Source organism: Pseudorhodoferax sp. LjRoot39 (assembly GCF_964253035.1).
Classification (GTDB): Bacteria; Pseudomonadota; Gammaproteobacteria; order Burkholderiales; family Burkholderiaceae_C; genus Pseudorhodoferax.
The window spans coordinates 6,443,835-6,498,855 of the sequence record NZ_CAXUQL020000001.1; the positions used below are offsets into that span (position 1 = coordinate 6,443,835).

Annotated in this window: 53 protein-coding genes (2 of these 53 only partly in view); 25 read left to right on the forward strand and 28 right to left on the reverse strand. The window is 69.5% G+C overall.

Annotation, left to right across the window (positions count from 1 at the left end):
- From ACSQ4M_RS30110 to gspG, 13 genes are all read right to left on the reverse strand, one after another.
- On the reverse strand, positions 1-1,843 hold the 5' portion of the coding sequence (locus ACSQ4M_RS30110; protein WP_436193043.1) for an RHS repeat-associated core domain-containing protein. Its footprint begins 4,217 nt before the window's first position; 1,843 of the gene's 6,060 nt are visible here — the first part of the coding sequence; it begins with the start codon at positions 1,841-1,843; the stop codon falls past the left edge of the window.
- An 87-nt stretch (positions 1,844-1,930) separates the two neighbouring features.
- Positions 1,931-2,143, reverse strand: coding sequence for an RHS repeat domain-containing protein (locus ACSQ4M_RS30115; RefSeq protein WP_436193044.1), 213 nt, complete (start codon positions 2,141-2,143; stop codon positions 1,931-1,933).
- A 68-nt stretch (positions 2,144-2,211) separates the two neighbouring features.
- Positions 2,212-2,760 carry a type II secretion system protein gene (locus ACSQ4M_RS30120; protein WP_436193045.1) on the reverse strand — a complete coding sequence of 183 codons (549 nt, stop codon included), beginning with the start codon at positions 2,758-2,760 and terminating at the stop codon, positions 2,212-2,214.
- Positions 2,735-3,112: a type II secretion system protein gene (locus ACSQ4M_RS30125; RefSeq protein ID WP_436193046.1), complete on the reverse strand. Its 378-nt coding sequence runs from the start codon at positions 3,110-3,112 to the stop codon at positions 2,735-2,737. The genes ACSQ4M_RS30120 and ACSQ4M_RS30125 overlap by 26 nt, the downstream gene beginning before the upstream one ends.
- Positions 3,113-3,117: 5 nt before the next feature.
- A complete protein-coding gene (locus tag ACSQ4M_RS30130; protein ID WP_436193047.1) occupies positions 3,118-3,597 on the reverse strand; it encodes a type II secretion system protein in 480 nt (159 codons plus the stop codon).
- Positions 3,594-5,402 (reverse strand): secretin N-terminal domain-containing protein, encoded by a 1,809-nt coding sequence (locus ACSQ4M_RS30135; protein ID WP_436193048.1) that lies wholly within the window; start codon positions 5,400-5,402, stop codon positions 3,594-3,596. Before ACSQ4M_RS30135 ends, ACSQ4M_RS30130 begins: the two co-directional genes overlap by 4 nt.
- Positions 5,399-5,950 (reverse strand): hypothetical protein, encoded by a 552-nt coding sequence (locus ACSQ4M_RS30140; RefSeq protein WP_436193049.1) that lies wholly within the window; start codon positions 5,948-5,950, stop codon positions 5,399-5,401. Before ACSQ4M_RS30140 ends, ACSQ4M_RS30135 begins: the two co-directional genes overlap by 4 nt.
- Positions 5,947-6,522 carry a hypothetical protein gene (locus tag ACSQ4M_RS30145; RefSeq protein ID WP_436193050.1) on the reverse strand — a complete coding sequence of 192 codons (576 nt, stop codon included), beginning with the start codon at positions 6,520-6,522 and terminating at the stop codon, positions 5,947-5,949. Before ACSQ4M_RS30145 ends, ACSQ4M_RS30140 begins: the two co-directional genes overlap by 4 nt.
- Complete coding sequence (locus ACSQ4M_RS30150; protein ID WP_436193051.1) at positions 6,519-7,046, reverse strand: hypothetical protein; 528 nt, start codon at positions 7,044-7,046, stop codon at positions 6,519-6,521. The genes ACSQ4M_RS30145 and ACSQ4M_RS30150 overlap by 4 nt, the downstream gene beginning before the upstream one ends.
- Positions 7,043-7,783 carry a hypothetical protein gene (locus ACSQ4M_RS30155; RefSeq protein ID WP_436193052.1) on the reverse strand — a complete coding sequence of 247 codons (741 nt, stop codon included), beginning with the start codon at positions 7,781-7,783 and terminating at the stop codon, positions 7,043-7,045. Before ACSQ4M_RS30155 ends, ACSQ4M_RS30150 begins: the two co-directional genes overlap by 4 nt.
- 1 nt (position 7,784) lies before the next feature.
- Positions 7,785-9,464 (reverse strand): GspE/PulE family protein, encoded by a 1,680-nt coding sequence (locus tag ACSQ4M_RS30160; protein ID WP_436193053.1) that lies wholly within the window; start codon positions 9,462-9,464, stop codon positions 7,785-7,787.
- The gene (locus ACSQ4M_RS30165) at positions 9,461-10,651 is read right to left on the reverse strand and encodes a type II secretion system F family protein (protein WP_436193054.1); all 1,191 of its coding nucleotides are present in this window, start codon (positions 10,649-10,651) and stop codon (positions 9,461-9,463) included. The genes ACSQ4M_RS30160 and ACSQ4M_RS30165 overlap by 4 nt, the downstream gene beginning before the upstream one ends.
- 15 nt (positions 10,652-10,666) lie before the next feature.
- Positions 10,667-11,110 carry a type II secretion system major pseudopilin GspG gene (gene gspG, locus ACSQ4M_RS30170; RefSeq protein WP_436193055.1) on the reverse strand — a complete coding sequence of 148 codons (444 nt, stop codon included), beginning with the start codon at positions 11,108-11,110 and terminating at the stop codon, positions 10,667-10,669.
- 257 nt (positions 11,111-11,367) lie between these two features.
- On the opposite strand from gspG, the gene ACSQ4M_RS30175 reads away from it, so the two are divergent.
- Both ACSQ4M_RS30175 and ACSQ4M_RS30180 read left to right on the forward strand, forming a co-directional pair.
- On the forward strand, positions 11,368-12,054 hold the full coding sequence (locus ACSQ4M_RS30175; protein WP_436194089.1) for an autoinducer binding domain-containing protein: 687 nt from the start codon (positions 11,368-11,370) through the stop codon (positions 12,052-12,054).
- Positions 12,055-12,183: 129 nt separating this feature from the next.
- Positions 12,184-12,930, forward strand: coding sequence for an autoinducer binding domain-containing protein (locus ACSQ4M_RS30180; RefSeq protein WP_436193056.1), 747 nt, complete (start codon positions 12,184-12,186; stop codon positions 12,928-12,930).
- A 69-nt stretch (positions 12,931-12,999) separates the two neighbouring features.
- Here the strand turns inward: ACSQ4M_RS30180 and ACSQ4M_RS30185 are convergent, their stop codons facing one another.
- A complete protein-coding gene (locus ACSQ4M_RS30185; RefSeq protein WP_436193057.1) occupies positions 13,000-16,527 on the reverse strand; it encodes a Dyp-type peroxidase in 3,528 nt (1,175 codons plus the stop codon).
- Positions 16,528-16,633: 106 nt separating this feature from the next.
- Positions 16,634-18,130 carry a sigma-54 interaction domain-containing protein gene (locus ACSQ4M_RS30190; protein WP_436193058.1) on the reverse strand — a complete coding sequence of 499 codons (1,497 nt, stop codon included), beginning with the start codon at positions 18,128-18,130 and terminating at the stop codon, positions 16,634-16,636.
- 100 nt (positions 18,131-18,230) lie between these two features.
- Here ACSQ4M_RS30190 and ACSQ4M_RS30195 point away from each other — a divergent pair, with 100 nt between their 5' ends.
- Complete coding sequence (locus ACSQ4M_RS30195; RefSeq protein ID WP_436193059.1) at positions 18,231-18,644, forward strand: RNA-binding S4 domain-containing protein; 414 nt, start codon at positions 18,231-18,233, stop codon at positions 18,642-18,644.
- A 14-nt stretch (positions 18,645-18,658) separates the two neighbouring features.
- Positions 18,659-18,781, forward strand: coding sequence for a hypothetical protein (locus ACSQ4M_RS30200; protein WP_436193060.1), 123 nt, complete (start codon positions 18,659-18,661; stop codon positions 18,779-18,781).
- A gap of 2 nt (positions 18,782-18,783) precedes the next feature.
- Here the strand turns inward: ACSQ4M_RS30200 and ACSQ4M_RS30205 are convergent, their stop codons facing one another.
- Positions 18,784-19,095 carry an I78 family peptidase inhibitor gene (locus ACSQ4M_RS30205; RefSeq protein ID WP_436193061.1) on the reverse strand — a complete coding sequence of 104 codons (312 nt, stop codon included), beginning with the start codon at positions 19,093-19,095 and terminating at the stop codon, positions 18,784-18,786.
- A gap of 149 nt (positions 19,096-19,244) precedes the next feature.
- Here ACSQ4M_RS30205 and ACSQ4M_RS30210 point away from each other — a divergent pair, with 149 nt between their 5' ends.
- From ACSQ4M_RS30210 to ACSQ4M_RS30220, 3 genes are read left to right on the forward strand one after another with little or no spacing between them, the layout of a single operon-like run.
- Positions 19,245-19,427: a hypothetical protein gene (locus tag ACSQ4M_RS30210; protein ID WP_436193062.1), complete on the forward strand. Its 183-nt coding sequence runs from the start codon at positions 19,245-19,247 to the stop codon at positions 19,425-19,427.
- An 11-nt stretch (positions 19,428-19,438) separates the two neighbouring features.
- Complete coding sequence (locus ACSQ4M_RS30215; RefSeq protein WP_436193063.1) at positions 19,439-19,807, forward strand: hypothetical protein; 369 nt, start codon at positions 19,439-19,441, stop codon at positions 19,805-19,807.
- A 38-nt stretch (positions 19,808-19,845) separates the two neighbouring features.
- The gene (locus tag ACSQ4M_RS30220) at positions 19,846-20,088 is read left to right on the forward strand and encodes a hypothetical protein (RefSeq protein WP_056656116.1); all 243 of its coding nucleotides are present in this window, start codon (positions 19,846-19,848) and stop codon (positions 20,086-20,088) included.
- Positions 20,089-20,160: 72 nt separating this feature from the next.
- Here the strand turns inward: ACSQ4M_RS30220 and ACSQ4M_RS30225 are convergent, their stop codons facing one another.
- The 3 genes from ACSQ4M_RS30225 to ACSQ4M_RS30235 all read right to left on the reverse strand — a co-directional run bounded on the left by ACSQ4M_RS30225 (position 20,161) and on the right by ACSQ4M_RS30235 (position 25,115).
- Complete coding sequence (locus ACSQ4M_RS30225) at positions 20,161-21,120, reverse strand: alpha-E domain-containing protein (protein ID WP_436193064.1); 960 nt, start codon at positions 21,118-21,120, stop codon at positions 20,161-20,163.
- A gap of 4 nt (positions 21,121-21,124) precedes the next feature.
- Positions 21,125-22,642: a circularly permuted type 2 ATP-grasp protein gene (locus ACSQ4M_RS30230; protein ID WP_436193065.1), complete on the reverse strand. Its 1,518-nt coding sequence runs from the start codon at positions 22,640-22,642 to the stop codon at positions 21,125-21,127.
- An 82-nt stretch (positions 22,643-22,724) separates the two neighbouring features.
- Positions 22,725-25,115, reverse strand: a complete 2,391-nt coding sequence (locus tag ACSQ4M_RS30235; protein ID WP_436193066.1) for a DNA internalization-related competence protein ComEC/Rec2 — start codon at positions 25,113-25,115, stop codon at positions 22,725-22,727.
- 120 nt (positions 25,116-25,235) lie between these two features.
- On the opposite strand from ACSQ4M_RS30235, the gene ACSQ4M_RS30240 reads away from it, so the two are divergent.
- The 6 genes from ACSQ4M_RS30240 to ACSQ4M_RS30265 all read left to right on the forward strand — a co-directional run bounded on the left by ACSQ4M_RS30240 (position 25,236) and on the right by ACSQ4M_RS30265 (position 35,741).
- On the forward strand, positions 25,236-28,748 hold the full coding sequence (locus ACSQ4M_RS30240; RefSeq protein ID WP_436193067.1) for a DUF2126 domain-containing protein: 3,513 nt from the start codon (positions 25,236-25,238) through the stop codon (positions 28,746-28,748).
- A 73-nt stretch (positions 28,749-28,821) separates the two neighbouring features.
- Positions 28,822-31,443 (forward strand): circularly permuted type 2 ATP-grasp protein, encoded by a 2,622-nt coding sequence (locus ACSQ4M_RS30245; protein ID WP_436193068.1) that lies wholly within the window; start codon positions 28,822-28,824, stop codon positions 31,441-31,443.
- 203 nt (positions 31,444-31,646) lie between these two features.
- Positions 31,647-32,618, forward strand: a complete 972-nt coding sequence (locus ACSQ4M_RS30250) for a transglutaminase family protein (RefSeq protein ID WP_436193069.1) — start codon at positions 31,647-31,649, stop codon at positions 32,616-32,618.
- Positions 32,615-33,070 carry a RidA family protein gene (locus tag ACSQ4M_RS30255; RefSeq protein ID WP_436193070.1) on the forward strand — a complete coding sequence of 152 codons (456 nt, stop codon included), beginning with the start codon at positions 32,615-32,617 and terminating at the stop codon, positions 33,068-33,070. Before ACSQ4M_RS30250 ends, ACSQ4M_RS30255 begins: the two co-directional genes overlap by 4 nt.
- Complete coding sequence (locus tag ACSQ4M_RS30260; protein ID WP_436193071.1) at positions 33,067-33,768, forward strand: SDR family oxidoreductase; 702 nt, start codon at positions 33,067-33,069, stop codon at positions 33,766-33,768. The genes ACSQ4M_RS30255 and ACSQ4M_RS30260 overlap by 4 nt, the downstream gene beginning before the upstream one ends.
- A gap of 65 nt (positions 33,769-33,833) precedes the next feature.
- Positions 33,834-35,741 (forward strand): PhoX family protein, encoded by a 1,908-nt coding sequence (locus ACSQ4M_RS30265; protein WP_436193072.1) that lies wholly within the window; start codon positions 33,834-33,836, stop codon positions 35,739-35,741.
- Positions 35,742-35,753: 12 nt separating this feature from the next.
- Here the strand turns inward: ACSQ4M_RS30265 and parC are convergent, their stop codons facing one another.
- The 3 genes from parC to ACSQ4M_RS30280 form a co-directional block, all read right to left on the reverse strand.
- Positions 35,754-38,153, reverse strand: a complete 2,400-nt coding sequence (parC, locus tag ACSQ4M_RS30270; RefSeq protein WP_436193073.1) for a DNA topoisomerase IV subunit A — start codon at positions 38,151-38,153, stop codon at positions 35,754-35,756.
- Between the two features lie 69 nt (positions 38,154-38,222).
- Complete coding sequence (locus ACSQ4M_RS30275; RefSeq protein ID WP_436193074.1) at positions 38,223-39,023, reverse strand: lytic transglycosylase domain-containing protein; 801 nt, start codon at positions 39,021-39,023, stop codon at positions 38,223-38,225.
- Positions 39,023-41,002, reverse strand: coding sequence for a DNA topoisomerase IV subunit B (locus ACSQ4M_RS30280; RefSeq protein WP_436193075.1), 1,980 nt, complete (start codon positions 41,000-41,002; stop codon positions 39,023-39,025). Before ACSQ4M_RS30280 ends, ACSQ4M_RS30275 begins: the two co-directional genes overlap by 1 nt.
- 104 nt (positions 41,003-41,106) lie before the next feature.
- Between ACSQ4M_RS30280 and ACSQ4M_RS30285 the strand changes: the two genes are divergently transcribed.
- From ACSQ4M_RS30285 to ACSQ4M_RS30310, 6 genes are read left to right on the forward strand one after another with little or no spacing between them, the layout of a single operon-like run.
- A complete protein-coding gene (locus ACSQ4M_RS30285; protein WP_436193076.1) occupies positions 41,107-42,330 on the forward strand; it encodes an MFS transporter in 1,224 nt (407 codons plus the stop codon).
- 2 nt (positions 42,331-42,332) lie between these two features.
- A complete protein-coding gene (locus ACSQ4M_RS30290) occupies positions 42,333-42,461 on the forward strand; it encodes a hypothetical protein (protein ID WP_436193077.1) in 129 nt (42 codons plus the stop codon).
- Positions 42,458-43,024, forward strand: a complete 567-nt coding sequence (locus ACSQ4M_RS30295) for a class I SAM-dependent methyltransferase (protein WP_436193078.1) — start codon at positions 42,458-42,460, stop codon at positions 43,022-43,024. Before ACSQ4M_RS30290 ends, ACSQ4M_RS30295 begins: the two co-directional genes overlap by 4 nt.
- Positions 43,025-43,083: 59 nt before the next feature.
- Positions 43,084-43,968, forward strand: coding sequence for a 4-hydroxy-tetrahydrodipicolinate synthase (gene dapA, locus ACSQ4M_RS30300; protein WP_436193079.1), 885 nt, complete (start codon positions 43,084-43,086; stop codon positions 43,966-43,968).
- Between the two features lie 38 nt (positions 43,969-44,006).
- Complete coding sequence (gene bamC, locus ACSQ4M_RS30305) at positions 44,007-45,098, forward strand: outer membrane protein assembly factor BamC (protein ID WP_436193080.1); 1,092 nt, start codon at positions 44,007-44,009, stop codon at positions 45,096-45,098.
- Positions 45,099-45,113: 15 nt separating this feature from the next.
- A complete protein-coding gene (locus ACSQ4M_RS30310) occupies positions 45,114-45,890 on the forward strand; it encodes an MBL fold metallo-hydrolase (RefSeq protein WP_436193081.1) in 777 nt (258 codons plus the stop codon).
- A 51-nt stretch (positions 45,891-45,941) separates the two neighbouring features.
- On the opposite strand, the gene ACSQ4M_RS30315 is transcribed toward ACSQ4M_RS30310, so the two are convergent.
- From ACSQ4M_RS30315 to ACSQ4M_RS30325, 3 genes are all read right to left on the reverse strand, one after another.
- Positions 45,942-46,298 carry a hypothetical protein gene (locus ACSQ4M_RS30315; protein ID WP_436193082.1) on the reverse strand — a complete coding sequence of 119 codons (357 nt, stop codon included), beginning with the start codon at positions 46,296-46,298 and terminating at the stop codon, positions 45,942-45,944.
- Between the two features lie 160 nt (positions 46,299-46,458).
- Positions 46,459-46,959 carry a hypothetical protein gene (locus tag ACSQ4M_RS30320; protein ID WP_436193083.1) on the reverse strand — a complete coding sequence of 167 codons (501 nt, stop codon included), beginning with the start codon at positions 46,957-46,959 and terminating at the stop codon, positions 46,459-46,461.
- The gene (locus ACSQ4M_RS30325; protein WP_436193084.1) at positions 46,952-48,079 is read right to left on the reverse strand and encodes a JmjC domain-containing protein; all 1,128 of its coding nucleotides are present in this window, start codon (positions 48,077-48,079) and stop codon (positions 46,952-46,954) included. Before ACSQ4M_RS30325 ends, ACSQ4M_RS30320 begins: the two co-directional genes overlap by 8 nt.
- A 68-nt stretch (positions 48,080-48,147) precedes the next feature.
- Between ACSQ4M_RS30325 and ACSQ4M_RS30330 the strand changes: the two genes are divergently transcribed.
- On the forward strand, positions 48,148-48,672 hold the full coding sequence (locus ACSQ4M_RS30330; protein WP_436193085.1) for an FKBP-type peptidyl-prolyl cis-trans isomerase: 525 nt from the start codon (positions 48,148-48,150) through the stop codon (positions 48,670-48,672).
- Positions 48,673-48,678: 6 nt separating this feature from the next.
- Here the strand turns inward: ACSQ4M_RS30330 and dut are convergent, their stop codons facing one another.
- From dut to coaBC, 3 genes are read right to left on the reverse strand one after another with little or no spacing between them, the layout of a single operon-like run.
- On the reverse strand, positions 48,679-49,125 hold the full coding sequence (gene dut / locus ACSQ4M_RS30335) for a dUTP diphosphatase (RefSeq protein WP_436193086.1): 447 nt from the start codon (positions 49,123-49,125) through the stop codon (positions 48,679-48,681).
- Positions 49,122-49,454, reverse strand: a complete 333-nt coding sequence (locus ACSQ4M_RS30340) for a hypothetical protein (protein ID WP_436193087.1) — start codon at positions 49,452-49,454, stop codon at positions 49,122-49,124. Before ACSQ4M_RS30340 ends, dut begins: the two co-directional genes overlap by 4 nt.
- Positions 49,454-50,698 (reverse strand): bifunctional phosphopantothenoylcysteine decarboxylase/phosphopantothenate--cysteine ligase CoaBC, encoded by a 1,245-nt coding sequence (gene coaBC, locus ACSQ4M_RS30345; RefSeq protein ID WP_436193088.1) that lies wholly within the window; start codon positions 50,696-50,698, stop codon positions 49,454-49,456. Before coaBC ends, ACSQ4M_RS30340 begins: the two co-directional genes overlap by 1 nt.
- Positions 50,699-50,834: 136 nt before the next feature.
- Here coaBC and ACSQ4M_RS30350 point away from each other — a divergent pair, with 136 nt between their 5' ends.
- From ACSQ4M_RS30350 to pnuC, 5 genes are all read left to right on the forward strand, one after another.
- Positions 50,835-52,523 (forward strand): CTP synthase, encoded by a 1,689-nt coding sequence (locus ACSQ4M_RS30350; RefSeq protein ID WP_436193089.1) that lies wholly within the window; start codon positions 50,835-50,837, stop codon positions 52,521-52,523.
- A 25-nt stretch (positions 52,524-52,548) separates the two neighbouring features.
- Positions 52,549-52,839 carry a DUF1330 domain-containing protein gene (locus ACSQ4M_RS30355; RefSeq protein WP_436193090.1) on the forward strand — a complete coding sequence of 97 codons (291 nt, stop codon included), beginning with the start codon at positions 52,549-52,551 and terminating at the stop codon, positions 52,837-52,839.
- Between the two features lie 43 nt (positions 52,840-52,882).
- Positions 52,883-54,166, forward strand: a complete 1,284-nt coding sequence (gene eno, locus ACSQ4M_RS30360; RefSeq protein ID WP_056656184.1) for a phosphopyruvate hydratase — start codon at positions 52,883-52,885, stop codon at positions 54,164-54,166.
- 34 nt (positions 54,167-54,200) lie between these two features.
- Positions 54,201-54,476, forward strand: a complete 276-nt coding sequence (locus ACSQ4M_RS30365) for a septum formation initiator family protein (RefSeq protein WP_436193091.1) — start codon at positions 54,201-54,203, stop codon at positions 54,474-54,476.
- 269 nt (positions 54,477-54,745) lie between these two features.
- Positions 54,746-55,021: the 5' portion of a nicotinamide riboside transporter PnuC gene (pnuC, locus tag ACSQ4M_RS30370; RefSeq protein WP_436193092.1), read on the forward strand. The gene runs 372 nt beyond the window's last position; only the first 276 of its 648 coding nucleotides appear in the window; its start codon is at positions 54,746-54,748; its stop codon lies beyond the right edge, outside the window.

Sequence of the window (55,021 nt, forward strand, 5' to 3'; positions counted from 1 at the left end):
AGCTCGAGCAGTTCACCAGATTGGGCTGCACCGCGCTGGCGTAGTTGGCTGACGTTGCGTTGTAGATGCGCTGACCGCCTTGCACGGCCAGGTCCAGCAGCTTGACCGTGGAGACGGCGCTTGTGCCACTGGTCTGCTGGACAGCGGTGGACTCCAGGATGCTGGCCTGCATGGCCGCACTGAAGAACACGGCGCGCTCCTTGTTGGCGTCGCCGTCCTGGCTGACGATACCGACCAAGTTGCCCGGCAGGTCCACGTACGCAGCGGTGTTGTAGCCCGCAATGCCGACCTGGTGGTGCACCAATGTGGTGGTGCGCGCCAACTGATCGGTGATGTAGTAGCCCTGGTTGGTCTGCGCGATCCAGATGGATGACAGCATGGCTAGCGAAGAGCCCAACGTCTCCTCTGCGCCGTCTGCCACACCGGCCGCGCGCGCGTTCTCCAGCCGCGTACGGTGGTTCTCGATCGCCCCCCGCCCAGCCGAGCCCCAGGCATTGCCGATGACAAATGTGCCGCCAGCCTTGACCGACTGGGCGAAGCTCTGGTTGGCATTGGTATAGGCACCGTTCGTGATGTCGAACTGCACGCTGCCATTGCTGCCTGCGGTCACGGCGGTGCCCGTGGCCACCACCGCGCCGTCCAGCTTGAGTTGGGGTTGGTTGGACGCGTTGTAGGTGATGGACAGCCGCTTGCCGTAGATGGCGTCAGAGGTGTAGGTGGCGTCGATGCCGGCGTAGCGGATGCGCAGCTTGGGCTTGTAGTTGGCGGCGATGTCGGCCCACTCGGCCAACGCCACACTGGTGTCCTGGTAGGGCAGCGCGGCCTGGCGCAGCTTGGCGCCGTTGTGCGGCACGATGGCCACGCCACCGATGGCATCGTCCAGCGTGGCGGCCGGCAGGTTGGTCCGCAAGTGGCTGGCCAGGCTGCTCGCGTAGGCGGCAAGATTGCTGCGGACGTTGGTGCGGTTGAGGTTCTGGATGTAGTCGGCTGTGCCAGTGGAACCGCTCGTAGCCGCGCTCAGGTAGGTGGTCGCGTCGTAGCCCGTGGCGCTGGCCACGTTGATGCCCGTCTTGCGCGTGTGCGGCTTGTAGCTGGGATCGAAGTAGTAGTTGGTGCCGGCGATGCTGACCTTGACCCAGACATGGGAGACCTTCAAGCTGACCAGGCTGGCCGTGCCGCCGGGGCAAGTTGTCGCCGTGGTGACGACGGCGCCTGTATAGGGAACCCCACCTTGCGCCAGCAGCCTGCGCGCAAAACAGGCGTCCACGCCCAGCCAATCGCTCAATTGGGCCGCGCTCAGCGCAAGACGGCCGCTGACGAAGCTGGCGGTGTAGCCGGAGGCGCGCAGCAGCTCGACCATCAACGCAGCCTGGTCGAACGCGGTGCCCTGGTTGTCCAGGATGGTGCCGAAGGCGCCCTTCTTGACGCCCCACATCGGCACGTACTCGACGTTATTGCGTATGTGCTCGTAGATGAGGTCCGGGTCGTTGCGCAACGCACGTGCCAATTCAGCGATGGAGGCAGGCGCAGCGGGTGCAGCGTCGCCGGCCACACGCGCGGCTTGCGTGGTTGCTCCGGAGGTGCTGCGCACACTCTGCCCCGAGGTGCTTGCGCCGGGGTTCAGATTGGCAGGAATGCTCTGAGCCTGGATAGCCGCTTCGGACTCCTCGGGAGTGACCGGTGCCAGAACGACGCGGTTGATGCCGGGCAACAGCACCGGCTGTTCCTTGGCCGCCGATGCGGGCGCCCGATCAGGGATGGTGCCCTGGGCCTGAACCATCGAAAACGATGCGAGCAGAGCCAGTACACCCAGCCGCGCAGCGGAACTCTTGGAAATTGACATGAAAACACCTCTCCGCACGGCCGCGCGAACGGCCGTGAGCGTTGGGAAAACGGTGGGATGGCCGGGCGCGCCGGCCAAGCTATGCGGCTAGCTCGGCGCGCCCGTGGTCACCACCGTCGTGCGGTTGCCTGCCGCGTCGTAGGTGTAGGTGACGACCGTGCCGTTGCTGTAGGTCACCTTGCTCAGGCGACCCAGGCTGTCGTATGTGTGCGTGGCCGAGCCGGCCTGTGCAGGCAGCGTGGCAACAGCCAGCAACGCCAGCATGCCGGCTGCCGCTGCGCGCGCGTATCGGTGAATCATGCGAAACCTCCCTCCAGATGACAGGCAAGCCTGTGCCGGCTTGCGCGCTGCGATTACAGCGCCAGCCGCTACGGAGCGGAACTACCAGAAACGTCAGGGCCGAGCATCACGGGCGGCCGGTACAGCGTGTGCGCGCCATGGTGGATGAAGCGCCACCGGGCGTACTGCGCCTGGTTCTCGAAGTCCAGGTCGGTGGCGGCGAAACCGGTCTGGCGCAGCGGCTTGTGTTCGGAGCGGCTGTACACGCCGATCACGCCGCCGTCGCTGCCGCGCACCAGGCCCCAGTCGGTCGTGCCGGTCATGGGATCGCGGTACAGCCGGCGCAGGTGCCGGCGCGCGGGCAGGAAGCGCGTGTCGTTCAGCAGCACGTCCAGGGACGGTGGGTAGGGCCTGGGCTCCGAGGGGCCGGCCGCGTGGTAGCTGCCGATGGCACGGCGGATCTGGTCGCCCGCGAACAGCAGCTGCTCCTCGCGCTCGCGCTGGCGTTGCAGGGACCACAGCAACGCCTCGCCAGTCAGGGCGACGCTGCCCAGCGCCAGCCAGAGCAGCACGAGCAGGTAGCCGATGCCGCGCTGGCCGCGCCGCCGACCGCTACCACTCCGCGAACGGCCTGCCATTGCGCCCTGCTCCGGCCGCGCTGCTGCGCACGTCGGCCACCGCGCCGCGCTCGCCTTTCGGCGGGGCCAGCAGCACCCATTGGTCGGCACTCTGGGCGATGGGGTCCAGCGGCACGGCGCGCAGGTAGCGGCGTTGCACCAGCTCCTGCAGGCTGTCGGGGTAGCGGCCCGTGTCGGCATGGAACTGGTCGAGCGTGCGGCGCAGGGTGGCGAGGTTTTCCTGCAGTACCTGCTCCTTGGCGCGGTCCACGCTGCCGAGGTACTGCGGCGCCACCAGGGCGAGCAGCGTGGCCACGATGGCCAGCACCACCAGCAGTTCGATCAGGGTGAAGCCGCGCCGCCGCCGGAGCATGGGGCTCACCATTGCCGGTAGGGCACGCCGTCGAGCCCGCTGCGCGGGTCGCGCGAATAGACGTCGAACACGTCGCGGCCTTCGGCCGGCACATCGGCCGGCGACGCGTAGGCACGCTTGCCCCAGCTCGCCTCGGCGCTCTGGCGCTCGGGGTCGCTGAGCGGGTCGCGCGGGATGGCGCGCAGGAAACGGATAGGCCGGCCTGCCGGGTCGCGCAGGTCGGCCACGCCATCGACCAGCACGCGCAGGCTTGGCGGATAGCCGCTGCCATCGACGGGCCGCTGGATGCGGCCTTCGTCGCCGGCCTGCTTGTAGGCATCGATGGCGCGCCGGATGCTGCGCAGGGACTCGCGCAGCTCCTGCTCCTTGCCGCGCCGGGCCGCCAGGTCGGCCATGGGCACGGCGATGGCGGCCAGCAGGCCGACCAGGGCCAGCGTGACCAGCAGTTCGATCAGCGTGAAGCCGGCTGCGCGCCGTGTGTTCATGGTGCGGCCTTGCCATCTGCCGTGGGCGCAGAAACAGCGGGTGCGGGCGGCTCGCCCACGAAGCGCAGCGGCTCGGTGTGCAGGGAATTGGCGGTGCCGGACCAGAACTCCAGCCGGTGCGGTTCCGGCCGCGCGGCACCGCGCAGCAGGCGCGGCGTGATCGACAGCACGATCTCGTTCTTGCTGCGGCTGTCCAGCGGCGCGCTGAACAGGCGGCCGATGAGCGGCAGGCGGCTCAGGCCGGGCACGCCGCTGGTGGAGCTGCGGTCCTGGTCGTTGATGAGGCCGGCCAGGATCTGCGTCTGCCCGTCCTGCAGCCGCAGCACGGTGGTGGCGTTGCGCGTGCCGAGCTGGTAGGCCACGGTGCCGGTGGCGGTGGAGATCTGCTTGGCGATGGAGCTGACCTCCAGGTTGACCTTGATGCCCACGTCGTACGGGGGGTGCACGGTGGGCTCGACGCTGAGCTTGAGGCCGACATCCAGGTACTGCACGCTTTCGGAGACGAAGCCCGTGGCGGTGGAGGTGGTGGTGATGACGGGCACCTTGTCGCCGATCATGATGGTGGCCTGCTGGCGGTTGCGCACGCGCACGCGCGGGTTGGCCAGCAGGTTGGCCACGCCGTTGTCCTGCCGCAGGTTCAAGGTGGTGGCGCCGACCGCCGCGCCGATGCGCGAACTGTTGAGGTCGCGCAGGTTCTGCAGCGTGAGGCTGGCGTTGCCGGTGGGCAGGGGCGTGAGCGCCAGCTGCTGCGGCCACTGGATGCCCAGGTTGAGCAGCGCGTCCTGCTGCACCTCGAGCACCTCCATCTCCAGCATCACCTCGGGTTCGGCCAGGTCGTGCAGGGCCACGAGTTTTTCAGCCACGCGCACGGCCTCGGGCGTGCCGCGCATGACCAGCAGGTTGAGCTTCTCGTCGACGACCAGGTCTTCGGTCTTGAGCAGGGTCTTCAAGGTGGCCTGCATCTGGGTGGCGCTGGCGTCGCGCAGGTAGAAGGCGCGCACCACGAGGTCGTCGTAGATCTTCTGCTTGTCGGGTGTGTCGGGGTAGATCAGCACGGCGCCGTTGCCCAGCAGCTTGCGGCGCAGCTGGCTGGTGCGCAGGATGAGGTCGATGGCTTCATCGACATAGGCGTTGCGCAGGTAGACGGTGGTCTTGAGTTCGGGCGAGATGTCCTTGTCGAGGATGAAGTTCAGGCCCGAGCCGCGCGACAGCACTTCGAACACCGTGCGCACCGCTGCGTCGCGGAAGTCCAGGTGGACGCGCTGGGCGCCCGCCGGGCGCAGCACCGGCTCGGACATGGCACGGCGCACGCTGGCCTGTTCGAGGCGCTCGGACAGAGCGCGCACGCCCGGTGCGTCGGGCGCTTCCAGCATGAGTTGGCGCGCCAGTGTCGTCGCGGTGGCTTCGTCGCCCTGCTCCAGGGCATCCCGGGCCTGGGCGAGCGTGCGGGCCTGGCGCCGGCCGCGCTCCAGCTCCTGGAGCCCCTCGCGCGCGGCGGCATGGCCTGGATCCTCGGCCAGCACTTCCTGGTACAGGACGGCCGCGGCATCGGCGTCGCCGCCCTGCTGCGCGCGGCGCGCGCTGGCGATGCGCTGGTCGGCCCAGGCCGCGCGCTGCAGGCGCAGGTCCTTCACGAGGTCCAGGCGCTCGGGCGCCATCTGCGCCGCCTGGCGGATCTTGTCGAGCCCGGCTTCGGTTTGCCCCTGTTGGACGAGTTGCAGGCCCTCGCGGTGCAGGCGGTCGGCGGCACAGCCGGCCAATGCCAGCAGCGCCGCGGCAGCCAGGGCCAGGCGCAGGTGCTTCATGGTGGTTCTCCGATGGACAGGAGTTGCTGGGTGTCCAGCGGCAGATAGACGAAACGCAGCCGGCCTTGGGCATCTGCACCTTCGAAGCGGTAGTCCGCGCCGATGGTCTCGCCGGCGCGCACGGCAATGGATTCACTGCCCTGCGTCAGGTAGTAGACGGCCGCCTCGGCCGGGCCGCTGGCGGGCTCCTGGCGACCGAGGTAGCCGAACGGCAGGGGCGGCGCCACGGGTGCTTGCACCACGGGTTCGGGCACAGGTGCGGGTGGTGGTGGCGGCGGTTCCGGTGGCGCGGCGGGCAGCCATTGGGTGACGGCGAAGGGATCGGCGACGACATCGGCCGGCACCGGGGCCATCAGGGGCTCGGCGTTCGCGGGTGCTTCGGCGGGCGCGGGGCTGGCCTGCGAGGGCGCGGGCGCCACCGCGGCGGTCCGCGGCACGGGCATGCTGAGCGCGAGCTGCTGCCGGCGCCAGGTCCAGCCGCTCAGCGCCAGGCTGACGGCGAGCAGGAAGGCCAGCCAGCGCTGGCGCGCGTTGCCCGGCACTCTCATGGGGTGCGCATGAACAGCGAGAGGCTGAACTCCGCGTCGAGCATCGGCTCGGCCGCGCCGGAACGCGACAGACGCATGGCATTCAGCCCCCAGGCCGGCTCGGCCTGCAGCAGCCGGATCGCGAAGCCGCGCAGCTGGGGGTAGTTGCCCCGGGTCTGCACCGTGACGTCCAGGCGCGCGATCGGTCCCTCTTCGCCCTGTACCAGCTGGTAGCTGGCGCCGGCCAGTTCCAGTTGCGTGCTGCGTGCGCCGTCGTGCAGGCGCGCCAGTGCATCGGCCTGCACCGTGGTGGTGAAGGGCGGCAGCGATTGCAGCACCTGCCGCAGCCGCTCCTCCTGCGACGAAGCAAGCGCTGGCGCGGGGTCGGGTGCCGCGTCGCGGCGCATGGCGGCGACCTCGGCGCCCAGCCGGTCGAGTGCGGCCTGCCACTGCGGCAGCACCAGCACCCGCAGCGTGATGGCGCACAGCAGCAGCGCGAGCGCCGCCAGGCCGGGCAGGCCCAGCGCCGCCACGGCCCGGCTGCCATGCCAGCGCAGCCAATGCGAGAGGTTCGCGCCACGCAATTGCTTCATGGCGCGGCCTGCCAACGGGCAACGATGCTGCCATCGACGGGGCGCTGCGGGTGCTGCGCCAGGATCTGGTGCGACTCCAGCCGGACGCCGGCCAGGCCCGGCACCTGCGCCAGGCGGCCCAGGTACGCCAGCAGGGCGGGCATGTCGCGCGCCTGCGCCTGGATGCGGACCACGCGGGCCTGCGCATCGGGCTCCAGCCCCAGCAGCACGACCTGCGCATCGACGGCCGACTCGATGCCCGCCAGCAACTGCGGCCACGGCGCGTGCAGGCGCGCCGCGGCCTGCGCCAGGGCTTCGCGCTGCGCAGCCGGGACGGCTGCGTCCTGCACCGCTGCCTGGACGGCCGCGCGCTGGGCGACGGCGTCCTGGTGGGCCGCCTGCAATTGCTGCTGTTGCCGCCAGAGCGGCGGCAGCGGCAGCAGCAACCAGACGCTGCTGGCCGCAGCCACCGCCAACAGCAGCCACGCCCAGGGGCGCTGGCGCCGCCGGGCCCTGGGGCCGAAATCGATGCGCAACGCATTCATGGCTGCGCCGCCAACCTGGCCATGGCATGGCTGGCCGGCTCTTGCTGCGGCGACAGCGCCAGCCAGCGCTGCGCCGCTTGCGCCGCCGGGGCACCCTGCCCGGGCTGGTGCAGCAGCAGTGCCGTGTCTTGCGCCGCATCCTGCAGCCGCAGCTCGCGCACCGCCAGGCCCGGCAGGTTGTCGGCATCGAGCGCCGCCTTCGCGACGTGGATGCTCGCCCAGCCGCGTGCTCCACGGTGTGCCCAGACGATGCGGTCGGATTCGGCGACGCCCCAGAACTGGCCAGGACGGGCCAGACGCCGCCAGTGGTTCCACGCGGCGACCACGTAGGGCTGCAACGCACCACCACCCAGGCGATACCGGCCGCACAGCGCATGCCACTGCTGCACCAGCGCCGCGGGCATCGCGCAGGCCACGCGGGGCTGGCCATAGACGCCGGGGTCGAGCACGGTCTGCCAACCTTGCATGTCTCCGTAGGCGGTCTCGAACTGCAGCGCCGTCCAGCCCAGTTGCTGCTCGGTGGTCAGGTGGCGGCCGGGCCAGGGCACGGTGCAGATGCGGACATGGCTGTTCGAGACGAGCAGCCGCACCAGCCCACGCCGCGGCCGTTCGGCAGCCAGCCATGTGCCCACCGCTGCGAGGCCGGTGGGCCAGTCCCCGTCGCTCGCCGGCAGCGCCAGGCAGCTGCCGCCGCGTGCGACGGCCACGCCGCCCGGCGCCAGGGCAAGGCCGATCACCTCACTCCGAAAAAGTGACACGGGCCACCTCGTCCAGTGTGGTCTGCCCGGCCTGGGCGGCGCGCAACGCCGCCTCGCGCATGAGACGGGTTCCCTGGTTCTGCGCGGCCTGCTTGATGGCGCGGATGGGTGCGCGCGCGACGATCAGCTCGCGCAGTTCGTCGTTCATGCGCAGCAACTCGCCGACGGCGCGGCGCCCCTTGTAGCCGCTGCCGCGGCACTGCCCGCAACCCCGGCCATGCACCCAGCGGTGGCCGTCGAGCGGCTCGGGCGGCAGGTCGAACGAGGCCAGCAATGCAGCATCGGGGCGCACCGGCACGGCGCAGGCCGGACAGACCATGCGCAGCAGGCGCTGGGCGAGGACGCCGTTGAGGGCTGCCACGAAGCTGTGCACGTCCACGCCCATGTGCAGGAAGCGTCCGATCACGTCGAACACGTTGTTGGCATGCACGCTGGTGAAGACCAGATGGCCGGTGAGTGCGGACTGGATGGCGATCTGCGCCGTGTCCGCATCGCGGATCTCGCCCACGAGGATCTTGTCCGGGTCGTGCCGCAGGATGGAACGCAGGCCGCGCGCGAAGCCCAGGCCCTTCTTCTCGTTGACCGGGATCTGCAGGATGCCGGGGAGCTGGTATTCCACCGGGTCTTCGATGGTGATGATCTTGTCTTCCCCGGTGTGGATTTCGGCCAGGGCCGCGTACAGCGTGGTGGTCTTGCCGCTGCCGGTGGGGCCGGTGACCAGCAGCATGCCGTAGGGCTCGCGCGCCAGGCGGCGCACGCGCTGCAACACGTCGTCGTCGAAGCCGAGATGGTCCAGGCGCAGGCCCAGGGCCTGGCCCGTCAGCGCACTGCGGTCGAGGATGCGCACGACGGCGTCCTCGCCGTACAGGCCGGGCATGATGGAGACGCGCAGGTCGATCTCGCGCTCGCGCAGCGCCAGCTTGAAGCGCCCGTCCTGCGGGATGCGCTGCTCGGCGATGTCGAGTTCGGCCATGACCTTGACGCGCGAGATGACCTGCTGCGCCGGCTCTCCTGCGGGCACCTGCGCCACCTGGCTCAGCAAGCCATCGATGCGGTACTTGACGCTGAGGCCCTCCGGGCCGCTTTCGAGGTGGATGTCGCTGGCACCGGCCTTCAAGGCGTCGAACAGCGTGGAGTGCACGAGGCGCACGACGGGGCTGGCATCTTGCGCGATGGACGACAGCGACAGCTGCTGCGCATCGCGCGCCGCCGTCGCAGCCGGCAGGCTGGTCAACGCGCCGTCCATCGCCTTGAAACGGTCTTCTGCCTGGCGCAGGAATGCCCCCACGTCCTCGGGAAGCGCAAGCACCCAGCGCGGCATGCCCCGCAGCCCGGCCTCCACGCGGCTGCGCAGCGCAAGATCGAAGGGCTGGCAGGTGACGCAGACCACTTCGGCGTCCGGCGCAGCACCGGTTCCGACCATGCATTCGCTGCGCACGGCGTCGGCATAGGACCATGCCTGGAAATCGGGCTCGAAGGCGTGCAGGGCCTGCATCGACCAGGTGTCCATGGCGAGTTGCTCGCCCAGCCATTGCAGGGCCTGCGGCCCGCTCAAGCCCTGGTGCGCGCGCAACGCGGGCCAGAGCCCCTCGGCCTTCGCGGATTCGCGGACCTGCAGCAACGTGGCCGGCAAGGCGTTGGATGCGGCGGCGGTGTTCACTGGATGCTGTTGGCCAGTTGAAAGATCGGCAGGTACATGAGCACGACGATGCCGCCGATCACCAGCCCCATCACGACCATGAGTGCCGGCTCGAAGCTGCGCGTGAACAGGTCGACCTGGCGCGCGTTCTCCTCGTCATAGAAGGCCGCGATGCGCTCCATGGTCACGTCCAACGCGCCGCTGCGCTCGCCGACCGACAGCAGGCGGATGCCGACGTCGGTGGCCAGGCCATGGCGGCGGAATGTTTCCGCCAGTCCCTGGCCCTCTTCCAAGGCCTGGCGTGCCGCGGCCAGCGCGGCAAGCAGGGCCGGCTGCCGCAGCAAGGCCGCTGTCATGCCCAGCGCCGCCGGCAGCGTGACGCCGCCGCGCAACAGCAAGGCAACGGTCCGCGTGAAGCGGGCCAGCTGGTAGACGCGCATGTGCTCGCCGACGCGTGGCAGTTGCCACAGCCAGCGCTGCAGCGCGGCGCGCACCGCCGACGCGCGCGCCAGTGCCACCAGCGCGATCAGCAAGGCGGCCAAGCCCAGCACGAGGGCGGTTGCGTGCGCCGACACCAGTTGCCCCCACTCCATCAGCAACCGGGACAGCCAGGGCAACTGCTCCTGCTGCAGCCCGGCGTAGACCAGGCTGAACCGGGGCACCACATAGACCAGGAGGAACATCACCACCAGCACGCCGACAACCAGCAGGATGCAGGGGTAGACCAGCGCGGCGACCAGCTTGTTGCGCAATGCATCGAGGCTGCGGCGGTAGCCGAGGTAGCTGCGCACGCCCTCGGCCAGCGCGCCCGTTCGTTCGCTGGCGCGGACCGAGGCGACGAAGAGTGCGGGGAAGGCCTGCGGCGCGCCCTCCAGCGCCGCCGAAGCCGATTGGCCGCGCTCGATGGCATCGAGCACGCTGCGCAGCACCGTGCGCATCGCGGTGGATCGTGCACGGTCGGCCAGCGTCGACAACGCCTCGACCAGCCCCATCCCCGCGTCCATCAGGGCAAGCAGTTCCTGGCAGAACAGTGGCAGATCGAAGCGCTCGCGCTGCCACGACCCGCCTCGCGTGCGGGCCTGTCGGACCGACAACACCGCGTACCCCTCGCCCTGCGCCTGGGCGCGTGCCGCCTCCACGCTGATGGCGTCGACGACCAGCGTGGCGATGGCTTGCTGCGGCCGGGCAACCGTCAACTCGAACTGCATGGCCAGCCGTGGCGCTCACCAGTTGCCGATGTCCGCATCGTCGCCCTGGCCGCCGGGCCGGCCGTCGCGGCCCAAGGACCACAGGTCGTACTCCCGGTGCTGGCCCGGAAGTGCGTAGCGGTAGGGGTTGCCCCAGGGGTCGTTGGGAACGCCTTTGGACAGGTAGGGGCCGGCCCAGTTGCGAACGCCCGGCGGCGCCTTCACGAGCGCCCCGAGACCGGCCTGGGCCGACGGGAACGCGCCTACATCGAGCCGGTAGGTTGCGAGCGCCTTGTCAAAGGCTTCGATCTGCGCCTTGGTGGCCTTGACCTCGGACTTGGCCACCACCCCGAAGTACTGTGGCCCCACGTACGCAGCCAGCAATCCGATGATGACCATGACCACCAGCAGCTCCAGCAAGGTGAAGCCCGCACTGCATTGACGCCGGCCACGTGGCCTTCTCGATCCGACGGTGACCATGGCCAGAAACACCTCTTCCAAAGGGGGCGCATTGGAATCCGACCAGCCCTGCCGCTGCAACTACCAGAAACAACAGGTTGTTGTAAAAGGCCCCGGCCATCGTCTTGCAGGGGGAGTTTCTCGTCGCAATCTCATCCATTCAGCTGAAGCCTTTCGCATACGACTGTTCTTCAGTGCATACCATTTGTATGGTCCTGTAACTGAAGAGTCTGATGCGAAGGCGCACAACTGCCCCCAACAAGCTGGAACCCTGTTCACTGTCCACCGGACGGGACGCCACGCCAAGGTCCGACCTTTTTCGAGTGATCGACACCGCTGCCCGCGAACTGGGCTTTGAGCACTATGCGCTCACACAACGCAATGCCTTGCCATTGACGCAGCCGCGGACACAGCAACTGGGCAGCAGCCAACCCAAGGCTTGGCAGCAACACTATGCCAAGGCCGGCTACATCGCCGTGGACCCGGCCATCCGCAGCAGCGCCACCAGTGAAGCGCCACAGCTGTGGAGTGACCAGCTGTTCGCACCCACGCCAAGGTTGTGGAGCGAAGCACAGGCTGCAGGTTTGCGCCATGGCTGGACCCAGTCGAGCCTGGACTGCATCGGCGTGGGGAGCATCCTGTCGCTGTCGCGTTCGGCCGAGCCCATCACCGTCAGCGAGATCCGGCACAAGGAGGCGAGCGTGCGGGAACTGGTCGAGTTCGCGCACGCAACGCAGGCGGAACTGGCGCCGACGGTGAGCCTCACAGCCCAGCAGCGGGAAGTGCTGCGCTGGACCGCCGACGGGAAGACCGCGCGACAGATCGCAGACCAACTGGACATCTCGATCCACACCGTGCATTTCCACCTGAAGCAATGCGCCATCAAGCTGCAGACCGCGAACAAGTCAGCCATGGTGGCACGCGCACTCGCACTGCATCTGCTGGACCCGCCGATGGCGACGTAGTCGCGACGTTGGGGTTGCCTGTCGTTTCTGGTAGTTCCCGGCAGGCATCGGGCGAGGTGAAATCGCGCGCGCTGGCAAGCACTGCAACGGCGCAGGCCCAGTCACCCGATGCATCCGGCCGCTTACTCCATGGACTCCCTTCCTCAATGGGCCGGACCGAAGGAATTCGATGCCGGCCGTGCGTTGGACGCTTTGCTGGTCAGCGCCACGCACCTCGGGTTTCGCCACGTCGCAGCCTTGGTCTGGCTGCCCAGTCCCGGCGCTCGGCATACCGCGCATCTGGTCAGCAACCTGCCTGCGCCATGGCTGGATGCGTATCGCACCAAGGGTTTCGCCGCCATCGACCCCATCGCCCATTGGTGCCTCTCTTCCAAGACCCCATTGGTCTGGGGCGATGCACTGCTCGACCGGGCTCCAGCGGAGTTTCGAAGTGCCGCACGTGCGTACGGCCTGTGCCATGGATGGTCGCAAGCCATCCACGATGGCTTGGGTGTGCGCGGGATGTTCACGCTGTCGCGCCCCACGCCTGCCGTGGGCGGCGATGAAGTTCAGCGCCAGCAGTACGCGATGCGGCGGCTCGCCCATCGTGCCCACCGCCTGGTGCTTGCCGACCTGCGCGCGCAGTGGGCCAAGGCATTGCCCGAGCCGCTGACCGCGCGGGAACAGGACGTGCTGCGCTGGGCCGCAGACGGCAAGACGGCAAAGGACACGGCGGCCATCCTGGGCATTCAGCACACGACGGCGCGTTTTCATATCAACAATGCCGTACGCAAGCTGCAGGCCGACAACATCACCGCTGCGGTGTTTCGGGCCCTGGTGCTTGGCATGCTGCATGGCAGCCCAGAAGGCAGCGTTCCGGCGACCTCCACCGAATGAGTGTGGGTGCCAGCGCTGCACGAGAACCCGCCTCGAGACGAGCTCTGTGCACAGCGCGGCCGCCGGCAACTAGACGGTGGCGGGCACCGCCGCCTTGGGCGTGAGGATCAGCAGCACCGGCGAGCCCGTCGGCCGCAGCGTGCCGGCCTGCAGCAGCGCCGCGGCCATGGCCAGCATCACGCCCACGCCCATGCGCGAGCCCGGGCAGGCGTGCAGGCCCCAGCGGTCCGTGCCGGGCGCGAAGTAGTCGCCACCGAACAGCAGCGCATCGCGCTTGGCCTGCTCCGCAGGCGGCAGGCTCTCGATGGCCGAGGCCAGGCCCAGCACCACGGTGGCGTCGGCATCGGGCTGTCCGTCCACCACCGGGCGGCGCCAGACCATGGGCGGCACGGGCTCGGCCTGCATGGTGTCCAGCATGGGCCGCCACAGCGCCGCACGCGCCGTGTCCAGCAGCCCCTCCCCGGCCAGCGCGCGCTCGGCCAGGTCCTGCTGCAGCGACCACAGCCGGCCGTCCTCGATCCAGTTCTTCATGACCGTCAGGAAGTTGCCGTGGACCGTGGGCGCGAAGCCCAGCAGCAGCCCGGTGATCTCGCGCTCCAGCAGGTCCGGGCCATGGGCATCGCCCAGCGCGGCCAGCCCCGGCCGCAAGGCCGCCACCAGGCCGGGCGAGGCGCCGCCGGCCAACTGGTCCTTCACGGCCTGCAGCACCATGGGCCCGTGCAGCTCGCCTTCGGCCGTCACGTTCACCTGCGGGTGGGCGCCGAACACCATGCGCGAGGGGCCGATGATGTGGCCGGGGCAGCGCGGCTTGCCCTGCGGGTCGGGCGTGGGGCTGCGTCCGCCGACGACCATGTTCTGGCCATCGGGCAGCCCGAACCAGAGCTTGGACAGCGCGCCGACCACCTGCTCGGAAAAGCCCATCAGGTCGATCGCCACGCGCACGCGGCCGTCAGGGTGGCGCAGTGCGAAGGCGCCGCTGGAGGCGCGCACCGTTTCGGCGAGCACGGCCTGCGCCACGGCGCTGGCGGCGGCGAAGGCCTGCGCTTCGCCGATGCCGGCCACTGCCGCGTTGACCACCGGGCCGACTTCGGTGTGGCCGTCGGCCGGGTCCATGCCCAGGTGGTTCACGCCCAGCGAGGCCTGCATGCGTTCGCCAAAGCCCTGCACCGAGAAGTGCTTGCACCGCGCATCCGCCAACGCCGGAAACACCTTGCCAGCCGTGCCGAGCAGGCGGCCGTAGGGCGCGGCGTGCAGATCGCCTGCATGCTGCTCGCGCACGGCACGCCAGGTGGCGCGGCCGTTGTCGCGGTCTTCGAGCCGGCTGCGCCACTTGTCGAGTGCGCTGGGCGGCACGGGCGTCGGCGCCAGCACGGGCTCGGGCGCGCTGCGGAAGTCCGACAGCCGCTCCAGTGCCGCCAGTGCGGGCACGAACAGGTACAGGCCCCATTGCAGTTCGACGAAGGCCTTGTCGCCCAGCTCGGCGCGCTGCGGCGCGCCGCAGGCATCGACCCAGCGGAACACGCGCGGCTGGCCGGCGCGGGGCACGCCGAGCAGCGGGTCGGACTGGGTCGAGCCGACGCCGGAACTGTTGCCGCCGGCCAGCCAGCGCTGCACGGTCTCGTACTGCTCGGCGATGCTGGCGCAGTAGGCCATGAAGAGGATGCCGCGGTCGGCCTCGGGCGGTGCTTCCAGCGAGGCCGGGCCGTAGCCCATGCCACGGCGCAGAATCCGCGGCAGGCCGCTCTGGCCGTCGCGCGGGTTGGCGCGCCGCACGTGCGAGGAGAACGGGCATTGCGCCTGGTCGGTACCGCGGTAGCGGAAGTCGTTGTTGCCGCCCGGGCCGCTGGCCACCAGCGGCTTGCCGTCCTGGCGCCGGCCCATCATGCGCTCGAGCAACTCGGTGCGGCGCTGCGCATCGCCCTCGGCGTAGTTCTCCAGCGCGTCGTGGAGGTGGTCCAGCCGCTGGCGCAGCTTGCGCACGACGAGGAAGCTGCCGCGGTCCAGCAGGCCGTCGGCCTCGGCCGGGTACGGGCCGTCGCCGCGGTCGTTGGCGAAGCCCAGCACCAGTTCGCCGGGGCGCACCTGGTGCTGGCGCGGATGGGGCGAACTGTCAGGCGCCGGGTCGGGCGTGAGCTCGGCCGCGACCTCGGGCTGGCTGATGCCGTCGACGAAGCCGAAATGCTCGCGACCATCGGGAGCGGTGGTGCGGCTGCGCGTGGGCTCCACGGCCAGCACCGCCAGGCCCGTGCCCTGGCCCAGCACGCGCACCGCGCCCTGGATCAGGGGGTGAAGACCATGGCCCTCGTCCGCGGTGTCGATGGTGCGCATCATGACGGCCACATGCACCACGCCGAGCTCGATGCGGTCCTCGCGCGCCGGATCCACGCCGTGGCGCAAGGGGCGGTGCCAGTGGTCGGGGTGGTTGGCACGCAGGTCGCCCAGCAGGCCGGCCCGCGGCTCCATGCCTTCGGCGAACTCCGCCGGCAGGCGGTCCAGCCGCTCCGGGTCGATGCGCAGTGCGCGCAGGCCTGCCATCGTGAAGCCGATGTGCAGCCGCACCTCACCCTCGGCCGCCGCTGGCGCGGCGCAACGCGGTGCCAGCGTGGCCAGGTGTTCGGCGGCACGCTGCGGATCGGTCACGCGCAGCAGCACCAGCGCGCCATGCGTGGCACGCAGGCCCTGGCCCAGCACAGCGGCCTGCAGCGCGTCCGGGTTCCAGGCCAGCCGGTCGGCCGGCACCGGCTCGGGCAGCGGGCGGGCCAGCCAGGCCAGCTCGTCGGCGAACAGCTTCTTGACGAGCGGCGCCTGGGGGTGCTGGTTGAAGGCGTCCGTGGCCAGCGTGGACTGCAGGCCCTTGAGCGCCAGGTGCGCAAAGCGCAGCAGGATGTCGCCATCGGCGCCGGCCCACCAGCCGGTCAGCCGGTACAGGCCCTTGAGCGTGCGCAGGTGCAGCGGCAGCAAGCCTTCCAGGTCGCCGAGCATGCGCTCCAGGCCCTGGCGCGTGGCGCTCAGCGCGTCGGGCTCGGCGTGGGCGGCAATCGCCCGGTCGGCCTGCGCCGGATCGCCGCTCTCGCGCTGCAGGCGCTCCACGCTGGCCAGGTAGCGCTGGTCAGACAGCGTGGCCGGGCCGTCGGTGTAGAAGATGCCGGCATCCTGCTCGGCGCTGCGCACCCAGCGGCAGTAGGTGTCGAAATCGCTGGTGCGCGAGCCGGGGTAGCCCTCGCAGTGGCACAGCAACGCGTCCAGCAGCGGGCCGATGTCGCGGTAGATGACGCGCATGTAGGGCTCCCAGCCACCGTCGAAGCTCACGTTCAGCGACAGATGCCAGGACTTGGAGCCGACCAGCGACGGCGGCACCAGTGCATAGCGGAAGCCGCTGATCATGTTGAAGCGGCCGACCGGGTCGGGGAAGGCCGAGTCGCGCAGCTCGGATTCGCGCGCATTGCGGCGCGAGGAGTGCATCGCGTCCAGCAGACGGCGCAGCCGTTCCAGGTAACTGATGGGTTCGAAGCCCGGGGCCAGGCCTTCGCGGACACGGGCCTGCAAGGCAAGGTTGGTGATGCCAGCAAGTCCGCTGCCGCGCACGTGATTGCGCATAAGTTCTATCCCTGAAATTCGGGGCCTGTCAGGCCGGAGCGCCGAACTTATCAGGGCCTGGACGCTGCAAGCGATTGCCGGTCCGCAGATTTGATGAAAGCAGGACTTACGTGTCGCCCTGCAGCCGGCCGTACAGGGTGGCGCGCGAGATGCCCAGCAGCCGGGCTGCCGCCAGCTTGTTGCCACCGGTTTCGGCCATGGCCGCCGCGATGGCCAGCCCCTCCAGCTCGGCCACCTGGGTGGCCAGTGGCCGCAGCAGCGCGGCGTGACCCTGGCCCTCGGGTGCGGGAGGTGGCGCCGCGGCGGCGATGGCCTCCACGCCGGTCTCGGCCAGCACGCGGCGCACCTCGGCCGCGTCCACGCGCTGGCTGTCGCTGCGCATGGCCAGCTGTTCGAGCACATTGCGCAGTTCGCGGATGTTGCCGCGCCAGTACTGCCCGGCCAGCAGCGCCAGCGCATCGGGCATCAGTTCGGGCGGGGCCTCGCCGCTGCGGTGGGCCAGGTCTTCGCTGAGCGCTTCCACCAGCGCGGGGATGTCGCCGCGGCGTTCGCGCAGCGGCGGCAGCTTGAGCGGCAGCACGTTGAGCCGGTAGTACAGGTCTTCGCGGAAGCGCCCCTGGCGCACCAGCGTTGGCAGGTCGCGCGAGGTGGCGGCGATCACGCGCGCGTCGAAGGGCACCAGCCGGTTCGAGCCCAGCGGCTCAATCTCGCCTTCCTGCAGCGCGCGCAGCAGCTTGGCCTGCAGCGCGGCCGGCATGTCGCCGATCTCGTCCAGGAACAGGGTGCCGCCGTCGGCCAGCTTGAACTTGCCGTCGCGCCCGCGCCGGTCGGCGCCGGTGAAGGCGCCGGGCGACACGCCGAAGAACTCCGCCTCCAGCAAGGTGTCGGGCACGGCGGCGATGTTCAGGCTCACGAAGGGCCCGCGCGCGCGCGCTGAGGCCAGGTGGATGGCATGGGCCAGCAGCTCCTTGCCGGTGCCCGTCTCGCCCAGCAGCAGCACCGGGCTGGAGGACTGGGCCGCACGGCGCGCGTGGCGCTTGACCTCCAGCGCCGCCGGGCTGGCGCCGATGAAGCTGGCAAAGGTGTACTTGGCACGGCGCTGGCCGCTGCCATCGGTGTGCAGCAGGGCACGGCTGCGCTGGCTGGCCAGTTCGCGGCGGGCGTCGTCCAGGTCGCGCTGCAGCAGCGCGAACTTCTCGATCAGCGGCTTGAGCGTGGTCTCGGGCTGGTCGAACAGCACGATGCCGATGGCACCGATGGTCCGGCCGTCCTCCTCGCGCAGCGGGATGCGGCTGACCACGAAGGTGCCGGCCTTGTTGGTGAGCAGGTCCACCAGGATGGGTTCGCCGGTCTCCAGCACGCGGCGCATCAGGGTGTTGGGGATCACCTCCTCGACCGGATGGCCCTGGAACTCGTCGATGCTGGAAAAACCCAGCGCCGGCAGGAAGCGCCGGTAGCCCTCGTTGACCCAGACGATGGTGCCGGCCTTGTCGACCAGGAACATGCCCTGGCTCATGCTGGAGAACAGATGGAACATGGAGCGCGCGGCCAGCGCCAGCATGCTGCTGGCGTCGGGCGGCAACGCGGATTCGAGGGCGGGCATCGGGGCATGGTAACGGTGCACGACGAGGGGCCCGACGCGCCGCGACGGTGCGCTGTCCGCCTACAGGTCGAGCCCCCCGGCGGGAGCACAATCGGCCGCGATGGACAGAATTCGCATCGACAAGTGGCTGTGGGCAGCGCGCTTCTACAAGACGCGCACGCTCTCGGCCGACGAGGTGGAACGCGGCCGCGTGCAGGTCAATGGCCACGACGTGAAGCCCGCACGCGAGGTCAAGGCCGGCGACACCGTTTCCGTGCGCCAGGGTCCGGTTCTGCGCACCGTGCTTGTGCTCGGCGTCAGCGGCCAGCGTGGCCCTGCGCCGATGGCACAGGCGCTCTACCAGGAGACACCCGAGAGCCTGCAGGCACGCGCACAGCAGGCCGAGCAGCGCCGGCTGGCGCCCGAGCCGGCCCTGGCCCAGGAACACGGCCGGCCCACCAAGCGTGAACGCCGCGACCTCGATGCCGCCACCGGCGGCTGGGGCGAGCGCTGGAGCGCTTCGGTGGACGGCTGACCCAAGGAGACCCCATGTGCCGCATCCTCATCGCCGCCTGCGCGGCCCTTGCGCTGTTGACGGCCTGCCCCGACACCAAGGTGCCGCAGGACCCCACCAAGCTGCCCACGCCCAAGGCGCTGGAGCGCGCCGGTTGAGTTCAGCCGCAGGCGACCTTGGTGATGCGGCTGCGGCCGTCCAGCGTCAGGTTGAGCCGCGCCGGGTTGAACTCCATGGTCACCGCCTGGCCGGGGCTGAGCCAGCGCACGATGCTGGCGCCCGAGCGCGCCCGCACATCGCGTTCCAGCGCCGGGCCGAACGACTGGCCGATGGCGAACTGCGCGGCAGCGGCATCGCAGTTCGCGGCCGGGGCCGACGCACCGGGCGCACCGGACGGCCCGCCCAGGCCCGCGCATCCTGCCAACACCAGCACGGCCATCGCGGCCCCCCATTGCTTCATGTCTGTTTTCATGCGGCGCATGCTATGCCACGATCACGCAGCGCTGGGAACCTCCTACCACAGGCAAGTACACTCTTGCCGGCTGTTACGTCCTCTGTTCGGTGGATGACAGGCGGTTCTGGCATCCTTGATGCTTGCCCGCTCCCACAAGAACGCGAGCCATGCGCAGCGCCCCCGAGTTCCCACATGAAAAACCGCTGGTGAAAGCCACGATCTTCCCAGCCTCCCCGCCGAGCGAGCGCTCGCCGTGGCGCGGCGCCCGCGTGGCGTTCGTGCTGCACGCGCTGGCCATGGTCACTGTCCTCACTGCCATCACGGCGCTGATCGAGCGCGCTGCGCCCTGAATTCCCCACTCATGTCTGACACCGGCCGACCTGGGCACCGCTACATCGAAGAACGGCTGGAACAGCTCGAACGCAGCAACGAGGATCTGCTGGGTCTGGTCACCGCATTGACCGCGGTGACCACCGCGCTGGCCGCGACCCACCCGCAGCGCACCGTGCTGCACGAGGCCCTGGCGCGTGCAGCGCCCGGCGTGCGCCAGGCCACGCAGCAACATGGCATGAGCGAGCGCACACAGATGGTGCTGGAGGCATTCACCAATCTGCTGCACCAGACGCTGACCGAGCCGCAACCAGCCAGGCTGGACGAGGCCAAGCAGGTGATCCAGGCCTTCCTGCAGCACCCGCCCGGGGACGAACTCCGGGATCATCCGGAGTCCTGATACCGCCTGCGCGGCCCGGGACTTGCTATTGCAGCTGTATGCGCGCCGAGCCCACCGTCATCCTCGAAGTCGATCGTCGCCTGGCACAGTTCATCCTGGCCAGTCGCCCTGCCGGTGCCGACGCAGGCAATGCGCAGGCGCTGGCGCGATGGCGTGCCGCGCAGGAAGTGCGCAAGATCCTGCGGGATGCCTGCCCCTACGAGCCCGGCACGCAGGCCAGCCACGCGTGGTTCGTCGAGAAGTACGGCGATGCCGCCGGTGCCGTGATCGATCCCGACTGAGCTGGCACCCCCACAAACACAAGGCCCCGCCCCGGCTGACCGGGTGCGGGGCCTTGTCGCTCCAGCAGGTGCTCAGTTCTGCACGGGCACCAGGAACTCGCGGCTGACGTGGCTGCCCAGCTCGTTCACGCGGTCCAGGAACTGCGTGAGGAAGGCGTGCAGGCCGGTCGCCAGGATCTCGTCGATGCGGCCGAACTTGAGGTCGGCGCGCAGCTTGCCGGCACGGCGCAGCGTCTCGCTGGCCGGGTTGCCGGCCACCATCTCCAGGTTGGACAGCACCTCGTTCAAGCTGGCGTGCAGCGAGCGCGGCATGTCGGCGCGCAGGATCAGCAGCTCGGCCACGCGCTCGGGCGTGATCACGTCGCGGTAGACCTTGCGATAGACCTCGAAGGCCGAGACCGAGCGCAGGATCGCGCTCCAGTGGTAGAAGTCGTACTCCTGGTCCTTCTCGCTGGCGGCGCCGTAAAAATCGCTCTCCACGGCGTGGAACTTCACGTCGACCAGCCGCGCCGTGTTGTCGGCGCGTTCGAGGAAGGTGCCCAGGCGCAGGAAGTAGAACGCATCGTCCTGCAGCATGGTTCCGAGCGTGACACCGCGCGACAGGTGCGAGCGGAACTTGACCCACTCGAAGAACTGCGCCGGATCGGCCTCGAACTCGCCTGTCTTGAGCATGCGGTTCAGGTCCAGCCAGGTGGAGTTGGCGGTCTCCCAGACCTCGGTGGTCAGGCTGCCGCGCACGGCCCGCGCGTTCTCGCGCGCGGCGCGCAGGCAGGAGACGATGGACGAGGGGTTGCTCTCGTCCTTGACCATGAACTCCATGACATCGTGCGAGCTGATCTTGTCGTGCTTGCTGCTGTACAGCCCGCCCAGCTCGCTGATCGACAGCAGGCCCTGCCAGCCCAGTTGGGCCACGGCGGCCGATTGCGGCAACAGCGAGGACTGGTAGTTCACGTCCAGCATGCGGGCAGTGTTTTCCGCGCGCTCGGTGTAGCGCGACATCCAGAAGAGATGGTCGGCGGTGCGGCTCAGCATTGGATCATTCCCCCGAGGTCTGTGCTTGTTGTTGGGTGGGTGCCGGAGTGGCGAACGGGATGTCCGCGTCTTCCAGGATCCAGGTGTCCTTGGTGCCACCGCCCTGCGAGGAATTGACGACCAGCGAACCCTCCTTGAGTGCCACGCGGGTCAACCCGCCCGGCACCATCTGCACCTCCTTGCCCGACAGCACGAAGGGCCGCAGGTCGATGTGGCGCGGCGCGATGCCGCTTTCCACGAAGGTGGGGCAGCTGGACAGGCTCAGCGTGGGCTGGGCGATGTAGCCGCTGGGGTTGGCCACGACAGCCTTGCGGAAGTCCTCGATCTCGGCCTTGGTGGCGGCCGGGCCGACCAGCATGCCGTAGCCGCCGGCGCCATGCACCTCCTTGACGACCAGGTCCTTGAGGTTGTCCAGCACGTACTTGAGGTCGTCGGCCTGGCGGCACATGTAGGTCGGCACGTTGTTCAGGATGGGTTTTTCGCCCAGGTAGAACTCGACCATCTTGGGCACGTAGGGGTAGATCGACTTGTCGTCGGCCACGCCCGTGCCCACCGCATTGCAGATCACCACGTTGCCGGCCTTGTAGGCCTCCATCAGGCCCGCGCAACCCAGCGTGGAGGTGGGGCGGAACACATTGGGGTCGAGGAAGTCGTCGTCCACGCGGCGGTAGATCACGTCGACCCGCTTGGGGCCGCGCGTGGTGCGCATGTAGACGAAGTTGTCCTTGACCAGCAGGTCCTGGCCCTCGACGAGTTCGACGCCCATCTGCTGCGCCAGGAAGGCGTGTTCGAAGTAAGCGCTGTTGTACATGCCGGGCGTGAGCACCACGACGGTGGGCTCGGCCGTGGCCGGCGGTGCCGAAGCACGCAGGGTCTCGAGCAGCAGGTCGGGATAGTGCGCGACCGGCGCCACATGGTGGTGGCTGAACAGGTCGGGGAACAGCCGCATCATCATCTTGCGGTTTTCCAGCATGTAGCTGACGCCGCTGGGCACGCGCAGGTTGTCCTCGAGCACGTAGTACTCGCCCTTGCCCTGGGCATCGGGGGCCCGCACGATGTCCACGCCAGAGATGTGCGAGTAGACGTTGTTGGGCACGTCCACCCCCACCATCTCGGGGCGGAACTGCGCGTTCTGGACGATCTGCTCCTTGGGAATCAGGCCGGCCTTGATGATCTCCTGGTCGTGGTAGACGTCGTGGATGAAGCGGTTCAACGCGGTCACGCGCTGCACCAGGCCCTTTTCCATCGCTGCCCATTCGGCCGCGGGAATGATGCGCGGGATCAGATCGAACGGGATCAGGCGCTCGGTGCCCGAGCCGTCCTCGTCCTTGGCGCCGTACACCGCGAAGGTGATGCCGACGCGGCGGAAGATCATCTCCGCCTCGGCCCGGCGCTTGGCCATCATGTCGCCGGGTTGGCGCGCCAGCCAGGCGTCGTAGATCTTGTAGTGATCCCGGATCTGCGCTCCCTTCGAGAAGAACTCGTAGGGGAGCTTGGTATACATCTCGTCAAATTTCAGCATGGACCGATCTCCTGTACGGAGAATAGCAAGTTGCAAGCCAGAGACGGACGACCGTGCGTGCAGCGTGCGAAAAAAAAGACGCTCAAGGCAGGCGGTGCTGCCAATAGCGCGGCTGCTGCGCACGTGCACAGACCACGCGCTCCGGCACATCGCTGCGCCAATGCGCCGCCCCGCACGCGGGCGACCCCACGACGGTGGCACCCCACCCCTGCAAGCGCTGCACGACCTCGGGCGCAGGGTGGCCGAAGCGATTGCGGTAGCCCGCCTGCACCAAAGCGAAGCGCGGCGCCACCGCCTGCAGCAGGGCAGTGCTCGACGAGGTCTTGCTGCCGTGGTGCGGCACCAGCAACACGTCGGCCTGCAGCGCGGCGCCACCGGCCACGAGTTGCTGTTCCTGCGCCTGTTCGATGTCACCGGCCAGCAGCACCGCCGCGCCCTGCGCCTGCACGCGCAGCACGCAACTCAGCGTGTTGGGCCTGGCATCGCGGGCGGCACCTGCGGGCGGATGCAGCACCTCGAAGCGCACGCCGTCCCAGTCCCAGCGCTGGCCGGCCGCGCAGCGCGTGAGGGGATACCGCGCCGCCAGCACATGGCCGTCGGGCAACGACGCCAGCAGCGCAGCCTGTGGCTGGGTCGCCAGCACGGTGGCGGCACCGCCGCTGTGGTCGCTGTCGGCATGGCTCACGACCACGCGGTCCAGCCGCTCCCCCAGCGCGCGCAGCAGCGGCACCAGCACGCGGTGGCCGGCATCGCTGTCCTGCCCATGGCGCGGACCGGTGTCGTACAGCAGGCTGTGATGGGCTGTGCGCAGCAACACCGCATTGCCCTGGCCGATGTCGGCGGCCAGCAGGTCGAACTGGCCCGGTGCCGGCCGCGCCGGCTGCCACAACAAGGCTGGCAGCAGCAGCGGCAGGCCCAGCAGCCGCACGCCGAGCGGCAGCCGCAGCACCAGCAGCACCGCGCCCAGCAAGGCCGCAGCCCCCAGAGGCAAGGGCACGGCCGCGTGCGAGAGGCTGGCCAGCGGCCATTGCGCGAGCCAGCCCAGCACGGTCAGCATCGCGCTGGTGGCCATGGCGGCCAGGTCCCATAGCGGCGCGATCGCCACTCCCAGCAAGGCCAGCGGCGTCAGCACCAGCGTGACCCAGGGGATCGCCAGCAGGTTCGCCACCAGGCCCACGAGCGAGACCTGCTGGAACAGCATCAGCGACAGCGGCGCCAGCGCCACCGTGACGATGGCCTGCTCGCGCAACAGGCGCCGCACGCGCGCCACCGCACCCTGCGCCACGCGCCCCGCATCGCTGGCGAACAGCACGCCCACTGCGACGAAGCTGAGCCAGAAGCCCGCCTGCAGCAACGCCCACGGATCGAGCGCGAGCACCGCCAGGCCGGCCAGCGCCCACACCAGCGGCCAGGGCCACTGCCGCCCGGCCAGGCGCAGCAGCGCAACCACGGCCAGCATCACCAGCGTGCGCTGCGCCGGCACGCCCCAGCCGCTGAACAGGGCATAGGCCGCGGCCAGCGCCACGCCACCGACCAGCCCGGCATGCGGCGCCGGGCACCACAGGCAGGCGGCCCAGCCCAGCCGGTCCAGCCGCCGCCAGGCCCAGCCAACCAGGGCCGTCGCGAGCCAGGCGAACATGGTCACGTGCAGGCCCGACACGCTCAACAGGTGGCTCACGCCGGTGGCACGGAACAGGTCCCAGTCGGCCCGCTCCACCGCACCCTGGTCGCCCATCGCCAGCGCGGCCACCACGCCGGCGCGCGCCGGCTCGGCGATGCGCGCGAAGATGGCGCCACGCACGGCCTGGCGCGCGCGCTCCACCGGGTGCCGCCAGCCGCGCTCCAGCAAGCGCGGCGCCGCGTCCTTGGGTCCCGCGCGCACGTAGCCGGTGGCCTGCACGCCACGCTCCCAGAGCCAGAGTTCGTAGTCGAAACCGTGCGGATTGCGCTGGCCATGCGGCGCGCGCAGCCGCACCTGCAGCGTCCAGCGGTCGCCGGCCAGCACATCGGCGGGCCGCTGCGGCACGCCGTCCAGGCTGCCGCGGTACCAGGACAGTTCGACGCGTGGCGGCACGCGCACCGCCGCGCCGTCCAGCTGCGCGGCGTCCACGTCCAGCAGCAAGCGCACGGCCAGATCGCCGGGCTGCGGCATTGCCGCGACGCGGCCACTCAACACGAGGTCGCGGCCCTCCAGGGCCGGCGCCAGGGCCTGCGCATCGAAGGCCAGCGCACGCAGGCCGACCGAACCGAACGCCAATGCAGCCACGCCCAGCGCGGCAAGCCCATGCCATGCAGGCCGGCTGCGGCGCCAGCCGCGCCATGCGAGTGCCATGCCGGCCACACACGACACGGCGTAGGGCCAGGCGGGCCACAGCGCCGCCTGCTGCAGCTGCCCGGCCGTGCCCAGCACGAAGCCGATGCAGCAGGCCAGCCAGGGCCCGGCACGCGACGACAGCACCGCCTCCTCCGTCATGCTCGCTGGGTCATAGGCCCCCACTACACTGCAGCGCGCCCGCCTTTGGCTCGCCTCTTGCTAGTATCCGGCACCGTTGGCGAGCGCCAGGGGTTGTTACATCCAGACCTAGAGACACAGATGTCCACACACGCAGCGCTGAACCACGTTTCCCACTACCGCTATGACCGCCCCGTGCAACTGGGGCCTCAGGTGATCCGTCTGCGGCCCGCGCCACACTGCCGCAGCAACATCATTTCGTATTCGCTGAAGGTCGAGCCGGCGCAGCACTTCGTCAACTGGCAACAGGACCCTTTCGCCAACTACCAGGCGCGCCTGGTGTTCCCCGAGAAAACGCAGGAGTTCAAGGTCACGGTGGACCTGGTCGTCGAGATGGCGGTCTACAACCCGTTCGACTTCTTCCTGGAGCCGGCGGCCGAGAACTTCCCGTTCGCCTACAGCCCCGAGGTCAAGGAAGAACTGGCGCCCTACCTCGCGGTCGAGCCAATGACGCCGCTGGTCGAGAAGTACCTCGCCACCATCGACATGCAGGAACGTCGCACGATCGACTTCCTGGTGGCGATCAACCAGCAGGTCGCCAGCGACATCCGCTACCTGATCCGCATGGAACCCGGCGTGCAGACGCCGGAGGAGACGCTCAAGCTCGCCGCTGGCTCCTGCCGCGACTCGGGCTGGCTGCTGGTGCAGTTGCTGCGCCGCTGCGGCCTGGCGGCGCGCTTCGTCTCGGGCTACCTGATCCAGCTCACGCCCGACGTGAAGGCCCTCGACGGCCCCAGCGGTACCGACCACGACTTCACCGACCTGCACGCCTGGTGCGAGGTCTACCTGCCCGGCGCAGGCTGGGTCGGCCTGGACGCGACCTCGGGCCTCCTGGCCGGAGAAGGCCACATCCCGCTGGCCTGCACGCCGCAGCCCTCGGGCGCCGCACCGATCGAGGGCCTGGTCGACGAGGCCGAGGTGACGTTCGAGCACCACATGGCGGTTTCGCGCATCTACGAATCGCCGCGCGTGACCAAGCCCTACACCGAGGAGCAGTGGGCGCAGGTGCTGGCCCTGGGCGAGCAGGTCGACGCCGAACTCGTGGCCGGCGACGTGCGCCTGACCATGGGCGGCGAGCCGACCTTCGTGGCCACCAGCGACCGCGACGCGGCCGAATGGAACACCGACGCGCTGGGTCCGACCAAGCGCGGCTACGCCACCGAACTCGTGCACAAGCTGCGCGACGAATACGGGCGCGGCGGCTTCCTGCACTTCGGCCAGGGCAAGTGGTACCCGGGCGAGCAGTTGCCGCGCTGGGCGCTGTCGATCTTCTGGCGCGCCGACGGCCAACCCAGCTGGTCCAACCCCGCGCTGTTCGCCGACGAACGCGACGCCGCGAGCTACAGCAGCGAAGACGCGCGCCGCTTCACGTCCCTGCTGGCATCCAAGCTGAACCTGTCCGACAGCTTCATCGAGCCCGGCTACGAGGACGTCTTCTACTACCTGTGGCGCGAACGCCGCCTGCCCGTCAACGTCGATCCGTTCGACACGCGGCTGGACGACGAACTCGAACGCGCCCGGCTGCGCCGCGTGTTCGAGCAAAAGCTCGATGCCGTGATCGGCTACGTGCTGCCGCTGCAGGTGGGCGAAGGCCCCAGCGTGGCCGGCAACCGCTGGACCACCGGCCCCTGGTTCTTCCGCGACGAGCGCATGTACCTGATGCCGGGCGACTCACCCATGGGCTACCGCCTGCCGCTGGATTCGCTGCCCTGGGTCAACAAGAGCGACTACCCCTACTTCCACGAGCGCGACCCGATGGACCCGCGCGGCCCGTTGCCGGCCGGCGAAGCCCTGCGCGCCAGCTACGCCGCAGCCGTGGGTGCGGGCCACGCCAGCACCGGCACGGCCGCCGCCGCCGCGCACGACCCGACCCGCTTCGTCCGCACCGCGGACCGCCCTGCCGAAGCCACCCGCACGCTGCAGGACCGCCGCCTGGGCGAAAGCGCGGCGGCAGACCCGCTGCAAGCCGAACCTGCCAGCCTGCTGCGCAGCCCGAACCGCTTCGAGTCGGCGCACTGGATCACCCGCACCGCGCTGTGCGTGGAAGCACGCGACCCGCGCCGCGCCAACGGCCCCAAGGCCGAACGCGTGGGCACCAAGTCGGGCCACCTCTACGTCTTCATGCCGCCGCTGGCACGCCTGGAGGACTACCTCGACCTGTTGGCCGCCATCGAGGCCACGGCCGAGGAACTGGGCGTGAAGATCGTGCTGGAGGGCTACCCGCCGCCACGCGATGCGCGCCTGAAGATGCTGCAGGTCACGCCCGACCCGGGCGTGATCGAGGTCAACATCCACCCGGCGCACAACTGGGGCGACCTGGTGCAGCACACCGAGTTCCTCTACCAGGCCGCGTTCGAGACGCGCCTGTCGGCCGAGAAGTTCATGACCGACGGCCGCCACACCGGCACCGGCGGTGGCAACCACTTCGTGCTGGGCGGCGCCACGCCGGCCGACAGCCCCTTCCTGCGCAAGCCCGAGCTGCTGGCCAGCCTGCTGCTGTACTGGCACAACCACCCCTCGCTGTCCTACCTGTTCAGCGGCATGTTCATCGGCCCGACCAGCCAGGCGCCGCGCGTGGACGAGGCCCGCAACGACCAGCTCTACGAGCTGGAGATCGCGCTGCGCGAGATCACGCGCAACCGCGAGGTCTATGGCCAGGACATGCCGCCCTGGCTGGTGGACCGCACGCTGCGCAACGTGCTGATCGACGTGACCGGCAACACCCACCGCAGCGAGTTCTGCATCGACAAGATGTACTCGCCCGACAGCAGCACCGGCCGCCTGGGCCTGCTGGAGCTGCGCGCCTTCGAGATGCCGCCGCATGCGCGCATGAGCATCGCCCAGCAGCTGCTGCTGCGCGCGCTGATCGCGCGCTTCTGGAACGCGCCCTACCAGGCGCCCGCCACGCGCTGGGGCACGGAACTGCACGACCGCTTCCTGCTGCCGACCTTCGTCAAGATGGACTTCGACGACGTGGTCCGCGAAATGCGCGAGGCCGGCTACGCCTTCGACACGTCCTGGTTCGCGCCGCACCTGGAGTTCCGCTTCCCCATCGTCGGCCAGGTGCAGAGCAACAGCATCGAGCTCACGCTGCGCAATGCGCTGGAGCCCTGGCACGTGATGGGCGAGGAAGGCGCACCCGGCGGCACGGCGCGCTATGTCGACTCCTCGCTGGAACGCATCGAGGTGCGCGTGACCGGCCTCAACGAGAGCCGCTACGTGGTCACCTGCAACGGCCGTGCGCTGGCCATGCAGCCCACCGGCGTGAAGGGCGAGTACGTGGCCGGCGTGCGCTACCGGGCCTGGAACCCGCCGTCGGCGCTGCACCCCACCATCGGCGTGCACACGCCGCTGGTGTTCGACATCGTCGACACCTGGATGAAGCGCTCGCTGGGCGGCTGCCAGTACCACGTGGCGCACCCGGGCGGCCGCAACTACGACACCTTCCCGGTCAACTCGTACGAGGCCGAAAGCCGGCGCCTGGCGCGCTTCTTCCGCATCGGTCACACGCCGGGCCCGATGGTGGTGCCCCCGGCCACCATCAACGTGCCCGGCAGCCGCGAGTTCCCGTTCACACTGGACCTGCGGCGCTGAGCGCAGCGAAATCGACGCTTGTGGCGTGTATGCAGCATCCCGGCGGTGACCGGGATGTGACAATGCCTCTGACGTGGATCAAGCAAACAACAACCTCTTCGACGGGCAAGGCCAGGAAAGCCCGGCCGGGCTGGCCGCCGCGCTGGCCAGGCCCGCCCTGCCCGGGCACTACGACGAACTGAGCGGCATGGCCCGGCCGGCCGGCGATGCGCCTGCGCGCAGCAACGCCGCACGGGCGCCGCTCACCGCGGACTGGACCGACTTCTTCGAACTGCTGGGCCGCGACGGCTTCGCCGACCTGGACCGCCGCACCGCGCTGATGCGGCGCCAGCTGCGCGACAACGGCGTCACCTACAACGTCTACGCCGACGCCGCCAACCCGCAGCGCCCCTGGTCGCTCGACCTGTTCCCGCTGATCGTCTCACCCGACAGCTGGCGTCAGATCGAGGCCGGCGTGCTGCAGCGCGTGCGCGTGCTCGACAGCGTGATGGCCGATGTCTACGGCCCGCAGCGGCTGCTGGCCAAGGGCCTGCTGCCACCGGGACTGGTGCAGGGCCATCCCGGCTACCTGCGCGCCATGCACGGCTGCGAGCCACTGGCCGGCACGCACCTGCACATCACTGCCTACGACCTGGCCCACGGAGCCGACGGCAACTGGTGGGTCGTCTCGCAGCGCACGCAGGCGCCCTCGGGCCTGGGCTACCTGCTGGAGAACCGGCTGGCCATCTCGCGCCTGTTTCCAGAGGCCTTCGAGTCGCTGCACGTGCAACGCCTGGCCGCCACCTACAGCGCCATGGTCGAAGGCATCCAACGCATGAGCCCGGCCGGTGCCGACGCCCACATCGCGCTGCTGACGCCCGGCCCCTACAACGAGACCTACTTCGAGCAGGCCTACCTGGCACGCTACCTGGGCATCACGCTGGTCGAAGGCAGCGACCTGACGGTGCGCGACCAGCACCTGTACCTGAAGACGCTCAAGGGCCTGGAGCCCGTGCACGGCCTGATCAAGCGGCTCGACGACCAATACCTCGATCCGCTGGAGCTGCGGCCCGATTCGCGCCTGGGTGTGCCGGGCCTGTTGCAGGCGATCCGTGCCGGCAACGTGCTGGTGGCCAACGCGCCCGGCTCGGCCTTCCTCGAATCGCCCGCGCTGCTGGGTTTCCTGCCGGCGCTGGCGCGTCACCTGCTCGGCGAGGAACTGCAGCTGCCGGCCGTGCCGACCTGGTGGTGCGGCGAACGCGCCGCCATGGAGGCGGCCCTGCCCGAGCTGTCGCGCTGCGTGATCAAGCCCACCTATGGCGACAGCGGTGGCCAGGCCCCGTTCGAGGCGGTGCTCGGCAACGCGCTGTCGCGCCGCCAGCTCGACGAATGGGCCGGCCGCATCGTGCGCCAGGGCGACGAGCACACCGTGCAGACCTACATGCCGCTGTCGCAGATGCCGACCTGGACCAGCGGCAACGGCTATCCGCCGCGCATCTCGCCGCGCTCGGTGATGCTGCGCGTGTTCGCCGTGTCCGACGGTCCGCGTTCGTGGCGCGTGCTGCCGGGCGGCCTGGCGCGCATGGTCAGCGCGCACCACAGCATCGCCTCCATGCAGCGCGGCGGCAGCAGCGCCGATGTCTGGGTGCGCACCGAAGGCGAGGTCGACCGCACCACGCTGCTGCCCCAGCAGCAGTCGCCTGCGGCCGTGGTACGCCGCCGGCGCCTGGTCACCAGCCGGGCCGCGGAAAACCTGTTCTGGCTCGGCCGCTATGCCGAACGCTCGGAGAACACCCTGCGGCTGGCCCGCGTGACGCTGGCTGCGCTCAATGGCGAAGACCAGTCGCTGGCGCCGCTGCTGGCCTGGCTGCACGACATGTGCAAGAGCTTCGCACTGGTGCTGCCGGCCGTGCCCTCGCCCGCACAGGCGCGCCGCGTGTTCGAGCGCTCGCTGATCGCAGGCCTGGGCGACACCGAAAAGGTGCAGAGCGTGGGCTACAACCTGCGCGCCACGCGCTTTGCGGCCTCCGCCGTGCGCGAGCGGCTGTCGCAGGAGCACTGGAACGTGATCGTGCAGGCCGAGGAAGACCTGCTGGCGCGCTGCGCCGAAGCCACGCGCAGCGGCGACTTCTCGGCGCTGGAGGCGATGCGTCTGCTGGAGACCACCAGCACCGCCACCGCAGCGATGACCGGCGCCCAGACCGACCGCATGACGCGCGACGACGGCTGGCGGCTGCTCTCCATCGGCCGGCACGTGGAACGCCTGGGCTTCCTGTCCTCGGCGCTGGCGCGCGCACTGTCCAGCGGCGCGGTGGCGACCACGGGCGGCTTCGAGGCCGTGCTGTCGCTGTTCGACAGCAGCATCACCTTCCATTCGCAGTACCAGCAGGGCCGTGAACTGCCCGCCCTGCTCGACCTTCTGGTGCTGGACCGCGACAACCCGCGTTCGCTGGGCTGGGTCGCCCACACGCTGGCGGGCCGGCTGGCCAAGCTGGCGGGCGAGGCCAAGGTCCAGGACACGCCGCTGGCGCGCGAGGTGCTGCAGCCGGCGCGCTGGTCGCTCGAGGAGATCTGCGCCGTCGACGCCGAAGGCGACCATGCCGAACTGCTGCGGCGGCTGGAAAGCTGCGTGCAGTCGGCTTACGACATCTCCGACGCGGTCGGCGCCGTGTACTTCACGCATTCGCGCGACGCCAAGACCAGCGTCGGCGCTTGAAATGAAACCACCCCCGTTTGGACTTCTCACTGCGTGTAGAAGTCCCATCCCCCCTCAAGGGGGCGCCGCCAGCGCCCGGGCAGAGCCCGTTGCGCGGCGGCCGCTGGCATGGCCCGCTCCGCGGCCTTCTGAACCGCTGCATGCGGGCCGGTTTCGTGCTCTGCGGATGACGCGCAGCACCGTGGCGAACTGAGAGAGGACCCATGCGCCTGCAAGTCACCCACGAAACGCGCTACGACTACACGCCCGCTGTCGAGACGGCCCAGCATGTGGCCCACCTGCAGCCGCGCGACACGCCCAGCCAGCGGCTGCTGCAGCACCGGCTGGTGGTCACGCCCGAGCCGGACGAACTGCGCACGGGCCGCGACGTGTTCGGCAACACCCGCAGCTTCTTCGCGCTGCAGACCGGCCACGAGGAACTGCGCGTGGTGGCCGACAGCGTGGTCGAGACCCAGGTGCCCAGGCGCCCGGCCAGCCCGCTCGGCTGGGAGCAGGTGCGCGACCGCTTCCGCTACCGTGCCGGTGGCGGCTACGACGCCGCGTCCGAGTTCCTGTTCCCCTCGCCCTACGTGCCGCGCCATGCCGACTTCCTGGACTATGTGCGGCCCAGCTTCACGCCGGGCGCGCCGCTGCTGGCGGCGGTCGAGGACCTGATGCGGCGCATCTACCGCGATTTCGACTACGTCTCCGACAGCACCGAGGTCAACACCCCCGCGGTCGAGGCCCTGGCCCAGCGCAAGGGCGTGTGCCAGGACTTCGCACACATCATGGTGGCCGGCCTGCGCATGCTGGGCCTGCCGGCCCGTTACGTGTCGGGCTATCTGCTGACGCAGCCGCCGCCGGGCCAGCCGCGCCTGGTGGGTGCCGATGCTTCGCACGCGTGGGCGTCGGTCTACGTGCCGGACGTGCCGGGGCACGACGGCTGGTACGACTTCGACCCGACCAACGACCGCGCGCCCGGCGAGGATTACGTGACACTGGCCTTCGGACGCGACTTTTCCGACGTCTCGCCCATGCGCGGCGTCATCCACGGCGGCGCCCGCCACAACCTGCACGTCGGCGTGACGGTGGCGCCGCTGGCGGAACCGGACGAGGCCGAAGGCGGCGGCCAAAGCCAAAGCCAAAATCAGAGCCAGAGCCAGAGCCAGAGCCAACCATCAGGAGTGAACCCATGAGCATCCACGACAAACTGAAACAACTGGGCATCGAACTGCCTGCCGTGTCCACCCCGGCCGCTGCCTACGTGCCCTTCGTGCAGAGCGGCAAGCTGGTGTTCCTGTCGGGCCACCTGGCCAAGAAGGACGGCAAGGTCTGGGTCGGCCAACTCGGCAAGAACATCACCACCGAAGAGGGCAAGGCGGCAGCGCGCAACGTCGCCATCGACCTGCTGGGCACCCTGCAGGCCGCCGCCGGCGACTTGTCCAAGGTCAAGCGCATCGTCAAGCTCATGAGCCTGGTGAACTCCACGCCCGATTTCACCGAGCAGCATCTGGTCACCAACGGCTGCAGCGAGCTGCTGGGCGAACTGTTCGGCCCGGCCGGCGCGCACGCGCGCAGCGCGTTCGGCGTGGCGCAGATTCCGATGGGCGCCTGTGTCGAGATCGAGCTGATCGCAGAACTGGAATGACGGTTCGCGCCGCCATCATCACCGCCGGTGGCAGCGGCATGGGCGCGGCCGCGGCGCGGGCCCTGGCTACGGCCGGCTACGGCGTCGCCATCCTGTCCTCGTCCGGCAAGGGCGAGGCGCTGGCCGCCGAACTCGGCGGCATCGGCGTGACGGGCAGCAACCAGTCCGACGCCGACCTGGGGCGTTTGGTCGACGCGACGCTGGCCCGCTGGGGCCGCATCGACGCGGTGGTCAACAGCGCCGGCCACGGCCCCAAGGGCGATCTGCTGTCCATCACCGACGCCGACTGGCACCTGGGCATGGAGTTCTACCTGCTCAACGTGGTGCGCATCGCGCGCCTGGTCACGCCGCAGATGCAAAAGCAGCAGAGTGGCTCCATCGTCAACATCTCGACTTACGCCACCTTCGAGCCCGAAGCTGCGTTCCCGACCTCGGGCGTGTTCCGCGCCGGCCTGGCCAGCTTCGCCAAGCTCTACGCCGACCGCTACGCCGCCGACAACATCCGCATGAACAACGTGCTGCCGGGCTACATCGACAGCCTGCCCGAGAAGGAAGAACGCCGCACGCGCATCCCCATGGGCCGCTACGGCACCTCCGAGGAAGTGGGCGAGCTGATTGCCTTCCTGGCGGGCGACAAGTCGGGCTACATCACGGGCCAGAACATCCGCATCGACGGCGGCATCACGCGCGCCGTGTGACTGTCACAAGCGCTTCACGGTGACCGGGCAGTGTTCCGGGGTTGCCCACGACACCCCAGAACACCATGCCCAAGGACTTCTCCACGATGGAGGACAGCAACCGCTGTCCCAACCCCAGCATCCACGACATCAGCCAGCCCTCGCGCCGCACCTTGCTGCGCGGCGCGGCGGCCTCGGCCTTCCTCGCGCCCCTGGCCGGCCTGGGCCTTGCGGGCTGCGCGACGACCGGCGGCGGTGCCACGGGCACGGCGCTCGGCTTCAAGAGCGTGCCGATCTCCAACGCCGACACCATCACCGTGCCCGAGGGCTACACGGCCCAGGTGATCGCGCCCTGGGGCGACCCGGTCGGCCTGTCGGGTGAGATGCCGGCCTACAAGGCCGACGCCACCAACAGCGCGACCGAGCAGGAGGCGCAGTTCGGCATGCACCACGACGGCATCCACTTCTACGCGCAAAGCGCCACGTCGGGCCTCCTGGTCATGAACCACGAGTACACCGACGACGGCCTGCTGCACGCGGGCGGCATGGCCGGCTGGACGGCCGAGAAGGTGCGCAAGGCCCAGGCCGCGCACGGTGTCAGCGTCTGCGAGATCGCGTTCAAGGAAGGCCGCTGGGATGTGGTGAAGCCCTCGCCCTGGGCCCGCCGCATCACGGCGCGCACACCGATGGCCGTGTCCGGCCCGGCCGCGGGCCATGCCTTGATGAAGACCGCGGCCGACCCGAGCGGCCGGCGCGTGCTGGGCACCTTCAACAACTGCGGCAGCGGCATCACGCCCTGGGGCACCTACCTGACCTGCGAGGAGAACTTCGTCAACTACTTCAAGGGCCCGGACCAGCCCGACGCGCACCAGGCGCGCTGGGGCCTGCGCAAGGGCGACCCCGCCGGCTACCGCTGGCACGAGCACGACGAGCGCTTCGACGCCGCCAAGCACCCCAACGAGCTGAACCGCCACGGCTGGGTGGTCGAGATCGACCCGAACAATCCGAGCAGCACCCCCGTCAAGCGCACGGCCCTGGGCCGCGCCGCGCACGAGGGCGCGACCGTGGCCGTCACGCGCGACGGCCGCGCCGTGGTCTACATGGGCGAGGATGCGCGCTTCGAGTACATCTACAAGTTCGTGAGTGCCGGCCGCATCCAGGCCGGCGGCGCGGCCGCCAACGCCGCGCTGCTGGACAGCGGCACGCTGTATGTGGCGCGCTTCGATGCCGACGGCCGTGGCCGCTGGATCGCGCTGACCCATGGCGAAGGCGCACTGACCGCGGCCAACGGCTTCGCCGACCAGGGCGAGGTGCTCATCAAGAGCCGCCAGGCCAGCGACCGCCTGGGCGCGACCAGGATGGACCGGCCCGAATGGATCGCGGTGGACAAGCAGGGCTGGGTGTACTGCACGCTGACCAACAACAGCAACCGGGGTGGCAAGGACCAGCTGGGCGTGGACGCAGCCAACCCGCGCGCCAACAACGGCATGGGCCACATCATCCGCTGGAAGGAAGACGGCGACCACGACGGCCTGGCGTTCCAGTGGAACCACTTCGTGCTGGCCGGCGACCCGTTCAACGAGCGCGCCGAGGCCAAGGGCAATGTGAAGGGCGACGCCTTCGCCTGCCCCGACGGGCTGTGGGTGGACGCGCGCGGCGTGCTGTGGATCCAGACCGACATGTCGACCTCGGCCATGGGCAAGGGCGAGCTCGCGGGCCTGGCGCACAACATGATGCTGGCGGCCGACCCGGCCACGGGCGAGATCCGCCGCTTCCTGACCGGTCCCGCCGGCTGCGAGATCACGGGCGCCACCGGCACGCCGGACGGCCGCACCATGTTCATCAACATCCAGCACCCGGGCGAAAGCCCGAGCGAGCGCAGCGACCCGGCCACGCCCACGCGCTTTTCCAACTGGCCCGACAAGGGCGGCAACCGGCCGCGCTCGGCCACCGTCGTGATCCGCCGTGTGGACGGCGGGGTAATCGGGGCCTGACCCCGCGAGGGCTTACTCGACGCGCAGGACCGTGGTCGGCTTGAAGCCCAGGTCCGTGCTCTTGCCCTTGCGCCCGCGCAATGCACGCGCGTTGTTGAGCGAGCGGATCTCCAGCTGCTCCTCGCGCGCCTTGCCGCCGCGGCCGATGCCTTCGATGCGGATGCTGCGCGTGTAGGCGACGGCGCCGGCCAATGCGTCCTTGGGCTCCAGGTCCATCAGCATGAGGCCGCGGCCGCCCTTCTCCATGGCCTTGAGTTCGGCGATCTCGAAGGTCAGGATGCGGCCGCCGGTCGATGCGCAGGCCACGTGCGTGGCCGGTGCGAGCGTGAGGCCCTGGGCCACGCCCGCGGCGTGCGATGGCCGGCACAGCGTCTCGCCCTCGCCCACGCTGACGAAGCTCTTGCCGCCGCGCTGGCGCGACAGCATGCTCTCCACGCTCGCCAGGAAGCCGTAGCCGCCCGAACTCGACAGCAGCAGCTGGGCGCTGGCCGGGCCGGCGAAGAAGTGCGCGAGCTGCGTGCCGCTTTCGAGTTCGATCAGCGAGCTGCACGGCGTGCCGTCGCCGCGCGCGCCCGGCAGCGCCGACACCGCCACGGTGTAGATGCGGCCGTTGCTGCCAAACACCAGCAGGTGGTCCACGCTGCGGCACTCGAACGCGCCGTACAAGGTGTCGCCGGACTTGAAGCTGTATTCGGCAGGGGTGGCGCGGTCCTTGGCCCAGCCCTTTTGCGCACGCACCCAGCCCTTTTGCGAGACGACCACGGTGACGGGCTCGTCGACCACACGCACCTCGGCCACGGCACGCTTCTCGGCCTGGATCAGCGTGCGGCGCGCATCGGCGAAGGTCTTGGCGTCGGCCTCGATCTCCTTGACCATGAGGCGGCGCAGCGAGGCCGGGTTGGCCAGGATGTCCTCCAGCCGGCCCTGCTCCTCGCGCAGTTCCTTGAGCTCCTGCTCGATCTTGATGGCTTCCAGCCGCGCCAGCTGGCGCAGCCGGATCTCGAGGATGTCCTCGGCCTGGCGGTCGCTCAGGTTGAAGCGCGCGATCAGCGCGGCCTTCGGATCGTCCGACTGGCGGATGATGGCGATGACCTCGTCGATGTTGAGCAGCACCAGCTGCCGGCCTTCGAGGATGTGGATGCGGTCCAGCACCTTGTCGAGCCGGAACTGGGAGCGGCGCTGCACCGTGGTCTGGCGGAACGCGATCCACTCCTCCAGCAGCTGGCGCAGCGACTTCTGCACCGGCCGGCCGTCCAGGCCCACGCCGGTCAGGTTGATCGGGGCGCTGGTTTCCAGGCTCGTGTGGGCCAGCAGCGCACCGATGAGTTCGGGCTGGGCGATGCGGCTGGTCTTGGGCTCGAACACCAGGCGCACGGCGGCGTCCTTGCTGGACTCGTCGCGCACCACGTCCAGCACGGCCAGCATGCTGGCCTTGAGCTGCTGCTGCTCCTGGCTCAGCGTCTTCTTGCCGGCCTTGACCTGCGGGTTGGTCAGCGCCTCGATCTCTTCCAGCACGCGCTGGTTGCTGACGCCGGGCGGCAGTTCGGTCACCACCAGTTGCCACTGGCCGCGCGCGAGCTCCTCGATCTTCCAGCGCGCGCGCACCTTGAGCGAGCCGCGGCCCGTGCGGTAGGCGTCCGCGATGTCGCTGGCTGCGCTGATGATCTGGCCACCGCCCGCGTAGTCGGGGCCGGGCAGGATCTGCAGCAGCTCCTCGTCGCTGAGCTTGGGCGTCTTGATCAGCGCCACGCAGGCGTCGGCCACCTCGCGCAGGTTGTGGCTCGGGATCTCGGTGGCCAGGCCGACCGCGATGCCGCTCGCGCCATTGAGCAGCGTGAACGGCAAGCGCGCCGGCAGCTGGCGCGGCTCCTCGGTCGAGCCGTCGTAGTTGGGCACGAAGTCGACCGTGCCTTCGTCGATCTCGTCGAGCAGAAGCCGCGTGATACGGGCCAGCCGCGCCTCGGTGTAGCGCATGGCCGCCGCGCCGTCGCCGTCGCGGCTGCCGAAGTTGCCCTGGCCGTCGATGAGCGGATAGCGCTGGCTGAAGTCCTGCGCCATGCGCACCAGTGCGTCGTAGGCGGCCTGGTCGCCGTGCGGGTGGAAGCGGCCCAGCACGTCGCCGACCACGCGTGCGCTCTTGACGGGCTTGGCGCCGACCGTGCCGTTGGCACCGCTGAAACCCAGGCCCATGCGCGACATGGAATACAAGATGCGGCGCTGCACCGGCTTCTGGCCGTCGCAGACGTCGGGCAGCGCGCGGCCCTTGACCACGCTCATCGCGTATTCGAGGTAGGCGCGCTGGGCGTAGCGGCCCAGGTCGAGCGCGTCGTCGCCCTCGCCGTCGGCGGGGCCGTCCGCACCGGGGCCCTGCGGGGGCAGGTTGGAATCGTCCAGGATCGAAGAATCAGTCATGTTGCGAAGAGAAAGGCGTGCGGCAGACCGGCTGCCGACGAAGTCGCCGGCGCGGGCCGGCTCAGGACATCAGGGCTGTTGCGCGAGCTGCGTGGCGGCGTCGCCCACGGGGGCGCGGCCGCGCAGTTCCATGCGCACGCGGTGTTGCGGCACCTGCAGCCGGCGGCTTTCCGGCGGCGGCTTGAGCCCTTGGTACAGCCGCGTGACGGTGCGCACGTAGTCCTGCGTTTCCTTGTAGTTCGGGATCCGGTTGCCGGCCTTCTGCACGGCGCCTTCGCCGGCGTTGTAGGAGGCCAGCGCCAGGTCGAGCTGGCCCGGAAACAGGTCGAGCAGGAAGCGCAGGTAGCGCGTGCCGATGCCGATGTTGGTCTTGGGGTCGGTGAGCTTGGTCTCGATCGGCGCCTTGGCATCGCCCACCAGGCCGTAGCGCTCGGCCGTGGCCGGCATGATCTGCATCAGACCCACCGCGCCCTTGGGCGAGACGGCGCCGCGGTCGAAGCCCGACTCGGCCACGATGAGCGCCTGCAGCAGTTCGATCTCGATGCCATGCTTGGCCGCGGCAGCGCGCAGGTGCGGCAGGACCTGCTTGTAGGTCGGCGAGACCTCGAAGAAGTTCTGCAGCTTGAGCGGGAGCGCGGGGCGCTCCTCCGCTGGCGGGTTGAAGGCACCGATGCCGCTCTTGGTGTCGAAACTGTCGTCACCCTTGTAGAACAGCGCGTAGCGCTCGTCGACCTGGTTGCTCGCGAAATGGGCCACGCCACGCGCATCGATGAAACCCCAGACATCCGCGTGCGACAGGGCCGGCCACAGCGTCGCCGCCACGGTCAGGGTCGCCAGCAGTGCCTTCCAGTTCCGTCGTGCGCGTGCCATCAGATGTCCACCTCGACTGCGTCGCCATGCAATTCCATCAGTTCGCGACGGGATGCGGCTTCGCCCTTGCCCATGAGCTTGGTGATCAGCTGTTCGGTGCCCGTGAAGTCCACGGCCCCGAGCTGCACCGGCAGCAGGCGCCGCGTGTCGGGGTTGAGCGTGGTGTCCCACAGCTGCTCCGCACTCATCTCGCCCAGGCCCTTGAACCGGCTGATGGTCCAGCTGCCCTCGCGAACGCCCTCCTTGCGCAGTTTATCGAGGATGGCGGTCAGTTCGCCAGCGTCCAGCGCGTAGGTCTTGGACGCGGGCTTCTTGCCGCGCGCCGGTGCGTCCACGCGGAACAGCGGCGGGCGTGCGACGAACACGTGGCCGGCCTCGATGAGCTTGGGGAAGTGACGGAAGAACAGCGTCAGCAGCAGCACCTGGATGTGCGAGCCGTCCACGTCGGCATCGGCCAGGATGCAGATCTTGCCGTAGCGCAGCCCCGACATGTCTGGGCTGTCGTTCGGGCCGTGCGGATCGACACCGACCGCGACCGAGATGTCGTGGATCTCGGTGTTGGCGAACAGCCGGTCGCGCTCCACTTCCCAGGTGTTGAGCACCTTGCCGCGCAGCGGCAGCACGGCCTGGCATTCCTTGTCGCGGCCCATCTTGGCGCTGCCGCCGGCCGAGTCGCCCTCGACCAGGAAGACCTCGTTGTGCGAGGTGTCGCGGCTTTCGCAGTCGGTCAGCTTGCCGGGCAGCACGGCCACGCCCGAGCCCTTGCGCTTCTCGACCTTCTGGCCGGCGCGCTGGCGCGTCTGCGCGGCGCGGATGGCCAGCTCGGCCAATTTCTTGCCGTAGTCCACATGCTGGTTCAACCAGAGTTCGAGCGCTGGGCGCACGAAGCTGGCCACCAGGCGCACGGCGTCGCGCGAGTTCAGCCGCTCCTTGATCTGGCCCTGGAACTGCGGATCCAGCACCTTGGCCGACAGCACGTAGCTGGCGCGCGCGAACACGTCCTCGGGCAGCAGCTTGACGCCCTTGGGCAGCAGCGAATGCAGCTCGATGAAGCTCTTGACGGCCGTGAACAGGCCTTCGCGCAGGCCGGCCTCGTGCGTGCCGCCAGCGCTGGTGGGGATCAGGTTGACGTAGCTCTCGCGCACCACCTGGCCTTCTTCGGTGAAGGCCACCGACCACTGCGCGCCCTCGCCTTCGGCGAAGGTCTCGTTGCTGTCGGCATAGCCCTCGCCCTCGAACAGCGGGATCACCGGGTCGGCGTTGAGCGTCTGCGAGAGGTAGTCGGTCAGGCCGCCCTTGTACTGCCAGGTCTGGCTGTCTCGGGTTTTCTCGACCGTCAGCGAGACCGTGACGCCGGGCATCAGCACGGCCTTGCTGCGCAGCAGGTGGGCCAGCTCGTTCATCGGCAGGGCTTCGCTGTCGAAGTACTTGGCGTCGGGCCACACGCGCACCGAGGTGCCGGTGCGGCGGTCGCCCTCGCCGGCCTTGCGCACGACCAGCGCCTCTGTCACGTCGCCGTCGGCGAACACCAGGCGGGCCACCTGGCCCTCGCGGTGGCTCGTGACTTCCAGGCGTTTGGCCAGTGCGTTGGTGACGGACACGCCGACACCGTGCAGGCCACCGGAGAAGCTGTAGGCGCCGCCCTTGCCCTTGTCGAACTTGCCGCCCGCGTGCAGGCGCGTGAAGACGAGTTCGATCACGGGTGCGTTCTCTTCGGGGTGCATGCCGAAGGGGATGCCTCGGCCGTCGTCGTCGATGCCGACGGAGCCGTCGGCGAACAGCGTCACGCGGATGCGCTTGCCGTGGCCGGCCAGGGCCTCGTCGGCCGCGTTGTCCAGCACTTCCTGGACCACGTGCAGCGGGTTGTCGGTGCGCGTGTACATGCCGGGCCGCTGCTTGACGGGCTCCAGGCCTTTGAGAACTCGGATGGAGGCTTCGCCGTACTGCGGCTGTGCCTTAGCGGAGGGTTGGGTTGCCATGGCGCGGGATTGTAGGGTCGTCCAACGACATCACTGGATGCAAATACAGAGAAGAGCACCTGGGCGACGGCAAGGGTCACGCAAAAACACTACAGTGCGCGCCCATGACAAGTACAACGAAGACCAGCCTCCCGCTGGCCCGCATCCTGATCTGCGGCGGCCTGATCGTGACGCTGTCCATGGGCATCCGCCACGGTTTCGGCCTGTGGCTGCAACCCATCACGCAGGCCAACGGCTGGACGCGCGAGGCCTTCGCGCTGGCCATCGCGGTGCAGAACATCTCCTGGGGCATCGCCGGCATCTTCGCCGGCATGGCGGCCGACCGCTTCGGTGCCTTCCGCGTGCTGCTGGTCTGCGCACTGCTCTACGCGCTGGGCCTGGTCGGCATGGCGCACGCCACGACGCCCTTGACGTTCTCGCTGTCCACCGGCGTGCTGCTGGGCATGGCCCAGGCCGGCACCACCTACGCCGTGATCTTCGGCGTGATCGGGCGCAACGTCTCGGCCGAGCGGCGTTCCTGGGCCATGGGCATCGCGGCCGCGGCTGGCTCGTTCGGGCAGTTCCTGATGGTGCCGGTCGAAGGCTTTTTGATCGCGCGCTTCGGCTGGCAGGAGGCGCTGGTGATCCTGGGTGCGGCCGCGCTGCTGATCGTGCCATTGGCCTTCGCGCTGCGCGAGCCGGGTTTCGCGGGCACGGCGCCGGTCAAGCGCGAGCAGACCATCGGCCAGGCGCTCACCGAGGCCTTCAAGTACCCGAGCTTCCAGCTGCTCATGGCCGGCTACTTCGTCTGCGGCTTCCAGGTCGTCTTCATCGGCGTGCACCTGCCCAGCTACCTCAAGGACCACGGCCTGTCGCCGCAGGTGGCCAGCTACGCGCTGGCGCTGGTGGGCCTGTTCAACGTGTTCGGAACCTATATCGCCGGCACCCTGGGCCAACGCATGCCCAAGAAGAACATCCTGTCCTTCATCTACTTCGCGCGCGCCGTGGTCATCACGGTGTTCATCCTGGCGCCGCTCTCGCCCACGAGCGTCTACCTGTTCGCCGCCACCATGGGCGTGCTGTGGCTGTCCACGGTGCCGCCGACCACGGCCGCCGTGGCCTCGATCTTCGGCATCCAGCATTTGTCCATGCTGGGCGGCTTCGTGTTCTTCTCGCACCAGATCGGCTCCTTCCTGGGCGTCTGGCTGGGCGGCTACCTGTACGACCGCACGGGCAGCTACGACGTGGTGTGGATGATCACGATCGCGCTGGGCGTGTTCGCCGGGCTCGTGAACCTGCCGGTCAAGGAAGCGGCGATCCAACGCGGCGCGGCGCTGAAGGCGACATGAGCATGGCGCATCTCCTTGCCCGGACCGCGGCCTGGTTGATCGCGCTGGCCGCCCTGGCCTGCGTGTTCGCGATGTACCTGCAGCCCGAGTTCATGGTGGGGCTCGCCAACCAAGTCTGGGCCTGCTTTTGAGCGCCGTCACGCCGCCCGCCCCGCTCCACCCGCCGTCGGCCTGGGTGCAACGCTGGGCGCACCTCATCCGGCCCGGCGGCCGGGTTCTGGACCTGGCCTGCGGCCAGGGCCGCCATGCCTACTGGCTGCACGCGCAAGGGTTCGCCGTCACGGCGGTGGACCGCTCGCCCGAGGCCCTGGCCAGCCTGGCGCCGCTGGCCGCTGCCGGGGCCGAAGTGCTGAAGGCCGAACTTGAAGACGGCCCCTGGCCGCTGGCGGGCCTCCAGTTCGACGCCGTGGTCGTCACCAACTACCTCTGGCGCCCGCGCCTGACCGAGGTGGTGGCCGCAGTCGGCCCCGGCGGCGTGCTGGTCTACGAGACCTTCGCATCGGGCAACGAGACGGTGGGCCGGCCAGCACGGCCCGAGTTCCTGCTGCGCCCGGGTGAGCTGCTGCAGGCCACCACCGGCCTGCGCGTCGTGGCCTACGAAGACGGCTTCCTGCACGACCATCCGCGCTTCGTGCAGCGCATCGCAGCGGTGCGCGAGCAGCCGGCGGAACTCCCGGCGCGGCACCGGCTCTGACCCCTTCCCAGCCGGACCGGCTGGGTAGAATGCGCGTTTTTCCGATTCAGACCGCGGACATGACCCCCATCACCGGCAGCATCGTCGCCCTCGTCACTCCCATGCTGGAAGACGGCAGCGTGGACTACCCGACGCTGCGCAAGCTGATCGACTGGCACATCGCCGAAGGCACGGACTGCATCGGCGTGGTCGGCACGACGGGCGAATCGCCGACGGTCAATGTCGAAGAGCACTGCGAGATCATCCGCGTCTCGGTCGAGCAGGCCAAGGGCCGCGTGCCCATCATGGCCGGCTGCGGGGCCAATTCCACCTCGGAAGCCATCGAGCTGGCCCGCTTCGCCAAGAAGGTCGGCGCCGACTGCCAGCTGCAGGTCGTGCCCTACTACAACAAGCCGACGCAGGAAGGCCAGTACCAGCACTTCAAGGCCATCGCCGAAGCCGTCGGCGACCTGCCCACCGTGCTGTACAACGTGCCCGGCCGCACCGTGGCCGATATGGCGCACGACACCGTGCTGCGCCTGGCCCAGGTGCCCGGCATCGTCGGCATCAAGGAAGCCACCGGCAACATCGAACGCGCCCAATGGCTGATCCGCGACGTGCCCAAGGGCTTCGCCGTCTACTCGGGCGACGACCCGACCGCCGTGGCGCTGATGCTGTGCGGCGGCCAGGGCAACGTGAGTGTGACGGCCAACATCGCGCCGCGCCTCATGCACGAACTCTGCGTGGCCGCCATCGCCGGCGACGCGCGCGGCGCCATGGAAATCCAGCGCAAGCTGCTGCCCGTGCACAAGCACCTCTTCGTCGAGGCCAACCCCATCCCGCTCAAGTGGGCCATGGCCCGCATGGGCCTGTGCGGCGGCACCATGCGCCTGCCCATGACGCCCCTCGCCCAGAACAACGAAGCCGTCGTCGAAGCGGCATTGCGCGCCAGCGGCCTGCTCTGAGCCGCCGACGCCCCGGTCTTTCTACAGGAATCCCGTCCGTGAAATTTCCCGCTCGACTGGCGCTGCTCGCGCTGTCCCTGGCGCTTGGCGCCTGCTCGGTGCTCGAAGGCAGCAAGATCGATTACAAGAGCGCCGGCAAGGCGCCCACGCTGGAGGTGCCGCCGGATCTCACGCAGCTGAGCCGCGACAGCCGCTATGTCGTGCCCGGCAGCACCGTTTCCGCCAATGCCTACCAGACCACGCAGCCGCAGCAGCAGGCCGGCGTGCCCATTGCAGCCAGCCAGATCGGCGACGTGCGCATCGAGCGCGACGGCAACACGCGCTGGCTGGTGCTGGACCGGGCCCCCGACGAGAAGCTCTGGGAGCAGGTACGCGACTTCTGGCAGGAGAACGGTTTCCTGCTGACGGTCGACCAGCGCAACCTGGGCATCATGGAAACCGACTGGGCCGAGAACCGCGCCAAACTGCCGCAGGACTTCATCCGCAGCACGCTGGGCAAGGTGCTGGACTCGGTCTACTCCACCGGCGAGCGCGACCGCTTCCGCACGCGCATCGAGCGCACGGCCAAGGGCTCTGAAATCTTCATCAGCCATCGCGGCATGATCGAGGTCTATCCCGACACCAATGCGCGCGACCGCACCGTCTGGCAGCCGCGCGCCGTCGACCCCGAGCTCGAGGCCGAGTTCCTGCGCCGCCTGCTGGTCAAGCTGGGCTCGCGCGACGAGCAGGTCAAGGCCGCTGCCGTGTCGGAAACCACGGTGCGTTCGACCACGCGCGTGGCCAGCGTCAACAACCAGCCCGTGGTGCAGATGGACGATGGTTTCGACCGCGCCTGGCGCCGTGTCGGTCTGGCCCTGGACCGCACCGGCTTCACCGTGGAAGACCGCGACCGCAGCCAGGGCACCTACTTCGTGCGCTACGTGGCGCCGGACCCGAACAAGGCTGAGCCCGGCTTCTTCGGCAAGCTGTTCGGTGGCGGCTCCAAGACCGAGGCGCCGCTCAAGTACCGCATCACGGTGCGCAGCCAGGGCGAGACCAGCACGGTGGCCGTGCTGGGCGCCGACGGCGGCCCGGCCAAGCAGGCCGATGCACAGAACATCGTCAAGGTCATCGCCGACGACCTGCGCTGAGGAGCCGGCGCACAGATGCTGCGCTTCAGGAACCTGGGCAGTGGCAGCACGGGCAACGCCACCGTGGTGGAAGCCCGTGACGGCGGCCGGCCCAACCGCCTGCTGATCGACTGCGGCCTGGGCCCGCGCACGCTGGCCACGCGGCTCGGCCTCGCCGGCCTGGACATGGCCGACATCGACGCGATCTTCGTCACGCACGAGCACAGCGACCACATCGGCAGCGCCTGCAAGATCGCGTTGCGCCACCGCATCCCGCTGTGGATGAGCCATGGCACCCACCAGGCCATCGGCGCGCCAGACCTGGGCGAATTGCTGCACATCGCGCGCGATGGCGATGCGGTCGGCCTTGGAGCGCTGCAGTTCCGGCCCTTCACGGTGCCGCACGATGCGCGCGAGCCCTTGCAGCTGCGCCTGTCCGACGGCGCGAACTGCCTGGGCGTGCTGACCGACCTGGGCCATGCCACGGAGCACGTGCTGGCGCAGCTGGCCGGCTGCCGCGCCATGCTGCTGGAGTGCAACCACGATCCGGAGTTGCTGGCGGCCTCGTCCTACCCTTATTTCCTCAAGCGGCGCGTGGGTGGCACGCATGGCCACCTGGCCAATCCGCTGGCCGCCGGCATCGCCACGGCGCTGGCCGCACAGGGCCTGCAGCAGATCGTGGCGGCCCACCTCAGCCGGCAGAACAACCGGCCCGAGCTGGCACTGGCCGCGCTGGCTGGCGCCGAAGGCTGCGGCAGCCTGGCCCTGGGTGTGGCCGATCCGGTCACGGGCACGGACTGGATCGAGGTCTAGAAACGAAAAAGCCACCTTGCGGTGGCTCTCTCGTACAGGCTGCGGGGCAGCTTATTGCTTGACAGCGCCCTTGGCGGCTTCGGCAGCGGCCTTGGCGGCGTCGGAAGCGGCAGCGGCAGCGTCCTTGGCGGCTTCGGTGGCGTTGCCGACGGCAGCGGCAGCGGCGTCCTTGGCAGCTTCGGTGGCAGAACCCACGGCCGAAGCGGCGGAGTCGGCTGCCGCAGAGGCGGCGCTGGCTGCGTCGGCAGCGGCGGAAGCGGCAGCTTCGGCCGGAGCGGCAGCGGGTGCGGGTGCGGGTGCCGGTGCTTCGACGGCCGGAGCGGGCGCGGGCGCCGGCTCTTCCTTCTTGCCGCAGGCGGCCAGGGCAGCAGCGGCCATCAGAGCGGCCAGAACGAGTTTCTTGTTCATTGCATGAATCCTTTGTGTTCTCTGGAAAACAGTCCTGAAGAGATGCAGTCCCGCCAGAAGAATGAGGGCCTGCAGCAAACCGAGTTGAAAGCACAAGGTCGCCTTCAGCTCAGCCCGCGATTATAGGCAGCGGGTTCTGTAAACCCCGTGCAAACCCTTGTTACAGACCCAGCACGGAGGCCGAAAAAGCCGGCGTGCTGCGCCGCAGGGACTCTGCCAACAGCTCCTGCGTCTGCACGCGGCGCGCGGCCTCGGGGCCGGCCCAGCCAACGCAATGCACGGCGTCGAGCCGGCGCAGGCTCCAGTGCGGGCTCCACAGCGCGCTCGGGAAGTCCTGCCGGTCCACGCCTTTGCAAGCGCGGCAGTTGACCAGGTGGTCCCATTGCGTGCGCCATTGCACGAAGCGGGCATGGCGCCGCCGCACCTCCTCGTAGCCGGCCGCCAGCATCACGAAGCGGCGGCCCGGCCGCGCCCAGGCCTGCAGTTCGGCGATGACGGCGCGCTCGCCGAGCGGCCAGTCGGCAAAGTCGGCATCGGCCAGGGTCAGTTCGGCCCAGCCGTCGCGCGCGGCCGCCTGCAGGCCTGCGCACAGCCATTGGTGGAACTGCGCGCGGCCCTCGAAGCGGCCCTGCGGCAGCGCCGGCGCCGCGGCGTCAGCCATGGAGCTGTGGCTGCAGCCAGCCGTCCTCGCACCACTGCGCCAGCAGTTCGCGTGCGCCATCGCTGGCACTGGCGACTTCGCGCGGCGAAAGACGGCGCAGGTCCGCCAGGCGCTGCATCAGGCGCGCATCGCGGCCAGCGGCGCGCCAGCTCTCGCCGTTCAGGAAGACATGGCCGGCGTCGTAGAGCATGCGGCTGCGCCGGTCCAGTGCGACGCCACAGCCGTCTGGCAGGTCCACTCCCTCGCCGAACCAGACCTGGGCCTTGGGCTCGCTCAAGATCTCGCCGAGCGCGCAGTCCAGCGCGGCCGGATCGTCGAGCAGCGCACGCAGGGCATCGGCCGCGAAGGCGCGCACATCGGCCGGCACGGCGGCCGGCTGCGCAGTGGCCGGCTGCCTGGGGTCGCGGTACAGCGTGGCGCCCAGGCCCTCCTCGGCCGTGTCGGCCAGGCGCTGCAGCAGTTCGCGCGCGATGCCGCCGCGGCTGGGCGCCCGGAAGCCGATGGAATAGGTCATGCACTCGCCGACGGCCACGCCGTCGTGCGCGTAGCGCGGCGGCAGGTAGAGCATGTCGCCCGGCTCCAGCACGTACTCCTCCTCGGGCTCGAACGCGGCCAGGATCTTGAGCGGCACACCCTGCTGCAGCTGGAAATCGCGCTGGCGGCCGATGCGCCAGCGGCGCTGGCCATGGGCCTGGAGCAGGAACACGTCGTAGCTGTCGAAATGCGGGCCGACGCCACCGCCGTCCGTGGCGTAGCTGACCATGAGGTCGTCCAGCCGCGCGTCGGGCACGAAGCGGAAGGCCTGCAGCAGCGCATGGATGGCATCGCTGTGCAGGTCCACGCCCTGCACCAGCAGCGACCATTGGCGCCGGCTCAGCGGCGGCAGTGCGCGCCGCGCGAACGGGCCGTGCCTGAGCGTCCAGCCCTTGGCGCCCTGCTGCACGAGGCGCGACTCCACGCCTTCCTGCCCGGCCAGCGCGAACAGCGCGTTGCGGTCGAGCGGGGCCTGGAAGCCGGGCATGGCGCCGCGCACCAGCAGGGGCTTCTTCTGCCAATGCTTGTGCATGAAGCGTTCGGGCGTGAGGCCGCCCAGCAGCGGCAAGGGTTGGGTGGTGTCCATCGGGTCCTGTGCAAAAACGCCATCGCCCCGCACGGAAGTCGGCGGGGCGAAGCTGCGACAATTCTTCCATGGAAATCATCCCCCAATGCGTCGTGGCGCTGACCTGGACCCTCAAGGACACGCTGGGCGAAGACCTAGACGTGCTGAGCGACCCCGTGGAATTCCTGGTCGGTGGCGACGATCTGCTGGCCAAGGTCGAAGAGGCCTTGCAAGGCCATGTGGCCGGCGACACGCTGCATCTGCACCTGGAGCCCGAGGACGCTTTCGGCGACTTCAACGAAGAGCTGATCTTCCTGGAGCCGCGCGCGCTGTTCCCCGATGCGCTCGAAGAAGGCATGAGCTTCGAGGGCACGAGCCTGCCCGAGGGCCTGTCGGCCGGCATCCCGCGCAACCGCATGTACACCGTGACCGAGATCTATCCCGAGCACGTGGTGCTGGACGGCAACCACCCGCTGGCCGGCATCGCGCTGCGCCTGTCGCTGACGGTCGACGCCGTGCGCGAAGCGACCGAGGACGAGATCGGCCGCGGCACGGCCGGCACGGGCTTCTTCAAGGTGCAGGTGCCGGTGGCCGGCAACGACACCCTGCACTGAGAGGCTTCAGGCGGTCCCGGTGGAGCCGTAGCCGCCCGCGCCGCGGCTGGAGGCTTCGAAGTCCTGCACGATGTTGAACTGCGCCTGCACCACGGGCACCACCACGAGTTGCGCAATGCGCTCCATGGGCTGCACGGTGTAGGCCGTGCTGCTGCGGTTCCAGGCGCTGACCATCAGTTGTCCCTGGTAGTCGCTGTCGATCAGACCAACAAGGTTGCCCAGCACGATGCCGTGCTTGTGGCCCAGGCCCGAGCGCGGCAGGATCATGGCGGCATAGCCGGGGTCTGCCAGGTGGATGGCGATGCCGGTGGGAACCAATTCCCAGGCGCCGGGCGCCAGCAACAGCGGCGCCTCCAGGCAGGCGCGCAGGTCCAGGCCGGCACTGCCCGGCGTGGCATAGGCCGGCAGCTGTTCGGCCATGCGGGGGTCGAGGATCTTGACGTCGATGTTCATGGTTTTGACTGGAGCAGGTTGCGCCACGGCAGCTTGCGCAGGCGCAGGAAGGCGAAGACGAGGTAGGCCAGCGCCACCAGAGCGCCCCAGGGCGCCAACAGCGGCACGGCCGCGGACAGCATGAGCCAGGCCACGTACAGGAACAGCGCGCCCTGCACCACCTGGCGCAGCGGCGCGAAGGCCTTGGCGGCCGCGGGGACGGCCTTGGGCAAGGGCGTGCGCGGTGGGCGCTTGGTCGCAGGCGCGCCGACCGGCGGTGGCGGCCGGGTCAGTTGCTCGATGTAGCGTGCGAAGTCGCCATCGGGCGGCGTGTCGTAGGGCGAGGGCATCAGCGCAGGCGCGTGGCGATCTCGGCCACCAGTTGGCGCGCCAGCGCCAGCTTGGGCGCATGCGGCAGTTCGCGCGCGCCGGCCTCGTCGACCAGCAGCAGGGCGTTGTGGTCCTGGCCGAAGGTGGCAGGACCGATGTTGCCCACCAGCAGCGGCACGCCCTTGCGCACGCGCTTGGCCTGCGCGTTCTGCAGCAGGGCCTCGCTCTCGGCGGCGAAGCCCACGCAATACAGCTGGCCGCTCCTGGCGCGCGGCGACTGCGCAACGCGCGCCAGCACGTCGGTGTTCTCCACGAAGCGCAGTGTCGGCACCTGGCCCGAGCCGTCCTTCTTGATCTTCTGCTCGGCCGCAACGGCTGGCCGCCAGTCGGCCACGGCGGCAGTGGCGACGAACACCGAGGCCGCGTCCACATGCTGCTCCACCGCCACCAGCAGGTCCTGCGCCGAGCGCACGTCCACACGCGTGACGCCGCGCGGCGTCGTGAGGTGCACAGGGCCCGCCACCAGCGTCACGCGCGCACCGGCCTCGCGCGCCGCACGCGCAATGGCGAAGCCCATCTTGCCGCTGGACAGGTTGGTGATGCCGCGCACCGGGTCGATGGCCTCGAAGGTGGGCCCTGCCGTGACCAGCAGATGCTGGCCCGCGAGCGGCTTGGGCGACAGATGGGCGATGAGGTCCTCGACGATCTCGGCCGCTTCCAGCATGCGGCCGTCGCCGGTCTCGCCGCAGGCCTGCGGGCCGTTGCCCACGCCCAGCAGCACCGCGCCATCGGCAGCCAGTTGCGCCATGTTGCGCTGGGTCGCCGGATGCAGCCACATCTCGCGGTTCATGGCCGGCGCCACCAGCAGCGGCACGCGCTGCATCGGCCGCGCCAGACACAGCAGGCTCAACAGTTCGTCCGAACGGCCCTGCACCAGCCGCGCGATGAAGTCGGCACTGCACGGCGCCAGCACGATCGCATCGGCCTCGCGCGAGAGGTTGATGTGCGGCATGTTGTTGGGCTCGCGCGCATCCCACTGCGAGCCATAGACAGGGCGGTTCGACAGCGCCTGCATGGTCACGGGCGTGATGAACCGCTCGGCCGCTTCGGTCATGACCACCTGCACCGTCGCGCCCTGCTTGACCAGCAGCCGGCACAGCTCGGCCGACTTGAAGCAGGCGATGCCGCCGGTCAGGCCCAGCACGATGTGGCGGCCGGCCAGATCGCCGGCCGCGCCCGGCCCTGGCTGGGCAGAGTTGTCCATGGGGTTCCCTCGTTGAACGTGGGGGCGCAATTTAGCAGACAAGGCAAGGCCACCCGCGGACGCACCGCAATGGGGCCGGGCGCCCTCCTATAATCTCGCTTTACCACCTCCCCGGGAACGTTTTCCCGACCCTGACATGACCAAATTCGTCTTCGTCACCGGCGGTGTGGTGTCCTCCCTCGGCAAGGGAATCGCCTCAGCCTCCCTTGCTGCGATCCTGGAATCGCGTGGCCTGAAGGTCACCCTCATCAAGCTCGATCCGTACATCAACGTCGATCCCGGCACGATGTCGCCGTTCCAGCATGGCGAAGTGTTCGTCACCGACGATGGCGCCGAGACCGACCTGGACCTGGGCCACTACGAACGCTTCATCGAAACGCGCATGCGGCGCACCAACAACTTCACCACGGGCAAGATCTACCAGTCCGTGCTGGAGAAGGAACGCCGCGGCGACTACCTGGGCAAGACCGTCCAGGTGATCCCGCACGTGACCAACGAGATCCAGGAGTACATCAAGCGCGGTGCCGGCGTCGGCACGCCGGATGCCGTGGACGTCGCCATCGTCGAGATCGGCGGCACCGTGGGCGACATCGAATCGCTGCCTTTCCTGGAAGCCGTGCGCCAGATGAGCCTGCGCATGGGCCCGAACCAGGCCGCCTTCGTGCACCTGACCTACCTGCCCTGGATCGCCGCGGCCGGCGAGCTCAAGACCAAGCCGACCCAGCACACGGTGCAGAAGCTGCGCGAGATCGGCATCCAGGCCGACGCGCTGCTGTGCCGCGCCGACCGCCGCATCCCCGACGAGGAAGCCGAGAAGATCTCCCTCTTCACCAACGTGGCGCGCTGGGGCGTGATCTCCATGTGGGACGTGGACACCATCTACAAAGTGCCGCGCATGCTGCACGAGCAGGGCCTGGACGGGCTGATCTGCGACAAGCTGCGCCTGAACACGCCGCCGGCCAAGCTCAAGCGCTGGGACGACCTGGTCTATGAGACCGAGCACCCGCAGCACGAGGTCAACATCGCCATGGTCGGCAAGTACGTTGACCTGTCGGACAGCTACAAGTCGCTCAACGAGGCGCTGCGCCACGCCGGCATGCGCAACCATGCGCGCGTGAAGATCAGCTACCTCGATTCCGAGACCATCACACCGGGCAATGTCGCGCAGCTGGCGCAGTACGACGCGATCCTGGTGCCGGGCGGCTTCGGCAAGCGCGGTGTCGAAGGCAAGATCTGCGCGGCGCGCTATGCGCGCGAGCAGCGCGTGCCCTACCTGGGCATCTGCCTCGGAATGCAGGTCGCCACCATCGAGTTCGCGCGCCATGTGGCGGGCCTGGCCCATGCCAACAGCACCGAGTTCGAGCCGACTGCGCCGCACCCCGTGATCGCGCTGATCACCGAGTGGAAGGACGCCGACGGCAGCATCAAGACGCGCGACGAGAAGTCCGACCTGGGCGGCACCATGCGCCTCGGCGCGCAGAGCTCGGACGTGGCCAAGGGCACGCTGGCACACCAGATCTACGGCGACGTGGTGACCGAGCGCCACCGCCACCGCTACGAAGCCAACGTCAAGTACCTGGACAAGCTGCGCGCCGCCGGCCTCGTGATCTCTGCACTCACGCAGCGCGAGCAGCTGACCGAGATCGTCGAGCTGCCGCAGAGCCAGCACCCCTGGTTCATGGGCGTGCAGTTCCACCCCGAGTTCAAGTCCACCCCCTGGAACGGGCACCCGCTGTTCAACGCCTTCGTCAAGGCCGCGCTCGACCAGCAGCAGGCGCAACTGGCCCTGACGCAGGAACCGACCGAACCGGCCGCCACGGCCTGATCGCCACCACCGGAGACCCGACCGCGTGCCCAGCGCCTACATCCTTGCCGACGTGACCGTCACCAACCCCGCGCAGTACGAGGACTACAAGAAGTGGTCCTCGGCGGCGATGCAGACGCATGGTGCCGAGGTCTGCGTGCGTGGCGGCAAGGTCGAGGTGCTCGAAGGCGACTGGAGCCCGGCGCGCCTGGTGATGCTGAAGTTCCCCAACGTCGAGGCGGCCAAGGCCTTCAACGATTCGCCCGAGTACGGCAAGGCCCGTGCAGCGCGCCAGGGCGCGGCCATCATGCGCATGGTCGTGGTCGAGGGCGTCTGAGCCGCCTGCCCCACAATTCCTTAGCTCCTAGAAAGAAGCATCAATGAGTGCCATCGTAGACATCGTGGGTCGCGAGATCCTGGACAGCCGCGGCAACCCCACCGTCGAATGCGACGTGTTGCTGGAGTCCGGCACCATGGGCCGTGCAGCCGTTCCCTCGGGCGCCTCCACCGGCTCGCGCGAAGCCATCGAGCTGCGTGACGGCGACAAGAGCCGCTACCTGGGCAAGGGCGTGCTCAAGGCCGTCGAGCATGTCAACACCGAGATCAGCGAAGCCGTGCTGGGCCTGGACGCCTCCGAGCAGGCCTTCCTGGACAAGACCCTGATCGACCTGGATGGCACCGAGAACAAGTCGCGCCTGGGCGCCAATGCCATGCTGGCCGTCTCCATGGCCGTGGCCCGCGCCGCCGCCGAGGAATCGGGCCTGCCGCTGTACCGCTACTTCGGCGGCATGGGCGGCATCTCGCTGCCGGTGCCGATGATGAACGTCATCAACGGCGGCGCCCACGCCAACAACTCGCTGGACCTGCAGGAGTTCATGATCATCCCGGTCGGCGCCCCGAGCTTCCGCGAAGCCCTGCGCTACGGCACCGAGACCTTCCACGCGCTCAAGAAGATCCTGCACGACCAGGGCATCAGCACGGCCGTCGGCGACGAAGGCGGCTTCGCCCCCAGCGTGGCCAGCCACGAGGCCGCGATCCAGATGATCCTGCAGGCCATCGAGCAGGCCGGCTACAAGCCCGGCGAGCAGATCGCCCTGGGCCTGGACTGCGCCGCCTCCGAGTTCTACAAGGACGGCAAGTACGTGCTCGAAGGCGAAGGCCTGTCGCTGTCCAGCGAAGAGTGGACCGCCATGCTCTCGGGCTGGTGCGACAAGTACCCCATCATCAGCATCGAAGACGGCATGGCCGAAGGCGACTGGGATGGCTGGAAGCACCAGACCGACGTGCTGGGCAAGCGCGTGCAGCTGGTCGGCGACGACCTGTTCGTCACCAACACCAAGATCCTGCAGCAGGGCATCGAGCGTGGCGTGGCCAACTCCATTCTGATCAAGATCAACCAGATCGGTACGCTGACCGAGACCTTCGCCGCCATCGAGCTGGCCAAGACCTCGGGCTACACCTCGGTCATCAGCCACCGTTCGGGCGAGACCGAAGACTCCACCATCGCCGACATCGCGGTGGGCACCAACGCCGGCCAGATCAAGACCGGCTCGCTGTCGCGCTCGGACCGCATGGCCAAGTACAACCAGTTGCTGCGCATCGAGGAAGACCTCGGCGACGTCGCACGCTACCCGGGCCGCCGCGCGTTCAACGTGCTGCGCTGAGCCTCAGCTCCCACCTGCTCCGTCGACCGTTCCCATGGGCTCGCGCTTCGTTCCGGCCGTGCTGCTGGTGCTGCTGGCCGTCGTGCACGCCCAGCTGTGGTTCGGCCGCGGCAGCATCTCCAACGTGGCCGAGCTGCAGGAGCGGCTGTACGACCAGCAGGCCGCCAATGCCAAGGCCCAGGCCGTCAACGACCGGCTCTCGGCCGAGGTCGCCGACCTCAAGGACGGCCTGGAGATGGTGGAAGAAAAGGCGCGTGGCGAACTGGGCATGGTCAAGCCGAACGAACTGTTCGTGCAGCTCACGCGCTAAGAGGGCGTATCCGAAATGAACAGGCCCACGTGCGGCCCCAGGGCGCGGCCAATCAAGGCGCAAGGCGCCGTGCGGGCTGCCTGCCCGCACAAGCCTTGCAACGCCGAGTGGGCGTGCCCTGGGACCGCACCCTTCGGGCCGGGGTGCCCTGCGGCCATGGGCTGCGTTGCGCCACTTGTCCGGGCGGGCGGCACGGCCTGCGTGCCGCGCCTTGCCCATGGCCGCAGGGCACACCGGCGTGGGCCTGTTGATTTCGGATACGCCCTCTGATGCCCGAGCCGCTGATCGCCCTGTGGCTGTGGCTGCTGGAGCCGGCCTTCACGCTGTGGGGCGTGGCCAGCAGCTGGCTCGAGATCCTGGCCGTGCTGCTGGCGCTCGCCATGGTCGGTTTCAACATCCGTGAGCGGCACTGGGGCTGGCCATTGGCCGCCGTGAGTTCGCTGCTCTACTTCGGGCTCTTTTCGCGCAGCAAGCTGTACGGCGACGCTGCGCTGCAGATCTTCTTCGCCAGCGTGGCGCTGTGGGGCTGGTTCAACTGGCTGCGC

What these genes read in the sequence shown, in the direction of transcription:
- ACSQ4M_RS30115 (WP_436193044.1), bottom strand. Translation starts at nt 2,143, where the DNA reads ATGATTCACCGATACGCGCGCGCAGCGGCAGCCGGCATGCTGGCGTTG.
- ACSQ4M_RS30120 (WP_436193045.1), bottom strand. Translation starts at nt 2,760, where the DNA reads ATGGCAGGCCGTTCGCGGAGTGGTAGCGGTCGGCGGCGCGGCCAGCGC.
- ACSQ4M_RS30125 (WP_436193046.1), bottom strand. Translation starts at nt 3,112, where the DNA reads ATGCTCCGGCGGCGGCGCGGCTTCACCCTGATCGAACTGCTGGTGGTG.
- ACSQ4M_RS30130 (WP_436193047.1), bottom strand. Translation starts at nt 3,597, where the DNA reads ATGAACACACGGCGCGCAGCCGGCTTCACGCTGATCGAACTGCTGGTC.
- ACSQ4M_RS30135 (WP_436193048.1), bottom strand. Translation starts at nt 5,402, where the DNA reads ATGAAGCACCTGCGCCTGGCCCTGGCTGCCGCGGCGCTGCTGGCATTG.
- ACSQ4M_RS30140 (WP_436193049.1), bottom strand. Translation starts at nt 5,950, where the DNA reads ATGAGAGTGCCGGGCAACGCGCGCCAGCGCTGGCTGGCCTTCCTGCTC.
- ACSQ4M_RS30145 (WP_436193050.1), bottom strand. Translation starts at nt 6,522, where the DNA reads ATGAAGCAATTGCGTGGCGCGAACCTCTCGCATTGGCTGCGCTGGCAT.
- ACSQ4M_RS30150 (WP_436193051.1), bottom strand. Translation starts at nt 7,046, where the DNA reads ATGAATGCGTTGCGCATCGATTTCGGCCCCAGGGCCCGGCGGCGCCAG.
- ACSQ4M_RS30165 (WP_436193054.1), bottom strand. Translation starts at nt 10,651, where the DNA reads ATGCAGTTCGAGTTGACGGTTGCCCGGCCGCAGCAAGCCATCGCCACG.
- gspG (WP_436193055.1), bottom strand. Translation starts at nt 11,110, where the DNA reads ATGGTCACCGTCGGATCGAGAAGGCCACGTGGCCGGCGTCAATGCAGT.
- ACSQ4M_RS30180 (WP_436193056.1), top strand. Translation starts at nt 12,184, where the DNA reads ATGGACTCCCTTCCTCAATGGGCCGGACCGAAGGAATTCGATGCCGGC.
- ACSQ4M_RS30185 (WP_436193057.1), bottom strand. Translation starts at nt 16,527, where the DNA reads ATGCGCAATCACGTGCGCGGCAGCGGACTTGCTGGCATCACCAACCTT.
- ACSQ4M_RS30190 (WP_436193058.1), bottom strand. Translation starts at nt 18,130, where the DNA reads ATGCCCGCCCTCGAATCCGCGTTGCCGCCCGACGCCAGCAGCATGCTG.
- ACSQ4M_RS30195 (WP_436193059.1), top strand. Translation starts at nt 18,231, where the DNA reads ATGGACAGAATTCGCATCGACAAGTGGCTGTGGGCAGCGCGCTTCTAC.
- ACSQ4M_RS30200 (WP_436193060.1), top strand. Translation starts at nt 18,659, where the DNA reads ATGTGCCGCATCCTCATCGCCGCCTGCGCGGCCCTTGCGCTGTTGACG.
- ACSQ4M_RS30205 (WP_436193061.1), bottom strand. Translation starts at nt 19,095, where the DNA reads ATGAAAACAGACATGAAGCAATGGGGGGCCGCGATGGCCGTGCTGGTG.
- ACSQ4M_RS30210 (WP_436193062.1), top strand. Translation starts at nt 19,245, where the DNA reads ATGCGCAGCGCCCCCGAGTTCCCACATGAAAAACCGCTGGTGAAAGCC.
- ACSQ4M_RS30215 (WP_436193063.1), top strand. Translation starts at nt 19,439, where the DNA reads ATGTCTGACACCGGCCGACCTGGGCACCGCTACATCGAAGAACGGCTG.
- ACSQ4M_RS30220 (WP_056656116.1), top strand. Translation starts at nt 19,846, where the DNA reads ATGCGCGCCGAGCCCACCGTCATCCTCGAAGTCGATCGTCGCCTGGCA.
- ACSQ4M_RS30225 (WP_436193064.1), bottom strand. Translation starts at nt 21,120, where the DNA reads ATGCTGAGCCGCACCGCCGACCATCTCTTCTGGATGTCGCGCTACACC.
- ACSQ4M_RS30230 (WP_436193065.1), bottom strand. Translation starts at nt 22,642, where the DNA reads ATGCTGAAATTTGACGAGATGTATACCAAGCTCCCCTACGAGTTCTTC.
- ACSQ4M_RS30235 (WP_436193066.1), bottom strand. Translation starts at nt 25,115, where the DNA reads ATGACGGAGGAGGCGGTGCTGTCGTCGCGTGCCGGGCCCTGGCTGGCC.
- ACSQ4M_RS30240 (WP_436193067.1), top strand. Translation starts at nt 25,236, where the DNA reads ATGTCCACACACGCAGCGCTGAACCACGTTTCCCACTACCGCTATGAC.
- ACSQ4M_RS30250 (WP_436193069.1), top strand. Translation starts at nt 31,647, where the DNA reads ATGCGCCTGCAAGTCACCCACGAAACGCGCTACGACTACACGCCCGCT.
- ACSQ4M_RS30255 (WP_436193070.1), top strand. Translation starts at nt 32,615, where the DNA reads ATGAGCATCCACGACAAACTGAAACAACTGGGCATCGAACTGCCTGCC.
- ACSQ4M_RS30260 (WP_436193071.1), top strand. Translation starts at nt 33,067, where the DNA reads ATGACGGTTCGCGCCGCCATCATCACCGCCGGTGGCAGCGGCATGGGC.
- ACSQ4M_RS30265 (WP_436193072.1), top strand. Translation starts at nt 33,834, where the DNA reads ATGCCCAAGGACTTCTCCACGATGGAGGACAGCAACCGCTGTCCCAAC.
- parC (WP_436193073.1), bottom strand. Translation starts at nt 38,153, where the DNA reads ATGACTGATTCTTCGATCCTGGACGATTCCAACCTGCCCCCGCAGGGC.
- ACSQ4M_RS30275 (WP_436193074.1), bottom strand. Translation starts at nt 39,023, where the DNA reads ATGGCACGCGCACGACGGAACTGGAAGGCACTGCTGGCGACCCTGACC.
- ACSQ4M_RS30280 (WP_436193075.1), bottom strand. Translation starts at nt 41,002, where the DNA reads ATGGCAACCCAACCCTCCGCTAAGGCACAGCCGCAGTACGGCGAAGCC.
- ACSQ4M_RS30285 (WP_436193076.1), top strand. Translation starts at nt 41,107, where the DNA reads ATGACAAGTACAACGAAGACCAGCCTCCCGCTGGCCCGCATCCTGATC.
- ACSQ4M_RS30290 (WP_436193077.1), top strand. Translation starts at nt 42,333, where the DNA reads ATGGCGCATCTCCTTGCCCGGACCGCGGCCTGGTTGATCGCGCTGGCC.
- dapA (WP_436193079.1), top strand. Translation starts at nt 43,084, where the DNA reads ATGACCCCCATCACCGGCAGCATCGTCGCCCTCGTCACTCCCATGCTG.
- ACSQ4M_RS30310 (WP_436193081.1), top strand. Translation starts at nt 45,114, where the DNA reads ATGCTGCGCTTCAGGAACCTGGGCAGTGGCAGCACGGGCAACGCCACC.
- ACSQ4M_RS30315 (WP_436193082.1), bottom strand. Translation starts at nt 46,298, where the DNA reads ATGAACAAGAAACTCGTTCTGGCCGCTCTGATGGCCGCTGCTGCCCTG.
- ACSQ4M_RS30320 (WP_436193083.1), bottom strand. Translation starts at nt 46,959, where the DNA reads ATGGCTGACGCCGCGGCGCCGGCGCTGCCGCAGGGCCGCTTCGAGGGC.
- ACSQ4M_RS30325 (WP_436193084.1), bottom strand. Translation starts at nt 48,079, where the DNA reads ATGGACACCACCCAACCCTTGCCGCTGCTGGGCGGCCTCACGCCCGAA.
- ACSQ4M_RS30330 (WP_436193085.1), top strand. Translation starts at nt 48,148, where the DNA reads ATGGAAATCATCCCCCAATGCGTCGTGGCGCTGACCTGGACCCTCAAG.
- dut (WP_436193086.1), bottom strand. Translation starts at nt 49,125, where the DNA reads ATGAACATCGACGTCAAGATCCTCGACCCCCGCATGGCCGAACAGCTG.
- ACSQ4M_RS30340 (WP_436193087.1), bottom strand. Translation starts at nt 49,454, where the DNA reads ATGCCCTCGCCCTACGACACGCCGCCCGATGGCGACTTCGCACGCTAC.
- coaBC (WP_436193088.1), bottom strand. Translation starts at nt 50,698, where the DNA reads ATGGACAACTCTGCCCAGCCAGGGCCGGGCGCGGCCGGCGATCTGGCC.
- ACSQ4M_RS30350 (WP_436193089.1), top strand. Translation starts at nt 50,835, where the DNA reads ATGACCAAATTCGTCTTCGTCACCGGCGGTGTGGTGTCCTCCCTCGGC.
- eno (WP_056656184.1), top strand. Translation starts at nt 52,883, where the DNA reads ATGAGTGCCATCGTAGACATCGTGGGTCGCGAGATCCTGGACAGCCGC.
- ACSQ4M_RS30365 (WP_436193091.1), top strand. Translation starts at nt 54,201, where the DNA reads ATGGGCTCGCGCTTCGTTCCGGCCGTGCTGCTGGTGCTGCTGGCCGTC.